This window comes from Winogradskyella damuponensis (assembly GCF_039538385.1).
GTDB lineage: Bacteria > Bacteroidota > Bacteroidia > Flavobacteriales > Flavobacteriaceae > Winogradskyella > Winogradskyella damuponensis.
This window is the reverse complement of record NZ_BAABCB010000018.1, coordinates 461,374-519,044: the sequence shown is the minus strand read 5'-3', so window position 1 is coordinate 519,044 and position 57,671 is coordinate 461,374. Positions and strand designations below refer to the sequence as shown.

Below are 57,671 nucleotides of genomic sequence, written 5' to 3'. Positions count from 1 at the left end.
ATTATTATCAGTTTAACTATTTAGCATCACAGGCATCACCAACATAGTAACATGTTCTCCTTCATCTAAACCATCAATTGGTGTTAAAATACCAGCTCTGTTTGGTAAACTCATTTCTAACTGAACGTTATCTGAGTTTAAATTGTTTATCATTTCGGTTAAGAAGCGCGAGTTAAAACCTATTTGCATATCGTCTCCTTGATAATCACAAGTTAAACGCTCTTCTGCTTTGTTAGAGTAATCAATATCTTCAGCAGAAATATTTAATTCGGCACCGGCAATTTTTAAACGAATTTGGTGTGTGGTTTTGTTAGAGAAAATACTAACACGACGTACAGAGTTTAAAAATTGTGTTCTATCAATTACTAATTTATTTGGATTTTCTTTAGGAATTACCGCTTCGTAATTCGGATATTTTCCATCAATTAAACGGCAAATTAATACCGAGTTTTCAAAAGTAAACTTGGCATTAGATTCGTTGTATTCTACCAATACATCATCATCACTTCCTGCTAAAATACCTTTTAAAAGATTTAAAGGTTTCTTTGGCATAATAAATTCTGCTGTTTCAGTAGCACTCACATCTTTTCTAGTATATTTTACCAATTTGTGCGCATCAGTAGCAACAAAGGTTAAATTATCTTGAGAAAACTGAAAGAACACACCGCTCATTACAGGTCTTAAGTCATCATTACCAGCAGCAAAAATTGTTTTGCTAATCGCTGTTGCTAAGATGTCTCCCATAATAGTTGTTGTACTAGCATCTTCAATAGAAACTGCATTTGGAAATTCTGCACCATCAGCATAAGCTAAAGCATATTTACCATGATTAGAGCTAATTTCTACCGTATTATTTTCTTCAACAACAAAGGTTAAAGGTTGCTCAGGAAATGTCTTTAAGGTATCTAAAAGTAATCTTGCAGGTAAGGCAATGCTGCCTTCAGAATCACTTTCAACATCTATTGTAGCAGACATCGTTGTTTCTAAATCACTCGCCGAAATCGTTAATTTTGATTGGCTAAGTTCAAATAAGAAATTATCTAAAATAGGTAGTGTATTACTGTTATTAATAACACCTCCTAATACTTGAAGTTGCTTTAATAAATAGGTGCTTGAAACAATGAATTTCATGTGTTTTATATTAATTGTTTTTAATTCGTTACATGGAACATCTTAAATTGAATTCTTAAGATAAAACTCAACCTTGTTAGATTAGAGGTTTCATGCTGAATATATGTATTTTATACTTTTAATTGGTATTACAAATATATCTTAATAGAAGGGTTTTTTAAAACAAACTTATTAACAAATTCTACTAATTAAAGTCGTATTTTATTGCATTAAAAACAGGTTTTTAAGACGTGTATTTACGTTTTCTCAAATAATTAAATACAAAACCAAAGAGACCTAAAAGTATGAGTGGCAAAGCAATATTAATAAATTGCCATGTGCCTTTACTGTCTTTTATTTTATCTGCATCTAAAAAAGCGACATTAATTTCTTTAGCTCTAATGTTTATAAGTCCTGTATCGTCTAAAAGGTAATTAACTGTATTTAGTAAAAATTCTTTGTTACCAAATGATTTTCCGGTGAATTGATCAAAGCCTAATTCTAAGGGTCTATTTTTTATGACTTCATTTTTTATCACATTACCATCTGAAACCACAACCATTTTTGTCGCCTTACTTTTAGATTTAAAATCATTTACTTTAAAAGGTAAAACACGTTGGTCATAAACTGAAGAAAATTCACCTTCTAACAATACCGCTAAATTTTGAGGACCTAAGTTATAACTTGCTTCGTTAGGTGCTTTAGTGACATTGTTTAAAGAAATAGATGTTGGTGCACCTTCTGTTTTAGATTTTGGTGAACTCTGTAGTAAAATAGATTTTTTGATGCTATTTTTTAAGGTATCAATTGGACTTGCAAAATCAAACTTTACTAAATTTAAGTTTTTGGTGATTGAATGTTTAGGATTTGATGCTGCTAAAGGTGAATATTGCCATTGAATAGGTTGCATTTGTGCTTCACTACCTTCTCCTATAGATAACATAATTGGGGCAGAGTAGAGGTCTTTGACTAAAGTAGGATTTACTCTAACGCCATATTTAAAGAAAAAATCATTCATGTTTAAGTCACGTATAATCGATACTCCTGTTCCTGTCGCATTATATAAACTGTCTTTGTCCATTATAACAGACTCTGTAAGCCATAGACTTTTACCTCCATTCATGGTGTATTGATCTAAAACTAATTTTTCATTTTCGGTAAAAGGAATACTTGGTTTTGCCGCAATAATTAAATCGTAGTCTTTAAGTTTATCTAATGTACCTTGTGGATTGGTAGCCACACTATCTAAGGTAAATTGCGCTAAATTATAATACGGTTTCACCGTTTTTAGAAAGTCAGCTATATAAATGTCATCTAATTCACCATTCCCTTTTAAAATAGCAACCTTTTTTGATTTTGCATTTACCAATTTACTAAAACCGTCGGCAAAGGCATATTCTAGAGCTTGTACTGAATTATTAATTTGTTCTTGTAACCCTTGTGTAATGCTTCGTTTTAAAAGTGGAATTTTAAGGGTTTCACCTTTATAGCTAGCAAAAGCCCATGGGAAAATAATATCTTGAGTTACTTTTCCTGTGCTGTTATCTGTGTTTATGTATGGTTCTAATCCTGCATTTGTTAATTCTTCAATATAGCGTTGACGTGTAGTTTCATCTTCAATTGGATCAATATAATTAATGAATATTTGATTGGATTCTAACTGAAACTCTTCTATAAGTTGTTTTACTTCTGATTGAAGTAATCTAAATTCAGAAGGAAAATCACCTTCCAAAAAAACATCTATAATTAAAGGTGAGTCTAAATCGCTTATCAATGATTTTGAAGCATCTGAGAGTGTATAACGATGATCTTTAGTTAAATCGAAACGCTGATAAACCGAACTCGAAATTGCATTTACAATGATGAGTCCTGCAATAATAGCAACAATATATAATATAGATTTATTTTTTTTCATTCTCGAAAGTTATTTCTTCTTGATACGGTCGTATAGATATGACTTTATCATTTTTAAATGTGATTTCTACGCATTCTTTTTTATCATTAAATGCGCCAGGTTCTATGCCAAGTCCATAATTCCATTTGTTGTTATCATGTGTGTTTTGAGCATCATCCCAAGACAACCATTCGACTTCTCCTAAAAGAGTTTTAACATTAGCTTTTGAAGCTCCAATTAACGTATCTGTTTTTATAATATTATCAATCATCTCATAACGCAAAGCGGGTTCTTCTATCCAAGCTTCACTATTAAAATATTTTTGATGATGGTAACTACTAATAATATTTAGAAAAGGATAAAACATAAAGAAAAACACAAAAGGTGTAAGCACTAAGCTTATTATAGCCGAGAGCCATTTGCGTTTGTCAACAGTATTTAAAAATAAAAATAGGAGTACAAAAACGACAATTAAGAAAATGACTAATAAAGGAGTGATTATCATATTATTGTTTTTGAATTCTGAGTTTTGTAAATAATAAAAAAGCTAAGGCAATACTTATAAAGTACACTAAATCTCGCGTGTCAATAACACCACGACTCATACTATTGTAATGAGCAGACATGCCTAGGTTTTCCATGTAAACTAAATTGTTTAATATGTTATAATTAGATAGGCCTTCAAACCCGAAATAGAAAAAGAAACATATAAAAACAGCAATGATAAATGCTACAATCTGATTATCAGAAAGGGTAGAAGCAAACACACCAATGGCAGTATAAGCGCCAACTAAAAACAATAAGCCAAAATAAGAGCCAATAGTGCTTCCCATATCAAGGTTCCCTGTTGGATTTCCTAATTGAGACACTGTATAAACATATAAGAAAGTTGGAATTAAAGCCATTAAAATAAGCGCAAAAGCACCAAAATACTTTCCTAATACAATCTGAAAATGAGAAATAGGTTTGGTAACCAATAACTCTAAAGTGCCTTGTTTTTTCTCATCACTAAAACTACGCATGGTTACTGCTGGGACTAGAAAAATAAGAATCCAAGGCGCGAGTAAAAAGAATGATGATAAAGAGGCTTGTCCATTATCTAATATGTTAAATTCACCTTTAAATACCCATAGAAATAACCCATTGAGTAATAAAAAGACGCCAATAACCAAATAACCAATTGGTGAAGCGAAGAAGGTGTTTATTTCTTTTTTTAAGATTGCTAGCATATTATATCGTTAGTTCTCGTCATTACTTACGCTATTTATGTAACGTAGTAATCTGTTTATATTTCGTTTTAAATTTAAAATATTGCAACGTTTAGCTTGCAATGACATTTTAATTTATATTTCAAATTAAAGTTTATCAATTTAAACTCGTCAATTTATCGACACTCCAAGCTTCAGGTTTTGCATTGAATTTTGGTTTTGTGTTTGCCCAAATGTCTTTAAACAATTCGGAATGTCTGTAATTATTTAAATCGTCTTCAGAACTCCAGTAGCTATAAGTAAAAAAAATATTGGTTTTATTCTGATCGCGATAAAGTTCTAAAAACTGACAACCTTCAAAGTTCCTGATGTTTTGTTTTACTGTTTCAAAATTAGCCAAGAATTCTTCAATTTTTGACGGTTCAAAACTCATTTTTACAATTCTTACTAACATAATTTTATTATAATTCTTAGATTCTTTCTGATGAAAATATTTTTCTGCTATGGTAGATTTGATGAAGGGCTTCCAAAATTAACCGTCACAGTATCCATAGTTTTCAATCCCATTAAAGTAGAAGCACCTCCTACAGTAGTAAGGTTGCTTTTATAAATTGCAATTTCTAAATATCCTGAAGAATTAAAAACAACTAAGCCTTTACCTTCAACATCGCGTTTAGATTCTTCTTTTGTAAAATCAATTAGATCACTGAATTTATTGTAGATTTTATTAAACCGTTTATTGCGAGCAAAAACTTCATACGGTCTATTTTTCTGAACCGTTTCAAAAAAATTACGTTTAATATTAGTGACAACATTTCCGTAATTATCAATATAAATCACAGTGCCAATAATTTGGTTGTACTCATCATTAACAAACGGAACTAAATTTTTGATTGGCTTAATAGTGTTAATAACTTTTCCTATGACATCAAGTGTGCCACCACGTGCAATATGGCAAGCTACTTTTACAAAAATGTCTAATACAGGGAAATTAGTTTCCACTCTATCGTGTATATTAATCTCTACAATCTTCTCTGGCGCGATTTCCGCGCAAATCATACTCATTATGCCGTTGTTTGCGCATATAAAGTAATGGTCATCTAATTTGACTGCAATATGCTTATTTTCAGGACTTAACTCAGAGTCAATTCCTATTAAGTGAATCGTTCCTTTAGGAAAACTGCTATAGGCATTCTGAATAATATAAGCCGCTTCAGAAATGTTAAAAGGCGAAATGGAATGCGATATATCTACAATATTAATCTGCTCAAGCTCGCTATAAATAGCTCCTTTTATGGCTCCAGCAAAGTGATCTTTTTCTCCAAAATCAGTCGTTAAAGTGATTATAGCCATGGATTGATTGTTGATATTTTTTTATGATTTGTGGTTGTAAAATTACTAGATTTGTGTGTATACACAAGAATTACAAAATTAAGAAAAGAAAACAGATTAACACACTAAATATAGCTCGCTTTTGAATGAACTGATCCTAGAACTCGAAGAAATATCTCCAAAAGAATTCTTCGGAGCGCAAAATACTAACATTGAACTTCTTAAAAAGTACTTTCCTAAACTTAAAATAGTTGCTAGAGGTAACAAATTAAAGGCCTACGGAGATGAAGATTTACTCGAAGAGTTTGATCGTAGAATGACCATGTTAATGAAACATTTTGGAAAGTATAACAAGCTCGATGAAAACGTTATAGAGCGCGTGCTTACAAGTCAAAGTAGTGATGACTATACAACATCAACTAGAAGCGATGAGGTTATAGTGCATGGTGTAGGAGGAAAGCTCATTAAAGCACAAACAGCAAATCAGCGTAAGTTGGTAGAAAGTATGCGAAAAAATGATATGGTTTTTGCTATTGGACCTGCGGGAACTGGTAAAACTTATACAGGAGTTGCTTTGGCTGTACAAGCGTTAAAAAGAAAAGAAGTTAAACGTATTATCTTAACACGTCCTGCTGTTGAAGCTGGTGAAAACTTAGGGTTTTTACCTGGCGATTTAAAGGAAAAGTTAGATCCATATATGCAACCGTTGTATGATGCTTTGCGCGATATGATTCCAGCAGAAAAATTAGAGAGCTATGTAGAAAAAGGCGTGATACAAATTGCACCTTTAGCCTTTATGAGAGGGCGAACTCTAGATAATGCCTTTGTTATTTTAGATGAAGGCCAAAATACCACACATGCCCAAATGAAAATGTTCTTAACCAGAATGGGCAAGAACGCCAAGTTTTTACTTACAGGTGATCCTGGACAAGTAGATTTACCACGTCGTACCATCTCTGGACTAAAAGAAGCCCTTTTAGTGTTGAAAAATGTTGAAGGTATTGGTATGATTTATTTAGACGATAAAGATGTGATTCGCCATAAGCTGGTTAAGAAGGTGATTGCAGCTTATAAAAGTATTGAAAATAGAGAGTAGTGTATTAATGTGTTGTAAGTGAGGTTGTTATGTGTTTTTAGCTTTTAATTGTATAAAATTTAGTAGAAATCATATAAATATTTAGCGGTTAACCTAGTTTAAATTTGCGGTATAATAAAAACTTACAACAACATGAAGAAAGTATTTTTAATTATCGGAATTACATTAGGATTAAGTCCATTATTTGCTCAAGAAGAAGACATCGATTTAAATGCAGACAATTCTTGGCTTAAAGCAGGTTTAACAGCAGGCATACCAGTAGGTGATGCAGATGAAGCGTCATCGTTTGCTTTAGGTGTAGATTTGAGGGGACAATACTTATTTAATCCTAATTTAGGAATTGGATTAGCTTCTGGTTACACTAATTATTTTGGAAAAGATGAGAATGATGATTTCGGAATCGTTCCACTTGCAGGATTTATTCGTTATTATTTTACGCCTGATGGCTTGTTTTTTGGCACCGATTTAGGTTATGGTTTTTTAACCGGAGTAGATGACAATGAAGGTGGACTTTATGTAAATCCACAAATAGGTTACCATAATCGCGATTGGAATTTTTACGCTTATTATCAAAATACATTTGCAGAAAACGATATAGATATCCAAGCTGTAGGAATTGGAGCAACTTATAATATTAGGTTTAAATAAGATAAACCACATAAAAGTTAAATTAAAGAGGAGAAAGTTTATTTCTCCTTTTTTTATGGAGTTTATTGTTTGACCCAAGTAAAGAAATTACATTTGTAGCTCACAACTAAATGATGATTAAATGAACACCATAGTAGATACCAATTTCAACTTTCCGAATCAGAAGAGTGTTTATAAAGGAAAAGTAAGAGAAGTTTATAATATTAATGATGAACAATTGGTTATGGTTGCCACAGATCGTCTTAGTGCTTTTGATGTGGTGATGCCTAAAGGGATTCCTTACAAAGGCCAAATCTTAAATCAGATTGCGACTAAAATGATGAAGGAGACTGAAGATTTAGTCCCTAATTGGTTGTTGGCTACACCAGATCCTAATGTGGCTGTTGGTCATTTGTGTGATCCTTTTAAGGTAGAAATGGTAATCCGTGGATATATGTCTGGTCATGCCGCTAGAGAATATAAAGCAGGAAAGCGAATGTTATGCGGAGTTGAAATGCCAGAAGGCATGAAGGAAAATGATAAATTTCCTGAAGCGATTATTACACCTGCAACAAAAGCTGAAATGGGTGACCATGATGAGGATATATCCAGAGAAGATATTTTGAAAAAAGGCATTGTTTCTGAAGTGGATTATATTGTTCTTGAAGATTATACAAGAAAATTATTTCAACGTGGAACAGAAATTGCTGCAAATCGTGGATTAATTTTAGTGGATACCAAATACGAATTTGGAAAAACTAAAGACGGAAAAATTGTATTGATAGATGAAATTCATACACCAGATTCTTCACGTTATTTTTATGCAGATGGTTATCAAGAGCGTCAAGATAAAGGTGAAGCACAGAAGCAATTATCTAAAGAATTTGTGAGACAATGGTTAATTGCTAACGATTTTCAAGGCTTAGAAGGACAAACTGTTCCTGTAATGACTGATGCGTATATTCAGTCTGTAAGCGAACGTTATATTGAGTTGTATGAGAATATTACAGGTGATGCGTTTGTAAAAGGAGATGTTAGTGATATTCAAAACAGAATAGAAACTAATGTTTTAGAGTATTTAAAAAGTGTCTAGCTCTGTAAATTTGAATACTTAGTTTTTAAAATTTCAGTATGATGCTCAACATGATGAGCAGTCCACATTATAATTTCTCGAACAGGCATTTTTCCCATTAAAGGATGTGGTAACACAACGGTATCTAAGTTTTTGTCGCTTATGCGTCTTGTTTTATATTGTAATTTCTTTTCTTCAGTTTGTATGCGGTTTAAAAGATATTGCTTATCTGCCAAAGTAGGTGTTTTTAGGTTCTTAGAACTTTTATTTGTTTTGCCTTTAGCCTCTGATAAGCGTTCTTGATAACGTTTTACTATAGCGGCATATGGTCTTACAGGTCTATTGGCTTTACCATATTTAAAACGCAGTAAGTATTTAGGCATACTTAGAGCATTGTTTAATGGGATTATGCTTTGTAATAAGTGAAGGGCATGCTGCCCTGTGGTCCATTTCCCTTCAGGCCCTTGAGTCCAAGAGTCATTTGGTTGGTTTTCGAGCCAAGTGATTAATTCGGAATATTTAGCTTCAATTAAATCTGCAATAGCTTCTTTATCCATATGAAAGAATTTGATAAAGAAAAGATAGGGATTTTTACCGAATTGTAGATAGGGTAAAATTCTTTTATTTTTCTAACAGCTACTCTTCAATTTCTTTTTCTTGAATCACAATTTTATCCTTCTTAAAAATAGGAACTAAATAAGATAAGTTAAACCCAAAGCCGCCTCCAAATTTGCTACTGTCAAAAGTTCTGTTGTAACCAGGGATATAAAGATTTTCGTAATTGTCAGGCTCAGTTTCAGAAATTAAGAACTTAAGTTGAATGTTAACACCTGCAAAAAAGTTGTTAAATAATTCCGCCTTTAATCCAATTTGAAGTTCTGCCCACAGTGCGGTTAAGCTTTTAAATTCTTCTCCTTCTTCTACATAATATTGTTGTTCCCAATACTGGTTGTTAGGATCGTAAATTGTATAATTGTTTAAAGTACTGCTAAAAGTACTCGCACCAATACGGAAACCAGAATAAATCATGTTTTCCATGTCAAGCCAATTTTTGTAGAAATTGATATCAACTCCACCTTTAAAATAACTCCCTTTTGTAGTGGTGTTCATAAAATCATTTTCGAGTGTACGTTCTTCGTTACCAATTTCCCCAGCAATGTAAATGCGCTTGGTGAGGCGATAATCTCCTGTAATTTCAAAACCGGTATAATTGTCATCAATGAAAGAACTCGCTAGCTTGCTTATATCTGCGCCAAGTCTAAGGCCATACTTTTGCTTGTAAATTAAAGTATCGTTAATTGTTTTTTTCTTTTCTTGCGCAATTGCTATTGTAGATAACAACAGCAAGATAATAACGCTTCTAATGATAGATGCGAACATGTGTTGTATTTTCATTTTCTACAGTTAATTCTATGGTTTCTTCTATTTCTATATTGGCAATCCATGGCTCACTATCAGTGTCTCTAGTAACGCTTAATTCTGTAAAGATACTTTTGTAACCACAAGCTCTAGAAACATATACAAATTCAGTTTTATAGGTGATTTCTAAAATGTCTGTGTTAGATTCTCCAGTAGCATCTATACGTTGGTTAGTGTCTTTTTCTAGTATATATCGTGTGGTAATAGTTTCGTTATTTAGACCGTCATCTATTTTTAAAGGTAGCCCAATTTTATTTGTATTTACATTAAAGACATAAGAACTCTCATTAACGTAATCTTCTATAATTTTATCAGAGGCTTCTATGGGTTCTATAATTTGGCCATCCTCATTTAATATTTGACCTTCTCCATAAACTGTAAGTCTAGGGACATTTTTTAAACTCTCAGGATTATCTATATCATAAAATTCTATAACTAATCGCGGAGTCGTGGAAGTTGTGGCAGCACAAATATCATCGCGTTCACAGTTTTGTAAAGTCGTTATAACTATTAAACTAAGTACAAATGGGATGATATATTTTTTTTGAAATAATCTTTTCATAGAATCGTGTTGATTCGTTTATTTAATAATTGCGAAATGCATATAGCATATAAGTTATTTTTTCAATTTGGCTTCTTACGAAGGTGTAATCACTATCAGAAACAAGTCAAAAAGTTAACCTTTTTCAAACAAAACAACCGTTTCTATATGTGCTGTATGCGGAAACTGATCTACCAAACTTAATTTTTTAATGGTGTAACCAGACTCCATTAATTGTTCTGTGTCTCTGGCTTGTGTTGCCGGATTACAAGATACATAAACCAAACGTTCTGCATTTAGGTTTATTATTTTTTTAAGAGTTTTTGGTGCAATTCCGGCTCTCGCAGGATCTAGAATAATCGTTCTAATTTTATTAGTGTATTCAGGATGTTCTGTTAAAAATTTACCAACGTCTGCAGCAAAGAATTTTAAACCTTCAATATTATTTCGTTTGGCATTTTCTTTAGCGTCTTCAATAGCAGCAGCCACAATATCCACTCCAACAATTTTAGTGTTATCAGATTTGTTAGCTATAATTTGACCAATAGTTCCTGTACCACAGAATAAATCTAAGACCACCGTATTATCAATGGCGTCTTTATTTTCTAAAGCATAATCGACCACTTTAGAATATAACTTTTCAGCACATTTAGGGTTGGTTTGAAAAAAGCTTTTCATGCTGATTTCAAAATTTAAGCCTAATAATTCTTCAACAATTTTATCATCACCATACACTAGAGAAATACTTCCGGTTGTAGCAATTGTTCGATCTCCAGTTTCGTCGTTAATGGTATGTAATAAACCAGCAACACGGTCGCCAAATAATTCGACTAAATAATTCGCGAATTTATCTAAATCAAACTCTGGTAAATCGTAAGACGTTGTAACTAAATTAAAAAGTAATTGATTGGTTTTAAAAGATTTTCTAACGACAAAATACCTAAAAAAGCCTTCTCTTTTGGGAGGATGCCAAGGGGCTAATCCGGTGTCTACGCAATAGGCTTTGATGTCTTTTAGGCGGTTTTCAAATTCAGCATCAAATAAACCAGAATCTTTTTTAAGATCATCACCACACCACCATGTACCACGTTTTTTGAATCCTAATGTAAATTCATCGACATCGGTTTTTAATTCGTGATTATAACCAATAGCAGAAAAACCATATTCCATTTTATTTCTATAATGAAATGTGTTTGGAGAGCTTACAAATTCGTCAAACTTAGCTTCAATATCAGCAACTTTACCAATGCGCTTAAATAACTCTAAGGTGCTTTGCTTTTTATAGTCGTGCTGCTTTTCAATAGGTAAATTAATATAAGGAGCACCAGGAATGCTTTGGTAAGGCATATCTATTTCATCTTCCGATGGTTTTAAGACTTCAAAAAGTTTACATTCGGCATACTTTTTACTCGTCTTTTTTACCTGTCCTTTTACCAATTGACCAGGTAATGTATTAGGAACAAAAACAACAAATTCTCCATGTTCATTTCTAATACGACCAATACCTTTGCCACCAAAAGCGTAATCTTCAATTAAAATCTCAATGATTTGTCCGCGCTTTACAAATTTATTCCGTTCTCTCTTTGGCATTTTATAATAATTTGAGTGCAAAGATATTCTTATTTTATAAATAGTTGGACTGAATTAGGTCTGTATAATTTAGATTAACTTTAAAAAGAATTTCAAAATAAAATGAACCTTTTTATAATTCTGTCGTCTTTAAAGTATGAGAGTGAAAAATAGGCATACCAGAATAATCCATCAGCCTAAAGAAAAGGTGTCTCAATTATTTAAAACATTAGCGTCTTCTGAAGATTTAGTTTGGCTTTCTGAAAACTGGCCAGCCATAAAATTCAAGAATGGATTGCAATTTGGAAGTAAAGGCGGTCATGGTCATATTAGATATACTATTATTGAGATGAGTGATTTTGATGATATTAAATTTCAGTTCTCTAAACCAAAAGGGTTTATTGGGACGCCCGAGCTTCAAGTTTTAGCATTGTCAGGAAAAATAACAGAGTAAGTTTTAAATCGAAAAGAATATTTATTAATTTGCACGTTCTTAGGGATGATTTCTCTCCCACGCTGCTTTTTCAATACGTTTGAAAGAATAAAGGTGATGAAGGAATGGATATTTTATTCATTTATTAAATTATTTTTAAAATGGCTGTTATAGACCAATTAACATCGCAAGAAGCGATAGATTTAGAAAACAAATATGGTGCGCACAATTACCATCCACTACCTGTAGTATTGAGTAGAGGAGAAGGTGTACATGTATGGGATGTAGAAGGTAAACAATATTACGATTTTTTGTCTGCTTACTCTGCCGTAAATCAAGGGCATTGTCATCCTAAAATTGTTGCTGCTATGACTAAGCAAGCACAAACACTAACCTTAACATCAAGAGCATTTTATAATGATATGTTAGGGAAATATGAAAAATACGCTTCCGAAACATTTAATTTCGATAAGCTTTTACCAATGAATACAGGTGCCGAAGCTGTAGAAACAGCTTTAAAACTTTGTAGAAAATGGGCTTATGAAGTTAAAGGAATTGATGAAAATGAAGCTGAGATTGTTGTATGTGAAAACAACTTCCACGGAAGAACAACAACAATCATTTCGTTTAGTAACGATCCTATAGCACGTAAAAACTTTGGACCTTATACGAATGGTTTTATAAAAATTGAGTACAACAATTTAGAAGCTTTAGAAGATACGTTAAAAAACAATCCTAATGTTGCTGGCTTTTTAGTAGAACCAATTCAAGGTGAAGCAGGAGTTTATGTGCCAAGTGAAGGGTATTTAGCAAAAGCAAAAGCGATATGTGAAGCTCATAATGTTTTATTTATTGCAGACGAAGTACAAACAGGTATTGCTAGAACTGGAAAGATGTTAGCTGTAGACCATGAAAACGTTAAGCCAGATATTCTAATCTTAGGAAAAGCCTTATCAGGTGGTGCATATCCTGTGTCTGCTGTTTTGGCAAATGATAACATTATGAATGTTATAAAACCAGGAAATCACGGAAGTACGTTTGGAGGAAATCCAATTGCTGCGGCAGTGGCTATTGCGGCTTTAGAAGTTGTTAAGGATGAAAATTTAGCAAACAATGCTCAAGAATTAGGAGACTTATTTAGAAGTGAATTATCTAAATTTATTGAAACAAGTTCTATTGTTAATTCTGTAAGAGGTAAGGGGTTATTGAATGCTATTTTAATAAACGATACAGAAGACAGTGATACTGCTTGGAATATTTGTTTAAAATTAAGAGACAATGGCTTGTTAGCAAAACCAACACATGGTAATATTATTCGTTTTGCACCACCTTTAGTAATGACAAAAGAACAATTACTAGATTGTGTGTCTATTATCATTAAGACTTTAAAAGAGTTTGAATCTTAGTAATAATTTCAGCATAGACATAAAAAAAAGCGATTTTCAATTAAGAAAATCGCTTTTTTATTTTTTATTAAAGTACTATTGATTTTGTTGGATTTGTTCCATCATTTCTTGTGACTGTAACATTATTTCGTCCCAACCAACAGTGTATATTCTGTAAATAGTCATTAGCAAGTAAACCACATTTATAATTAAAATTATTAATGCTACAATTTTAGCTGTATTCATTGCTTTTACACTTCCTTGATCGTAGTTTTCAGGATTAAGACTGGCTTTCTTTAAGCCACTTTGTGCAATAAAAAAAGCAGGTGCTGAAAGTAATACACCAAGACCGCCAAAGCAGCAGCATAGTAATCCAATAATAGCTAATACATAAACAATAGCTGGGTTTAGTTTTTGTTGTTCCATAATTTTTGTTTGATTTATTTTAAGTAAAGTTTGATTAGGTAACTAATAACTATGATTAATACATTAGCTAAAGCCAATATAATAATAATTTTATTGCCATGCTTAAAATTTTTAAAACTGTTTACAATTAAAAATCCAAAGAAGGCAATTAAAGTATAGATTGCAGGATACATAAAAAAGGCATCTATTAATTGACCATTAAGTATTAAGGCTACAGAGCGTTGAAGCCCACAACCCATACAGTCAAAGCCTAAAAGTTGTTTGTTTAGGCATGGTAACATATAATCCTCAAGTCCTTTTGCAAGTATTAGCATGCCGCTAAATTAAGAATTTGATAAATAATTTATACCTCATTTTAAAATTCATTTGCTATTGCCGTAAATATTTTTCTAAACCTTACTTTTGCGTTTAATAATTTATTAGTTATGAATATTTCTAGGACCATAAATTTTATTTGTATCGTTGTTGGTGGCTTAATCGCTTTTTATGCACAAGCACAACAGGAACAAAATAGTTATATCTTAATAGGAGGCATTGTGTTATTAGTATTTGGTATTTATAGAACTTCTAGAAATATTCCAAGTAAGCACGATAAGCCTGAGGAATCTTTTATTAAAAGCGAAAAGGAAGATGAAATTTAAAATAGGTGATACCGTAGAAACTATTGATGATGCTATTTCTGGAGTTATTACGAAAATTTCAGGAGACATGATTTTTGTTGAAGACGTTCATGGTTTCGACTTTCAGTTTGAAGCTCAAGAACTCATGTTAATGGCTTCTGGTAATAGTCTAGAAAATGCCGTTTACAACACGGATATTGAAGCTGTAAAAAAAGAAAAAGCATCTAGAAAACGAAAGTCTGCACCAACGGTAAAACCGAAAGAACGGCATGCTCCAAAATTTGAAGTAGACTTGCATATTCACCATTTAACAAAATCATCAAAAGGTATGTCTAATTATGACATGCTAAATCTTCAATTAGATACAGCTAGAGGACAATTAGAATTTGCCATGCGAAAGCGTATTCCTAAAATTGTATTTATACATGGAGTAGGAGAAGGAGTGTTACGACAAGAGTTAGAAACGCTTTTTGGTCGCTATAATAATGTTAAATATTATGATGCAGATTATAAAACCTACGGGTTAGGAGCTACAGAAGTTAGAATTTTTCAGAATATAGCACCTTAATCTAAAAAGATACTTGGTGTTACTTCTAAGGTTGTTGTTAAAGTACCAAAATCAATAATTGTTGTTCTTAGAATTTCTAAATCAATACCTACTATTGTAATACTTGTTGTTACCGTTCTGGTATATGTTGTAACTCTTTTTCCTGGATCTGGATAGGTGTCTAAATAATCTTCGTGATTATATAAATAACGAAAAATGTCTGATCCAAACTCATCAACAACGTAGTTAGAGAGATCTCTTGGGTTTTGATCTCCATCTACATCTTCTAAATAAGTGGGGATATTATCACCATCATCGTCGGAATCTAAATAGTCAGGTAGCTCATCTCCACCTAGTACTAAATCTCCATCTGTATTTAGAGGGTTAGTGGTTGGGTCATCATCACCATCTGTATTATCAATTTCATCTATAGTTAGTACGTTGTCATTGTCATCGTCTTTATCTATATAATCTGGAAGCCCATCTTGGTCAGTGTCTAAAGAATCCCAATAAATACCATCTTCGTATGGCTCTCCGGCTAAACCTTCAAATTCGGCAGGTACTCCATCATTATCATCATCTACAACAGTTACTGTAATTTGAATTTGGCCATCAAATGCTTCATAATTATCCGCAATTGATAAATCATAGGGCGGTACAATATCGCATAATTCGCTATCACTCAGGTTTCTATTGTAAGTTCTAAATAAAAATCTAGCATTAGTAGAACTAATATCTATAGTTACGGGTTCGCCTACAGGTGTAGGAGTTGTAAAAAGAGCGTTGTTGGCGTTGTTTTTAGGTAAAATTAAAATGAGAGATTCACTTGGATCTTCTCGTGTATCATATATTAAATGGTACTCTTCAAAATTATCACAACGTTCTAAGTTTCCTTCAAAATCTAAATCAACAGTTAAAATATCGCCATCATCACAAGCGACTATAAACACTAAAATAAAACAGATAAAAAAACGACGTATCATAGACTCAATTTTGAACAAAAATAAACGATTTGTAAAATTATAACGCTCCATTAACTAAATAATTTTATTTACGATATTTTTGCAATATGAAGCAAGTATATTTAGACAACGCAGCGACAACAGCTATACGGCCAAAAGTTATAGAGCGAATGACGCAAGTAATGCGAGAAAGTTACGGAAATGCATCGTCCACGCATAGTTTTGGTCGCTCGTCTAAAGCACTTTTGGAACAGTGTCGAAAAAATATAGCCTCCTATTTTAATGTGTCAGCTTCAGAAATTATTTTTACTTCTGGAGGTACTGAAGCCGATAATTTAGCACTGCGAAGTGCAGTGAGAGATTTAGGAGTTACAGAAATTATTCTTTCTAAAATTGAGCATCATGCTGTTTTGCATACAGCAGAACAGTTACAGAAAGAATATGATGTAACATTAAGCTTTGTAGATTTAGATGATTGTGGTGTTATAAATTATGCTCATTTAGAAACATTGTTACAGTCTGGAAACAAGACTGTAGTTAGCTTAATGCATATAAATAATGAAATTGGTAATATTTTAGATATTGAGCGTGTTGCAAATCTTTGTAAAACCTATGACGCCTTATTTCATACAGATACTGTGCAGTCTGTTGGACATTATAAAATAGATTTACAGACTATTTCAATTGATTTTTTAGCGGCAAGTGCACATAAGTTTCATGGGCCAAAAGGAGTGGGGTTTTGTTTTGTGAGAAAAGAATCGGGATTAAAACCTTTGATTTTTGGTGGCGAACAGGAGAGAGGCTATAGAGCTGGTACTGAATCGATACATAATATAGTTGGTATGGATGAGGCACTTAAAATTGCTTATGCCAATTTAGAAGAAGATAAAAAATACGTTTCTGCATTAAAGCGTTATTTCATTCAGCAAATAAAAGCACATTTACCAAACGCTAGTTTTAATGGAAGTTGTGAAGAAGAAGAAATGAAGAGTACTTATACATTAGTGAATGTTTGTTTGCCAATTGCACCACAAAAAGCACCAATGTTACAATTTCAACTCGATTTAAAAGGAATTGCTTGTTCTAAGGGTAGCGCTTGTCAAAGTGGAAGTAACCAACAATCGCATGTGTTAACAGAAATATTAAATGATGAGAAATTGAAACAACCATCAGTCCGTTTCTCCTTCAGTATATATAACACTAAAGAAGAATTGGATTATGTGGTTACTGTTTTAAAGGAATTTGTTAGTTCTTAACAATAATTTTTTGAGATTTGGCCTTTGTATTTGAATTAGTAGCAACATTTACCACGTAAAATCCATCACTCAAACGTAATGTAGATAAGTCATATTTGTTTTTTATAGCATCAAAATTAGCTTGTAAAATACGTTTACCAGCAACGTCAAAAATTTCAATAGTTTTAATGTCTAAACCATTTGGGTTATGCACGGAAAGTTCATGAACTTTATTATTTTGCTGTATTTTTAAAGAGGCTAAGTCAAGCTCATCAACACCAAGAGAGCCATCTTCAGGTGTAAATACAATTTCAAAACGATTTGTGTAGTTTCCTGGTTCAATATTGAGTTCGTAATCTAAATTTCTCAAATTAACATAAGTGTCATTCTCTAAATCGTGAATATAGATACCTTGAGAATCATCAAAATTCTGAATATCAAAAATTCTAAAACGTAAAGGCTGTTGTTGCTCAATATCTATAGTTAAAGGGACGATAAGTGTTTCTTCAAAAGGAAAAGCTTGTCCATTGTATATTTTGTCATCCAATAAGAAATAAGCATCTGAAGGAGTAGGTTCAGAATGAATTAATTCTAAACCATAATCAAAACCAGCAGTGGCAGATTCATGAAAATTTAAAACCAATTGTCTGGTATATTGTGCTTCTTCAACAGTAAAATCTACATTGATTCTAAAACGTTTAAAATCATTAGGCACAATAGAAAGTCCATTCTCTTGATATTGAATGTCTGTAGTTTCAGCAGTGTTATCGCCATTGTCAGCACTGCTTCTAAAGAAATAACTGTTACCATCAGATTCTTTGGCAAATACACGATGGGAGTTTTTAGTGTAAACAGTAGCTGGAGTTCCTGGTGTACCAGCAATGCCTTCAACCATAAAGCCTTGTCCTATTGGAATATATCTACCAGCAGATTTAGAACCATTAGTTGGTATAGCTAAAGGAAAGGTGTTGTCTTGTTCGTCGTAAGTCATAAATTGAGCAGGAGTATCCGTAATTACTGTTCCTGAGGCGTCAATAGTGAACGAATAGTAACCTCCTCTATAATCTTGTAAAACATGTGAATTTACAGAACCATCTTGTTCCCAAAAAAGTAGGGTGCCTGTAATTGATGCTTGGTTTTGAGGATCGTGAATAAACTCGACAGTATCCATTGCACTTGGATATGGATTACCAATTAAAGTATTTAAGCCGTTAGCCACATCATTAGTAATGGTGCCGTTATTAGGTTTGCCTCTAAAATCATATACTTGGCTACCTGTTAGACCAACTCCGTTTCCTTTCATTGTAAAGCCAAGTCCTGGTCTAATATTTCCGGCAGCACCTACATAAACCCAATCAAGATATTGATCGGATGTTTGGTAGGTCCATAGCCAACGATCAGAAATTGTTAAAGGACTTGAACTCCCATTAAAAGCCGTAGTAAATGCAGCATCTGTGCTAGATGTTAATCCTGTGGCATCATCAATTAAATTGACACGTGCATTTTCATTTCCAGTTGCTGCAGAATTATTACCAACAGGAGAGCACCAATAGTTATAAGCCCATTGATTTACAGTGCCTGTTTGATAAACGCTTAATTGTCCTGTTCCAGAATTTGTACTTGTAGCAGCTCCAAAATCTTGAATTAATTGTGCTTCGTTTCTTAAATAGATATGACTATTGGTTCCTGTTAAGTTCACGGCATTTGTAACGTATAAAGGAGCTATATCTGGAGCGGCTGTAAACCCATCTCCATCAACAAAAACATAAGAATTGTTTGTTACTGTTAATTGAGCAAAAGCTACACTAGAGCATAGCAAAATACATGCTAAGAAAGGAAATTTCATGTCTTAAAAATTTATGCTGAAGTTTAGTAGGGTAACCTAAAGCCAATTAGATAGTTACAAATTTAATAAATTAAAGCATGATATAAGTGCTTAATATCGAAAATATCGGTTGTTCCACTAAAAAAAGGTATAGATAGACTGTAAAAATTAGATTTAATCTAAAAACGAGCGGATAATCTTAAATTAAAAACGCGAGGTGTTAAATAATTTGGAATAGCATATTGTGCCTTAGAATAAACGTCTCTAACCCATGTATTGGTAATAGAGTTTTGATTATTAAACATATTGTAGATTTCAAATCCAATAGCTAATTCTCTAAACGATTTTTTCCATTTAGCATTATATGTTTTTTCTGGATTTACAACTTCAAATGAGATGCCTAAATCTGCACGTCTATAATCTTTTAAGCGTATTTGATAAATATATGGATCTGCATAACTAGGCGAACCACCAGGTACTCCGGTGTTGTAAACGAGATTTAAGTACATTTTTAAATCAGGCATATTAGGTACATAGTCTTGAAATAAAGCCCCAAATTTTAAACGTTGATCGGTTGGTCTTGCAATATACCCTCGATTGTCTATGTTCTCTTCTGTTTTTAAATAACCAAAACTAAACCAAGATTCCGTTCCAGGTACAAACTCACCATTAAGTCGTAAATCTAGTCCATAAGCATAGGCCTTAGCATTATTGTCCGCACTGTAGCGTATTCTAACGTTTTCTAAGGTATAAGGATTAACATCTGTCATCCCTTTAAAATAAGCTTCACTAACCAGTTTAAATGGTCTTTCCCATAGTTGAAAGCTGTATTCATTACCTACAACAACATGAAACGATTGTTGTGCTTTAACGTTAGGTTGTACTGTACCTGAAGAATCTCTTAACTCTCTGTAAAACGGAGGTTGATAATACAGGCCACCTGCAACTCTAAAAAGCATGTCTTTTTCCCAATTTGGTTTAATGGCAAACTGAGCTCTTGGACTAATAACAGTTTGAGTTTTATTATCAGAAATACCATCACCACTAACAGACCAGCTGTGTGTTCTTACACCTGCGTTGTAAAATATCTCGTGTCCATTCCAGTCGGTTTGTTTGCTGTATTGTACAAAAGATTGTAGTCTATTTATTTTTACAAAATTTAAAGATTTTATGTTTTCAAAAGCCGTTAATGGTCCTGTAAACGGGGTGTAAGGTTGTGGGTTAGGTTGGCTAAAACGAGGAGGTCTAATTGAAAAACCTGCAGAATCAATAACTTCATATTCGACTAAGCGGTCTCTAATATCTTCGTGAGTGTATTTTACAGACCATTCTACAGTACTTTCGTCATCAATTTTGTAATCTCCCCTGTGTTCTGCATTAAAGATTAGAGCATCTAAATCATTACGTGCATGTGTTAATTGCGAGCCAATACCTTCACTAAATTCTACTTCACCTAAATTCTCATCTCCTATATTTGTATTTACTTCACCTAAACGGTATTGGGCTAATATATCAAAGTATTCTTGTTCTGTAGTATGGTAGGCTGAAGCAATGAGTTTAAGAGTTAAATCATCATTAACAAAATAATTGGCTTTAAAGGCTCCAAAATAAGTTTGGTATTTGTCTTTTTCTTGTCCCTCATAAACTACTAATAGTGCCACAGGATCTTCTAAGGTACCAAAATTGGTTTGTCTATTTTCTGGTTGAAAATTGTATTTGTTTAAAGATATGTTTCCTAGAAAATTTAGATGAAATTTACTTGAAAAACGATATGTTAAGTAGGTTTGTGCGTCAGCAAAAACAGGTTCAACATTGCCTTCGGTTTCTAAACTATTTAATAATAAACTGTTGTCTCTATATCTAACTCCTGCAATACCAGAAAATTTTCCGTCTTTGGAAACGGTTTCTGCAGCGATACTTCCGCCTAGTAAACTTAAATCTGCTCTTATTCCAAAATCTACCGGATTTCGGTATGTAATATCTAAAACAGAGGATAATTTATCACCGTATTTGGCTTGAAAACCTCCAGCTGAAAAATCGACATTCTGAACCAAATCGGTATTTACAAAACTTAAACCTTCTTGATTTCCAGAGCGAATTAAAAAAGGTCTATACACTTCAATCTCATTAACGTAAACAAGGTTTTCATCAAAGTTTCCACCTCTTACAGAGTATTGTGTGCTTAATTCATTAGAGATATTAACGCCAGGTAAGGTTTTTAAAATATTTTCAACACCTGGTTGTGCACCTTTTATAGTTCTTATCATTTGTGGAGAAATAGAGGTGACTCCATCAACAGATTGTCTGGTATTTGTATTAATAACAACAGTAGCAATTTGTTCAAATTCAATTAACATTACAGGGTTGTATTCTATTTCCTGGCCGTTTTTTAAATTAAACTTTTGTTCTATACGTTTGTGTGAAACATGGGTAAACTCAACAGTTATTTCAACTCCATAAGGAATTTTAAGTTCGTAAAATCCGTTACTGTTTGTGGCAGTACCTTCGCCTGTATTTGTTTTTATATTAACCCCTTCTATTGGGTTTTGAGCTTCATCTAAAATAACACCTCTAATAATGGCAGATTGAGAAAAGGATAGCAAACTAAAGAGTAAGCTGAGTAGGACTGAGAAATATAAGCGTTTCAAATAATTTAGTTTTATATGCCAAGTTTTAGATCTTGAACTTTAATAGTCTTTGTTTTAAGTTCTAAAAGCGAAGCGGTCTATGGTCTTTTTCTATTTTCTAAAAAATGTTGCTTCAAATGTAGAACTATTTCCAACATTATCCGTCACAATTATTTTTAATTCATTCTTAGTATCCTTAACGATATTATCATTAAAATCGTGTGTTAAGGTGTTTGTTTTATAATCATACTCCATTAAAATCCACTTTCCATTAACTGTAGCTCTGTATTTGCTGATGCCAGAAAGGTCGTCTTCAATCTTAACTTTAAGATAACGGTATTTACTTATCCATTTTTTATCCTGAAAATTAATAGGTTTTATGGTTGGTGGTGTAAGATCAGTTGCTAAAGCAAAAGTTCCTAATGCTTTAGTTTTAGCCGTTAACACATTGCCTTTACGTGAGCTAGTAACGTAATAAGGTTTCCAATAATTGCCATAAAACCTAGCAATAAATAATTTTTCTTGATGTTCACTTTTATAGTTGCTTAAATCGTAATTGATATAAAAGTTCTTTTGCATAGGAATGCGGTCTTCACCTAAGAAAAGGGTGTCAGAACTTACTTTAAAATCTATATAGGTATCATCGTATAATGTGTTTTCATAGAAATTAACAGTCACAAATCCAGAGGTTAGAGTTGTAGGTTTATTGCTATGAACTAAGGATTTTGTAGTGACATTATCAATACTATCCTTTTTTATGGTTTCAAGTTTTCCTTTTATTGGTATTGTTACCCATGTTTCATTATCATGATAATCTCTTATTCTTATTTTGTAAACAGAAGATGTACTGTCTTTAATCATAACATAACCATTGTCATAAGGGTCTTTAAAAAGACTTAAAGGGTTATTTTTTTCAATGAATAACTTCTGAATTTTAGATTTTTTACTTTTGTAGTATTCGTAATCTACATACCTTTTTATATGTTTAGTTTCATCAAAACTAAAACGTTTAAAATCGACTTCTAAACTTTTATTACCGTTAAAGAATGACTGGATATTACTGACGCCATTTTTATTTGGAGCTAAATCTTGTTTGTCATTAGAAGTAACACCAAAACCAATAGCTCCATGGGCTTTAATTTCTTCAACCATATAATCTCCTGTTTTTCTTGGGATTAATCGTAGTTCAGCTCTTTGGTTTTTACCATTAATAGTTGCGTTTTCATCTTTAGGATATGCAAAAATAGCAGTGACATAAGGTGCTTTTGAGTCTTTTACTTCCAATCCAAAAAGCAAAGGGTTCATTGGGCGTTCTTGATTATCTCTAATTTCGAAATGTAAATGCGGTCCGCCAGAACTACCTGTATTACCAGAATAAGCAATAACTTCGTTAGGTTCTACTAAGATTTCTTCGACTCCTAGAAACATTTCTACCTCATAACTCTCTTTTTCATACTGGCATTCTTTAATATAGTCTTCTAAACGCTTTGAGAATTTTTTAAGATGCCCATAAACGGTTGTATACCCATTAGGATGTGTAATGTATAAGGCTTTTCCGTAGCCAAAATGCGAAACTTTAATCCTGCTTACGTAACCTTGTGCAGCGGTATAAACTTTTAAGCCTTCTTTTTGTTGTGTTTTAATATCTAAACCACCATGAAAATGAGTTGACCTTAATTCTGCAAATGTTCCGGCAAGAACCAAAGAAATATCTAGTGGATTTCTAAAATAATCTTGAGGATATTCTGATTGTCCATAAGCAGAGCAGGTTAGTAAAAAAAGTATCAAAAATTGTTTCATATGTTGTACTATTACTGCTAAAATATTAATTTGATAACGATAATCAAACGTTAAAAGCGCATTATTTTTCTTAACGCTTTAAACCCTTTAAAGTTATATAAATAAAAAATAATTGTAAAAGAATTGTATTTCTTCATTTGGTATGTTAACTTTGTTTCAATAGTATTGAATTGCTTTAATGAGTAAAATAGAAGACATTGTTGACGCGTTAGAGAATAAAATCAGTAAGATTTTACACAAGCAAGAGGTTTTAAAACAGACCAACGCTAAGCTCTCAGAACAATTACAACAGCAGCAACAAAAGGTTTTGGATCAGCAGGAAGAAATTGCTGGTTGGATAGAAAAACATGATACACTCAAAATGGCAAATTCAATGCTTGGTAGTGACGAAAATAAACGAGAAACGAAGCTCAAAATAAATGCACTTATAAGAGATATTGACCATTGTATAGGGCAACTCTCAGAATAAAGTTGTAAATTTAGACGTGATATGTCAGAACAATTAAAAATTAAACTTTCTATAGCAAATAGAGTTTATCCGTTAACGATAAACCCGAGTCAAGAGGAAGGTTTACGAAAAGCCACAAAGAAAATTGAGGCTATGATTGGACAATTTGAGCAGAATTACTCTGTAAGAGATAAGCAAGATGTTTTGGCCATGTGTGCCTTGCAATTTGCGGCTCAAGTAGAGCAAAAATCAATAGATAAAGAGTATGTAAATGAAGAGGTTCAAGAAAAGTTAGAAGCTTTGAATGAACTTTTACAAGCACATATTTAACTCGTACGTTCTTTAAAATAAAATAAGGTTACTGCCTATATTAGTTACATTTTTTGATAAACTCAACGATCAATTCTTTAAAAAGGGTGAGTTTAAGTTGTAAAATCGTGCTGTTAGTGCTGAACTCGTTTCAGTATCTTAGACAGATTTTTGATCAGCTTGTTAGCCCTAAACTTGTTTTTAAGGAGTTTATACAAAACCGATAACTGATATAGGCTTTTTTTATATTTCAACTTTAGGTAGAAATTTAAAAAAGAACCACCAATCTAAATAAACTAAATAAGAAAAATGGACACTAACACAATTATATATATAGTTGGCGGAGTAGTATTAGGAGTAATACTGGGATATATTATAGCAAAATCTTTAGAAAAAGGAAAAGCTTCTAAACTAATTGCTAATGCAGAAATGGAAGCTAAATCTATTTTAAAGCAAGCAAAGTCTGATGGAGAATCTATTAAAAAAGATAAAATGCTTCAGGCAAAAGAAAAATTTATTGAGCTTAAATCTGAGCACGAAAAAGTAATACTATCTCGTGATAAGAAAATGGCTGAATCTGAAAAAAGAATTAGAGATAAAGAGTCTCAAATATCTAACGAACTTTCTAAGTCTAAAAAAACGAATCAATCTTTAGAGTCTAAAATTAAGGATTACGATTTTAGATTAGAATTTTTAGAAAAGAAACAAGAAGAAGTTGAAAAGGCTCACAAAAACCAAATAAAACAACTAGAAGTTATTTCTTCATTATCTGCAGAAGAAGCTAAGGAGCAATTAATAGAATCGCTTAAAGAAGAGGCTAAAACTGATGCCATGGCTTTTATACAAGATCATGTAGAAGAGGCTAAGTTAACAGCTCAGCAAGAGGCTAAGAAAATAATTATCAATACAATTCAGCGTATTGGAACAGAGGAGGCTGTAGATAACTGTGTCTCTGTCTTTAATATAGAGTCTGATGATGTTAAAGGTAGAATTATTGGTAGAGAAGGAAGAAATATTAGAGCAATTGAGGCTGCAACAGGAGTTGAAATTATTGTAGATGATACTCCAGAAGCCATTATCTTATCGTGTTTTGATTCTGTACGACGTGAAATAGCACGTTTATCGTTGCACAAGTTGGTGACTGATGGAAGAATACATCCTGCAAGAATTGAAGAAATTGTAAAAAAGACCGAAAAACAAATAGAACAAGAAATTATAGAAGTTGGAAAACGTACGGTTATCGATTTAGGAATTCATGGTTTACACCCAGAATTAATAAAGATGGTAGGTCGTATGAAGTACCGTTCGTCTTACGGACAAAACTTATTACAACACTCTCGAGAAGTTGCTAAACTCTGTGGTGTAATGGCTGCAGAATTAGGTTTAAACCCTAAGTTAGCTAAACGAGCAGGATTATTACACGATATAGGAAAAGTGCCATCTTCTGAAACAGATGTAGAAACTCCACATGCTATTTTAGGAATGCAATGGGCAGAAAAACATGGTGAAAAACCAGAAGTTTGTAATGCTATTGGAGCACACCACGATGAAATAGAAATGACGACTTTATTGTCGCCAATAATACAGGTATGTGATGCTATTTCTGGTGCAAGACCAGGTGCAAGACGCCAAGTATTAGATTCTTATATACAACGTCTTAAAGATTTAGAAGATGTCGCTTTCGGGTTTACGGGCGTAAAGAAAGCTTATGCAATACAAGCAGGTAGAGAACTACGTGTTATTGTAGAGAGTGAAAAGGTAACGGACGAAAAAGCAGCAAGTTTATCGTTTGAGATTTCTCAAAAAATCCAAACAGATATGACTTATCCGGGTCAGGTTAAGGTTACTGTGATTAGAGAAACAAGAGCAGTGAATATTGCAAAATAATTAAGTAAAATTATAATGAAAAAAGTGCCTTTAGAAATAAGGGCACTTTTTTTATACTCCAAATAGTAGCTGTAAGCTCACAAAATAACTTTTTTAAATTATTAAAGTTTTTTGTGATGACATATTTAATTGGTTTCGATATACAGGTAATACGAACTATTAAACCAATTATTATGAAAAAAATTAATTTATTTCTGTATGCTATTCTTGCACTACAATTAAGTGTTTTTGTTAGTTGTGACAAAGATAGTGAGCCTATTGACGATGATGATGATAATCCACAAAGTGAATTTGCGCTTGGATGGAATGGACAAGATGATCTAAGCAGCATCCCAACATCAACAAATTTTAGCTTTGGAAACACCAGTTTACCTTCGTCGGTAGATTTGGTTCCTAAATTTCCACCCATTGGAGATCAAGGTCAATACGGTACTTGTGTGTCTTGGGCGGTAGGTTATAATATTAAGACTGCTTTAAATGGAATGAGTAAAGGGTACTCAACTTCACAATTGGCATCACCATCTAATCAATTTAGTGCTAAAGATTTATTTACTGCAATTCCAGATAATAATAAAGGTCAGGATTGTAGTGGTACTAATTTTTCTGAAGCACTTACTGTGCTTCAAAATAGAGGAGTAGCTACGGCTCAAACAGTGCCTTATACAAATTTAGGTGATTGTTCTAGTTCTAATGTGCAATCGAGTTGGACTACAGAAGCTAATCAGAATAAAATAAAATATTGGAGAAAAATTGACGCCAATATTTCAAGTATTAAACAAAATTTAGCGAACAATATTCCTGTAATTCTTGGAGCAAAATTAGCCGATAATTTTATGAGTTGGAATAGCGATGTTGTATTGTCCTCAAGTACATCTTATAATAATGTAGGGCAACATGCATATCATGCAATGGTAATTGCAGGTTATGATGATTCTAAAGGTTCTGGAGGCGCTTTTAAAGTTATTAATTCTTGGGGCGAATTATGGGGAGATTTTGGATACATCTGGATAGACTATAACTATATGATTAATGAGTTTTGTACCAGTTACGATGGAGATAAACCTCTTTTTATTGCCTCAGACCAAGAAAGTGGAGGAGATAATAATCCGCCAGACGACGTTGATCCCAATACCTCAGGAGTGGATCTAGCACCATGGGTTTTTGCAGATTATTCTACTTACCAAATTAGTGGGATTGCAACAGAAAGAATGATTGATTTTAATATTTATAATATAGGAAACCAAACAGCATCTGTAAATAACGATTGGTCTATTTATTATATTTATTTCAATGCCTTTGATGCTAATGATTATGGTGTAATTTATTACGATCAGTTTAATAGTTCAATTCCTGTGAATACTTACGATTGCCCAACGGCAGACAACTGTATCTTTAATCTCGATATTCCATCAGGTTCTAGTTTTACCCAAACGGCTTGGGGACAACAAAGCCAAACAAGAACTTACTATATGCCAGAATTATCAGGTTATTATTATTTGGTTTTAATTGCTGATGCAGAAGATAAATTTAATGAACAAGATGAAATGAATAATTTGTTTTATACAACTATAGACCCAAAATATTTTGATTACGGTTATAGCTCTAGATCTGCAGATAGTGTTAGTCAATTCAATTTCGTAAATAATGTTGAGCCTAATTCTGAAAGGCTAAAAAACAATATTCACAATACGGTGGTTACTGAGAGTTTTAAAAATGCATATACACAAAAAGAAATTTTAGAATTCATTAAAAAAGAAAAGCAAAACGGAAATATAGATAGTAAAATTGATGCGCATATCCAACGTGTCAAGGATAAATACTACGGGAATTAAGATTTAATTAATCAATAGTGAAGTTTCAAGCCTATGTAATCAAATTTGCATAGGTCTTGAAATCTCATTTTTAAAATACACGACTTATGAAATATGTTCTATTGCTAATGGCTGCTTTAACGCAGTTATCTTGTGCCACCCAAAACGCTTCAAACAATAAAGACAATAACCTAAAACAATTAATACAAAATGAACAGCATGTTTATATAGAGAATCAGACCATTGATGAGCTACTTGATTTCACATCATTTTTTAATACACATCTTATAAGTGAAGGAGTTTATCAGGTGAATATAAAATCTGGTATCACTTTTAAAAAATGCATATTTAATAAGTCTGTAAATGCTTTTAGGAAAATGGAAAACGGAAACATTGTGCTAACCGCTTTTCAAGGCAACGTTTCTTTTATAGATTGTATTTTTATGGACGATGTGAATTTTAGAGGAAGTAGTATTGTTGGAAGAACTGATTTTACGGGATCATCGTTTAATAAGAGTGCCAATTTTGAAGAACTAAACTGTCATGAAAATGCATTTTTTAATAAATGTGTATTTGAGGAATCGTTGCGATTTCAAAATGCATTTTTTAATCAAAAAGCTAATTTTATGAACACTAAGTTTTACGGTACGGTAAGTTTTCAAAGTAGCTTGTTTAATTCTGAATCGCAATTTAGTGCTGCAACGTTTTATAAATATGCAGACTTTACTTTAATAGACTGTAGAGGTAAGTCGCTTTTTAATTATACAGAGTTTATGGATAAAGCCGATTTGAGCCACTCTATATTTCTTCAGGATTTTGATTTTATAAGCACTAAAAACAAGACAACACGTTTTAATAGTTGCCGTTTTTTAGGAAACGTTAGATTTAATAAAATGGAAGTTTCATCAACTTTGAGTATTAATGACAGTTACTTTCTATTACAGACACCAGAAATAGATATTCCTTTAGAAAAACTAATATTTTCTAAATAATCAAGTATTGGATTATTGTAAAATAATTATAAGTAAATAAGAAATATAACTGTCATTACTTTAAGTCGCTAAAAAAAAAACAAAGGCATAAACTTAGAGTCCTTTTTGCTTTTTAAATGTAATAGAAAAAGCAGTTCCTTCGTTGAGCTTGCTTTCCATTAAAATTACACCATTTAAAGCTTCAACTTGTGTTTTTGTTATGTATAGTCCAATACCTCTAGAATCTTTTCTATCTGTACCATGGAATGTTTGATACATTTCAAATACTTGATCTTTAAATTTGGTCATATCTATTCCTATTCCATTATCTGAAATTAGAATTTTTACAGCTTCTTTAGATTGAATAGACTGAATGACTATTTGGGCCTTTTTATTTGGATCCGAATATTTTATACCGTTAGAAATCAAATTATAAAACACACTTTCTAAATACGCAGCATTAGTTAATAATACTTCGTCTTTTCTTAAAGCATTATGTATGGTAACGCTTCTTTTGTCGCTTTCTATTTTTAAACTCTCTATAACTTTATTACTTAAGTTATAAAGATTTACACGTTCGTTAAGTTGGTTAGTATGAACTTTAGACTTGATACTGACAATATCATCTAAATCTTCAATGGTTGTGGTTAAGGATTCTGAAATAGATTGTAAGTGACCAACCAGTTCTTTTTTCTCTGTTTCCGAAGAAGCTTCGTCATAAAACTCTAAAATATTTTTTAGATTCCCAATATGAGTTTTTAAATTATGAGAAACGATATGAGTAAAACTATATAATCTTTTATTCTGGCTTGTAATAAGCTGAAGACTTTTATTGAGTTGTGTTTCGTTATTTTTTAGTTTTGTAATATCTGTATGTGTGCCAATAATACGAGAAGGTTTACCATTTTTATCTCGCTCTACAATTTTCCCTTTATCTAAAATCCATTTGTAACTGCCGTCTTTACATTTTATACGATATTCGTTTTCGTACAAATCTATTTCACCCTTTAAATGAGAATTGAAATTTTTATAGTAAACATCGCTATCATCGGGATGTACTTTGCTATCCCAAACTTCAGAAGTGTTTTTTAAATCGTCGTCTGCATAGCCAATGATTTGCTTAGATTCTTTTGAATAAAAAACTTTATTAGTTGTAATATTCCAATCCCAAAGACCAACATTAGAAATTTCTAATGCTGTTTTGTGTTTCTGATCTTCAAACGTAGATTTAGAAGTGTTTGATTTGTAGTTTCTTAAGTTTAGTTTAGGGAATTTCATTAATCTGTGCTTTATTTTTGGACACTATTTGTAAGAAAATGTCACATTAAATAGGGTGTTTTTTTTTGCTTATTTTCTAGGATGAAACTTGTTTAGAACTTCACTTAAATGTGACCGATCTACATGCATGTAGATTTCTGTAGTTGTAATGCTTTCATGACCTAGCATCATTTGTATAGCTCTTAAATCGGCTCCGTTTTCTAATAAATGTGTAGCAAAAGAATGTCTAAACGTATGGGGAGAGACTGTTTTTTTTAATCCTGTAGTTTTTACAAGTTTTTTTATAATGGTAAAAATCATGGCTCGTGTGAGTTGTTTTCCTTTATAATTTAAAAAGAGAACATCTTTAGAGTCAGGCTGTACTTCAATATGGTTTCTTATGGTTATCCAAATAGTTATATAATTCTGTGTTGAAGGACTAATAGGAACAAAACGTTGCTTATCGCCTTTTCCTGTAACTTTTATAAAACCTTCTTCAAAAAATAAATCTGAAACTTTAAGACCTATAAGCTCGCTAACTCGTAAACCACAACTGTATAAAGTTTCAATAATTGCTCTATTGCGCTCTCCTAGATTAACACCATTATATTGGTAACTTAAATCAATGGCGTTAATTAAGTTGTCAATATCTTCAATAGATAAGGTGTCTGGTAATTTTCTTCCAATTCTTGGCGATTCAATTAAATCTACTGGATTAGTACTTCTGTAATTTTCAAAAATTAAATAATCAAAAAAATTACGAAGTCCGGAGATTAAACGAGCTTGTGATCTTGGATTTAAAGATTTTGAAACAGAATAAATAAACGTTTTAATAATAGTATTATCTATAGTAATAGGGGAAACGTTTATCGAATGATCCTCTAAATATGAAATCATTTTTTTTATGTCATAACTATAGTTTTCTATTGAGTTTTTAGATAAACCACGTTCTATTTGAAGATAATGTTTGTAATCTGTTATTGCTTGTTGCCATTTCATGGCTAAAAATAATGATTTAAATGTTGAATTACTCCTAAAAATAGTACGCAATTTATCGTATTTTTAATTTTAATTGTTAATAAGTGTGTTTGTATGTGATTGACAATTAGCTTTTTGTGTGTATTTGTGTATAAAATTGTTAATAACTGTTAAAAGAAATTTTTATATCTAAGAAAAAAGACTTTAGTTTGTATCTATTAATCTAAAAATTAGAATATTATGAAAAAATTATTTTTGGCTGCTTTTGCAGTGTTTGCTTTCACAAGCATCAATGCACAAACTTTCGGTGCTTTAGGTGGATTATCAATGATGTCTCTTAAAGTTGATAGCGGTGGATTTGGGGATGCCACAGAATCAGAAACAGGTTTTCATCTTGGTGCTTTTGCTGAATTTGAAGTATCTGATCAATTTGCAGTACAACCTGAATTGACTTACACAATTGCAGGTGACCTTTCTATGTTTGGACTTAATGCGATAGCTAAGTACAATATTTCAGATGAATTTAATATTCAAGCTGGACCACAAATTGGATTTGTAGGTGGAGATGTTGGTGACTATATAGATTCTTTTGATGATGGAACAAAATTAAACTTACAATTAGCAATAGGTGCTGGTTATGATATTAGTGAAGAATTATTTGTACAAGCACGTTATGGTTTTCAATTAAATGATCATTATACAGGCGAAGGGGATGGTTCAATTAAAATTTCTGGTTTTGCTGCAAGTGTAGGATACAAGTTCTAAATCTAGAAAATTACATATTTAAAAAGAGGCGATTCGCCTCTTTTTTTTGTTTATAAATAAGCATTATATATTAAGTAATGTTAGCAATCTGTTTTGGCGAGTGGTTCAGTAATTTTCTAAGGTTTTATAAGAGGAATCATTTTTCTGAATCTACAGAAAACTATGTAAAAGGTAATTTAGAAGGAGCTGACTTCGGGTTTAATAGTAGTGTTAGCTACATATTAAGGAGTGTTTAAACTTTTTTGCGTGTTATATTTAGGTTTACTAATATTAACGGTACTGAGTGCTTTAGTGATTGGACAATAAAGAGTCGTGTCTTACATGTGTATGTAGGCTATATGCTTTAACATTTGTATTTGTATAATTATTTGAAAAAGAAGTGATTCACTCAAAACGCATGACGAAGTGTTAAAAAATATCGTTGAAATACACTTATTTTTAACATAATTTAGATTTTTAGTATAAAACTAAAGTCTACATTTGCCGACCAATTTAATTATAAAAATTAAACTTTAATTATGAAAAAATTATTATTTACAGCTGCAGTTGCAGTATTAGGATTTACAAGTGTAAGTGCACAAGAAGAAGCTAAAACTTTTGGTTTTGCTGAAGGTGATATCTTTGTAGAAGGTATGATTGGTTTTAACAGTACAAATGACAAAAACACTGAAGAAAAAACTTCTGGATTTGAAATTAGCCCAAAATTAGGTTATTTCATTAGCGAAGATTTAGCTATTGGTGGTGAATTATCTTTTATGTCTTCTAAAGAAGAAGTTGCAGGTAATGATACAGCAGATTATTCTGGTTTTGGTGTTGGTGCTTTTGCTCGTTATTACTTTTTAGATTTAGGTGAGCGTTTTAAAACTTTTACTGAATTTGGTGTAGGTTATGCTAACCAAAATGATAAATTAAACGATTTCAAAGTAAATACTATTGGAGCTGGTTTAGATTTAGGTATTAACTATTTCGTAACTGAAAAAATTGCTTTATCTTTTGGTTTAAAGAACGTATTATCTTTCGCTACTGCTAAAGCAGACGTTGATGGTGCAGAAGCTGTATCAGAATTTAACTTAGGTTTTGGTGATGTTGCTAACCCATTTGGTGGAACAGCTAACTTTGGTATCTTATTCAAGTTATAAGACATACAAAACATTTAATTATATATTAAAACCGAAGCAAACGCTTCGGTTTTTTTATGCGCATATTTTAATATATTTACTACATGAAGAAAATAATAATTATCAACGGCCCTAACCTTAATTTACTAGGTAAACGCGAGACTAATATCTACGGTAATTTAACTTTTATGGAGTTTTTTGATACAGTAGTGAAAAAATATCCTGATGTAGAATTGGAGCACTTTCAATCTAATATAGAAGGCGAGCTCATAGATAAACTACAAGAGGTTGGTTTTACTTATGATGGGATTGTTATAAACGCTGCAGCTTATACGCATACTTCTGTTGGTATTGGTGATGCAGTTAAAGCCATTACAACTCCTGTGGTAGAGGTACATATCTCTAATACATTTTCTAGAGAAGAGTTTAGACATCAATCGTATATTTCGCCTAATGCTAAAGGGGTTATTTTAGGTTTTGGTTTGCAAAGTTATGAATTAGCAATTGAGAGTTTTATTTAAACGAAGTTCGTCACAAAGATGTATTAGGTACGGATTTTTAATTTTATGAATGCTTAAAATTGTTTATATGAAGAATCTTATTAAAACGTTCTTTATTTTTATTGTTATAATTAGTACATCTAATGTACAAGCCCAAGCAGGTTTTGGTGTAAAAGGCGGATTGAATTTTACCTTTTTTAAAGTAGAAGAGGGGAGTTTTGGTGAGACTCCAGATGTAGAATTAGGATATTATATAGGTTGCTTTGTAGACTTTGAAATTGAAAACGATTTTCTTTTACAACCGGAATTACTTTATATAAATCTAGGAGATTTTGATTTTTTAAATGCTCCTATATATTTAAAATATAAAATAAAGGATCATTTTGATATTCTTGTAGGTCCGAGTTTAAATTATTTCTTCGATTTTTCAAACGCTAAATTAAAAGTTAGAGCAGATTTAGGATTTGCTTACACTTTTACCTCAAGATTAGATCTACATATGAAATACACTATTGGTTTTGAAGAAATATCACCTAATGGCGTTTTTTTAGGTTTAGCCTGTAAATTATAATTACGCTATTGTATTAGGTGGTTAGATGTGTGCTTTTAAAGCTAAAACAGAGTTTAAACTTTTTTATTAGTTGTTTGTCGGAGGTTTTTTTAATTTAGTGGTTATTAACATAGTTTTAACATATAAGCATTGCAGTTCTTCTAATCGTTTTATAATGCGTTAGTTAAAACTAGAATCTATAAAGTGTAACCAATTTAATACAAATATAATTATGAGAATGTACTTACCTAAAACAAAAATTTTAATGGCCTTTTTTATGGTTGGAGCTATCTTTATGTCATGTTCTAGTGACGATAGTGGAGATAGTGGTAATTTAGATGGTGTACCATCTGGTGAAATTGTTGCCTTAGAATTAAGAAATGAGACCTTAACAGGGTTTAGTGGTTTAAGCAGAAATGAAGGATCTCAAAAATGGTGGTCTCATACAACTAGTGATTTTAATTTTTCTGGTTGTGGTGAAGAAGGAGAAGATTATTCTTATGATGGTTTAGGGTATTATGCTTTTTATCCTGATGGGTCTATGTATTCTAAGAGTGGAATAAATGGTACTCCTACTTATCTTCAAGAATGGGAGTGGACAGATTCTAGCTTATCTGCAATTTATGTAAGAGGTGAAACAAGTGTGCCATTTACTGTAACGTATTTAAACGAAGACAATGTTGTTTACGGTTCTAATCAAAGTGTTGGAGGCGGATGTTCTTTAACGTCTTACGAACAACTTGGAGATCCACATTATGTAGATTAAATTTTAGTTATTCATATACTATAGGGCAGCAATTTGTTGCCCTTTTTTTATGTCTAGCTTTAGTAAAAGCAGGTAATAAGAAAATGTAGAAACCAAAAAATGCGATTCGTTAGAATCGCATTTTAAATATAAAACGTTTAGTGTTTCAGTTGTAAAAACGTATAACTCTAAATTTTTAACTATAATTTGTTATAGGTGAATCACTTCATCATAAGCCGCTGCAACAGCTTCCATAACCGCTTCACTCATTGTTGGGTGAGGATGCACTGCTTTTAGCACTTCATGTCCTGTAGTTTCTAATTTACGACCTAAAACAGCCTCAGCAATCATATCTGTTACTCCAGCACCAATCATATGGCATCCTAACCATTCACCATATTTAGCATCAAAAATTACCTTTACAAAACCATCTTTTGCGCCACTAGCACTTGCTTTTCCTGAGGCAGAGAAAGGAAATTTACCAATCTTAACATCTAAGCCTTGTGCTTTGGCTTGAGCTTCAGTTAAACCAACACTAGCAATTTCTGGAGAACAATAGGTACAACCAGGAATATTACCATAATCTAAAGCTTCTACATGCTGACCAGCAATTTTTTCTACACAAAGAATACCTTCTGCAGATGCAACGTGTGCTAATGCTTGGCCAGGAGTAACATCTCCAATCGCATAATAGCCAGGAATGTTAGTTTGATAATAATCATTAACTAAAATTTTATCTCTGTCAACTGCGATGCCAACATTTTCTAGACCTATATTTTCAATATTAGACTTTATACCAACCGCAGATAATACAATATCAGCTTCTAGTACTTCTTCTCCTTTTTTGGTTTTTACTGTGGCTTTTACACCAACTCCAGAGGTATCTACAGAAGTTACTTCTGCAGAAGTCATAATTTTAATTCCAGATTTCTTAAAGCTACGTTCTAATTGCTTTGAAACCTCATCATCTTCAACAGGAACGATTTTATCTAAATATTCTACAATAGTCACTTCTGTTCCCATTGAGTTGTAGAAATAAGCAAACTCAACTCCAATGGCTCCAGAACCTACAACAATCATCTTTTTTGGTTGCTTTTCTAAAGTCATGGCTTGTCTGTATCCAATTACTTTTTTACCATCTTGTGGTAAGCTTGGTAATTCGCGTGAGCGTGCTCCAGTAGCAATAATGATTTGGTCTGCAGAATATTCTGTACCATCAACATCTATTTTCTTTCCAGTTTTTAGTGTTCCAAAACCTTCAATAACGTCTATTTTATTCTTTTTCATTAAGAATTTCACACCATTACTCATGCCTTCAGCAACACCACGACTACGTTTAACAACGGCATCAAAATCGTGTTCAGCACCAGAAACTTTAAGTCCGTAATCTTCAGCATGTTTAAGATATTCAAATACTTGAGCAGATTTTAAAAGTGCTTTCGTAGGGATACAGCCCCAATTTAAGCATACACCACCAAGGCTTTCTTTTTCTACAACGGCAGTTTTAAATCCTAATTGCGATGCTCTTATTGCGGTTACGTAGCCACCAGGACCACTTCCTAATACTATAATATCGTATTTACTCATGGGTAAGTTATTTTAGTTGAAATTTTGAAGTTACAAAAGTAACAAATTCCAAAAAGAAAACTCCAAATAGCAAAATGAAATTCTAAATCACCAAAGTTTTAAATCATCTGATGTCTTTTCTAAGCAGATCTTTGAGGTTTGAACCTTATAGTTTTGTCATTTTAATTAGAGGTCTTCTGTAAAATGTTTGCGGCTTTTGTCGTGTTGAAACTTGTCTTTATTATAGGCTTTTGATTGTCCTTTAGGAATAGATAGTGATTTCCAATGTTCGCCTTTAATTAATTTGCCAATATATACGATTTGCCCAACATGATAAGCATAATGCATCATTTGTCTGTTGATGGCTTCGGTAACAGAATGGCCTTGGTTTCTAATATAGATAACTTGCTCTAAGTTATGATTTGATAGTGGTTTGATGGCGGTAAACAAACAATTCCAACCTTTGTTCCAAGCGTCTAGCAATTCATCTTTTGATTTAAAATCATCTATAAATTCTTCATCACGTTTACGCCATTTTTTTTCGCCATCTTCGGTTAAAAAATTGGTCCAACGGCTGAGCATATTACCAACAAGATGTTTTACAATGATAGAAACGGAATTAGAATCTTGAGCAAATTCTTTTTTTAATTCGTCAAAAGTCAATTGTGCAATGGTTTTATCGCCAAGGGATTTGTAGTATTCAAATTGTTTAATTGTACTAGGTAAATAAGAAGAATCCATAAAGCTTAAATTTAATCCCTATAAAAATAGCGATATAACATCTGATAAACTATTATAAAAAATAGATAGATGTAATAACGCTATTTAGCTTATGTATTATTACAGATTTTACTCTTTAGAAGCAACAAGTTTTAAAGCATCTCCATTAATGCAGTGTCTTTTACCTGTGGTTTCTTTTGGGCCGTCATTAAACACGTGTCCTAAATGACCACCGCAAGTTGCGCAATGTTCTTCGTCTCTTGTATAACCAATTTTTGTATCTGTACCAAAGGCAACATTACCTTCAATTACACGATCAAAACTTGGCCATCCTGTTCCTGAATCGAATTTATGTTCACTTTTAAATAAAGGAGTATTACAAGCAGCACAATGGTAAACACCTTTTTCGTAATTTTTATTTAAAGGGCTAGAAAATGGTCTTTCAGTTCCGGCTTCTCTTAAAATGTAGTATTGTTCTTTGGTGAGTTGTGCTTTCCATTCTGCGTCTGTTTTAGTAACAGGAAATGTTTCTTTAGTTTCATTTTTTTGGGCTGAGCTGTTACAGCTAAAAAACAAACTAATAAGGGTAAGTAATATTATCTTTTTCAAAATTAATTTTTTTTTAAATTAGGGTTGTTGGCTTGGTCGTTATCATGTTTTGTTCATTACGAAATAGTATATGTTTTTATTTGAAATTACATTCAAAATACTCTTGACTTTATTTTTATTATTGTTAAATTTAACAACGTCAACAATAAACGAGTCCATATTAATGAAAATAATACATATAAGTGCAGAATGTTACCCAATTGCTAAAGTAGGTGGTTTGGCTGATGTTGTTGGCGCTTTGCCCAAGTACCAAAATGAAATAGGTGCTAATAGTGCTGTTATAATGCCATTTTATAACACTAAATTTACTCAATCGCATAAGTTTACTTTGGTTTATCAGGCTAATTTAATTTTGGGAAACCAAGAATTAAATTTCGATATTTTAAAAATTGAAGACGCTGTTTTAGAATTTGATGTTTTCTTCGTTCATGTTGAAGATTTGCTATATACAGAAAGTGTTTATACAGATAATGATACCAATCGTTTTTTAGCATTTCAAATAGCGGCTTTAGATTGGATATTAACTTTAAAGAAAAAACCAGACTATATTCATTGTCATGACCATCATACAGGTCTAATTCCATTTATGGCACAAGAAAGTTATAAATATGAGTCGCTAAATAAAATACCTGTTATTACTACAATCCATAATGCACAATATCAAGGATGGATGTCTTACGATAACTTATATAAGATACCTGAATTTAATATTGAAAATGTAGGATTATTAATGTGGGATGGTATGATAAACCCACTAGCTGCAGCAATAAAATGTGCTTGGCGCGTGACTACTGTGTCGCCGAGTTATATGGAAGAATTAAAATATAGTGCCAACGGACTCGAGTCTTTATTGTCTCATGAAAGTTCTAAAGCAGTTGGAATTTTAAATGGCATAGATTCGGCTGTTTGGAATCCGGAAACGGATAAATTCATTATAAAAAATTATAAAAAAACGACTGTAGAATCAGGGAAGAAGGCGAATAAAGAATGGTTGTGTTCTCAGTTTAATTTGGATCAAAGTAAACCCTTATTTGCTTTTATAGGACGTTTAGTTGGTGAAAAAGGAGCAGAGCTTCTGCCACATGCGCTAGACTATGCGTTGCGTTCTAAAGATATAGCTGTCATTGTTTTAGGATCTGGAGCTAAAGAAACAGAGAAAGAATTGTTTGATTTAATACTAAAACATAAAGGAAATTATAATGCGTTTATTGGTTATGACGAAAAACTGTCTCATATTATTTATGCTGGAGCAGATTTTTTATTAATGCCATCTCGTGTAGAACCATGCGGATTAAACCAAATGTATTCCTTAAGGTACGGAACTGTGCCAATTGTAAGACGCATTGGAGGATTAAAAGACACTGTTGTAGATATTGGCGACCATGGTTTTGGTATATGTCATAATGAAGTTTCCGAACAGGATATTGTGGTTGCAATTAATAGAGGGAAAGAGTTTTATACTCAACAAAAAGAATTTAAAGCGAACCGAAAACATATAATGAGCATAGATCATTCTTGGGAGGTTTCAGCTAAAGCATATATAAACTTATACAATTCAATAAACTAAACTAAAGCTATGATAAACGATAAAGTATTGTCCATTATACTTGGTGGCGGCCAAGGATCTCGACTATATCCATTAACTGAAAAACGATCTAAACCTGCAGTGCCAATAGCTGGTAAATATAGATTAGTAGACATACCTATTTCTAATTGTATTAATTCTGATATTAAACGCATGTATGTGTTAACGCAGTTTAATTCAGCATCATTAAATAGACATATAAAAAACACTTATCATTTTAGTTTTTTTAGTTCTGCGTTTGTAGATGTATTAGCAGCAGAACAAACACCAGAAAGTAAATCTTGGTTTCAAGGAACAGCAGATGCCGTGAGACAAAGTATGCATCATATTAAAGCTCACGATTTTGAGTATGCTTTAATTTTATCAGGTGATCAGTTATATCAAATGGATTTTAATGAAATGATTAAAGCGCATAGAGAATCCAATGCAGAGATTTCTATTGCAACAATACCAGTAAATGAGAAAGACGCTACTTCTTTTGGTATTCTTAAGACAGATGAAAATAATGTTGTTACCTCATTTGTTGAAAAACCAAGTTCAGATTTATTGCCAGATTGGACGTCTGAAACAAGTGAAGAGATGAAAGCTCAAGGTCGTAACCATCTTGCTTCTATGGGGATTTATATTTTTAATAGAGAATTGTTAATTGATTTAATGAATAATCCCGAAACTAATGATTTTGGTAAAGAGATTATTCCTCAATCTATAGACAAACATAAAACGTTAAGTTACCAATATGAAGGGTATTGGACAGATATTGGAAATATAGACTCATTTTTTGAGGCAAATCTTGGTTTCACAGATGATTTACCGCAATTTAACTTATACGATTCTAAACAACGCACCTATACTAATGCGAGGATTCTTCCAACTTCAAAAATTACAGGTACTGCTTTAGATAGAGCAGTCATTGCTGAAGGTTGTTTAATAAATGCCGCTAAGATTGAAAAATCTGTTATTGGTATTCGATCTAGAATAGGTAAAGATTCTACAATCATTAATACTTATATGATGGGTAATGATGATTATGAATCTTTAGATGATATAAAAAACAATAAAACAGAAATACTTTTAGGTATAGGAGAAAGGTGTTATATCAAGAATACTATTATAGATAAAAATGTACGCATTGGTGACGATGTAAGAATTAACGGTGGATCTCACTTAGCAGATACAGAAAAAGAAGAATATGTAATTAAAGATGGTATAGTTGTTATAAGGAAAGACGCTATAATTCCTAAGGGATTTGTACTATAAATATGGCAAAAGTAATAACACACAGTCGTTTTACAGATTTTGATATCGATCTTTTTAAATCTGGAAAGCACTATCGTTTATACGAGAAATTTGGTTCACACATAACAACCGTAGATGGAGTAGAAGGTGTATATTTTGCTGTTTGGGCACCTAGTGCTAAAATGGTATCTGTAGTTGGAGACTTTAATTTTTGGACAGAAGGCGAACACAAATTAAATGTACGCTGGGATTCTAGCGGAATTTGGGAAGGTTTTATTCCTGGTGCTGGAAAAGGGAGTAAGTATAAATATAAGATTCTTAGTAGTAATAACGATATTGTAACAGAAAAGGCAGATCCTTACGCTAGACGAGCAGAGCATAATCCTAATACAGCCTCAATCGTTTGGGAAGATAACTATAAGTGGAAGGATACAAAATGGATGAAAAAGCGCAAAAAGAATAACGCTTTAAATGCGCCATATTCTGTTTATGAAGTTCATTTAGGGTCTTGGAAAAAGAATGTTGAAGAAAATCGCTTTATGTCTTATGTAGAGTTGGCAGATGAATTGGTCAAGTACGTAAAAGATATGAACTTTACGCACGTAGAATTAATGCCGATAATGGAATATCCTTATGATCCATCTTGGGGCTATCAAGTAACGGGGTATTTTGCGCCAACATCACGATTTGGTTATCCTGAAGAATTTAAATTGTTAGTAGATAAGTTTCATCAAAACGATATAGGTATTATTCTCGATTGGGTGCCTTCACATTTTCCAGAAGATGCACACGGATTAGGTTTCTTTGATGGTTCAGCACTTTATGAACACCCAGATAAACGGAAAGGGTACCATCAAGATTGGAAGAGTTTAATTTTTAATTACGGACGTAACGAAGTCAAATCATTTTTAATTAGTAATGCTATTTTTTGGTTAGACCAATACCATGCAGATGGTTTTAGGGTAGACGCAGTAGCTTCCATGTTATTTTTAGATTATAGTAGAGAAGATGGGCAATGGGAGCCTAATATGTATGGTGGAAATGAAAATTTAGAAGCCATATCATTCTTAAGAGAAATGAACGAAGCGGTGTATGCTTCATTTCCAGATGTACAAACTATAGCTGAAGAATCTACGGCGTTTCCAATGGTATCAAAACCTACTTTTATAGGTGGACTTGGTTTTGGAATGAAATGGATGATGGGGTGGATGCATGATACACTTCAATATTTTGCAAAAGAACCAATATATAGACAATTCCATCAAGATGATTTAACCTTTTCAATGACTTATGTGTTCACTGAGAATTTTATGTTGCCTTTAAGTCATGATGAAGTTGTATATGGTAAAAAATCTATTTTAGGTAAAATGCCAGGTGATGAATGGCAGCGTTTTGCAAATTTAAGACTGCTTTATGGGTATATGTTTACACATCCTGGAACGAATCTATTGTTTCAAGGAGCAGAATTTGGGCAAAGTAGCGAATGGAATTTTAAAAACAGTCTCGATTGGCATTTGTTACAATACGATTTACACAAAGGTGTGCAAGCCTTAATTAAAGATTTAAACACATTATATAAAAATGAGCCGGCTTTATATGAAAAACAATTTGAAGCAGATGGCTTTGAATGGATTGATTATGGAGATTCTAAAAATTCAGTTTTTACATATATAAGAAAAGGAAATAATCAAGAAGATGATGTTATTATAGCTTGTAATATGACACCTGTTCCACAAGAAAAATATAGAATAGGAGTGCCAAGAAAAGGCCAGTTAAAAGAAATTTTTAATAGTGATTTAAAAAAATATTTCGGAACAGGAGAATATAAAAACAGAAAAAAAGCGACGCAATCAGAACCTTGGAATTATAGAGATAATTCTTTAGAAATTAATATTCCACCTATAGGTATGGTTGTTTTTAAGTACTCAAAATAAATGAAAAAAAGATCAAGATGATTTAGGCTTGTTAGGTTTTATAATCTAACAGGTCTTTTTTATTTATTTTGTTAATTAGGATATGCGTTTATGTCAATAAATCGTATAAAAATTATCATAATTGTAAAATTTATGACCGAAAACGTAATAGTTGCTAAATCATGTAATTACTAGGATAAACCCTTTTTAGTGTTTAATTTTTTCCGTTTTTTTGCAAGTAATTTTTGCCTAAAAGTTAACCCATGATTGTAAATACAGAATTAGAAAATAAAGGAGATTTATTTCCTTCGCAAATAATAGATTTTAAAAAAGACGTTGATAAACTATATTTTACAGCAGCAAACGATGTTATTTTAGAATTAACGGTTGTTAGAGATAGTTTACTTCGTTTTAGGTATACTACAGTTGGTAATTTTAATAACGATTTTTCTTATGCCATTACCAAATATGCAAGTACAGGTTACAACAAGTTAGAAATAGAGGAAAAAGAAGATGTTTATGAAATCTCAACGTCTAAATTACTTTGCGTAATTTCTAAAGAAGATATGAGAAAATCCATTTACGATGTTAATGATGGTACGCTTATTAACCAAGACGAAGGTGGATTTCATTGGGAAGAAAGCTATGAGCATGGAGGAAACATTGTAAAGATGAGTAAAGTGTCTAATGATGGCGAAAGTTATTATGGACTTGGAGATAAACCTAATCATCTTAACTTAAAAGGGAAACGCTATAGCAATTGGGTAACAGACTCATATGCTTACGGAAAAGATACAGATCCTATTTACAAAACGATTCCGTTTTACACAGGTTTACATCATGGTAAGGCTTATGGTATTTTCTTTGATAATACGTTTAAGTCGTCTTTCGATTTTGCACAAGAGCGTAGAAATGTAACCAGTTTTTGGGCACAAGGTGGTGAGATGAATTATTATTTTTTCTACGGTCCAAAAATGAGTGATGTTGTAGAAAGTTATACAGATTTAACAGGAAAACCACACCATTTGCCACCACTTTGGGCATTAGGATTTCATCAATGCAAATGGAGTTATTATCCAGAAAGTAAAGTAAAAGAAATTACATCTACGTTTAGAAAATTAAAAATTCCATGTGATGCTATTTATTTAGATATCGATTATATGGAAGGTTTCCGTTGTTTTACTTGGAATAAAGAGTATTTTCCAGATCCAAAACGAATGGTAAAAGAATTATTGGACGATGGATTTAAAACCGTTGCTATTATTGATCCAGGAATTAAAATAGATAAGGACTATTCTGTTTTTAAGGAGGCTTTAGAAAATGATTACTTCTGTAAACGAGCCGATGGAGATTACATGAAAGGGAAAGTATGGCCAGGAGAATGTTATTTTCCAGATTTTACAAACCCTGAAGTAAGAGAATGGTGGTCTGGACTATTTCAAGAATTGATTGAAGATATCGGAATTAAAGGTGTTTGGAACGATATGAATGAGCCAGCTGTTATGGAAGTGCCTAATAAAACTTTCCCAGACGATGTGCGTCATGATTATGATGGTAACCCTTGTAGCCATAGAAAAGCTCATAATGTTTATGGTATGCAAATGGCGCGAGCAACATACCAAGGCTTAAAAAAATATTCATACCCTAAACGTCCATTTGTTATTACACGTGCAGCTTATTCTGGTACACAACGTTACACGTCAACTTGGACAGGAGATAACGTCGCTACTTGGGAGCATTTATGGATTGCAAATATACAAGCACAACGTATGGCAATGTCTGGGTTTTCGTTTGCTGGTAGTGATATTGGAGGGTTTGCAGAGCAACCTCAAGGCGAGTTGTTTACACGTTGGATTCAATTAGGGATTTTTCATCCATTTTTTAGAGTGCATTCTTCTGGAGATCATGGCGATCAAGAACCATGGACTTTTGATGAAGATGTTACAGATATTGTAAGAAAGTTTATTGAAATTCGTTACCAGATATTACCATATTTATATACAGCATTCTGGAATTACGTAGACCATGGTACGCCATTATTGAAATCTTTAGTGCTTTTTGATCAAGAAGATGTACAAACTCATTATAGAACGGATGAGTTTATTTTTGGTGAGCAAATTTTAGCTTGCCCTGTATTAGAGCCTAATGCTAAAGGAAGACGTATGTATATTCCTAAAGGTAATTGGTATAATTTCTGGACCAATGAAATTATAAAAGGAGGCAAAGAAATGTGGGTTGATGCTGACATTGATAGTATGCCAATTTTTGTAAAAGAAGGAGCGATAATTCCTAAATTTCCAATTCAACAATATGTTGGAGAAAAAGAAATAAAGGAAATTACTTTAGATGTTTATTATAAAAATGGGAAAGAAGAAAGCGAACTTTATAGCGATGCCAATGATGGTTTTGATTATACTAAAGGACGTTACAGTCTCAGAAATTTTACACTTAGAGGGAAGTCTGAAGAGCTAATAATTAATCAGTATAAAGAAGGGAAATTTGTAACTAAATATGATACCTTTAATATTCAATTTCATGGCTTGCCATTTGATATTGTAGAAGTGCAATTAGATAATGAAAAAATAGCGCTTAAAAGCATGAAAGCAAATGGTATAACATCTATTGTTGTTGATAAGAATTTTTCTCAGTTACATATCATTGGAAATAAGTCTTAATTCTAGTGATTTTCTAGTGACCAATTAATTATTTTGGTGTCCAAAGAGTACAAAATGTTTTTTGTATTTTAGTGTAACTCTTAATAAAACTATTAGCTATGAAATTTAATAAATTAGTATTGGGTATTGCAATTGTTGCTTTTGTGGCTTCATGTGCAACAAACCCATTTACAGGTAAAAAAACCTTAGCATTTGTTGGTAATGATCAATTGTTTCCATCTTCATTTGCACAATATAATCAGGTACTTTCAGATAGTAAAGTCATAACTGGAACTGAAGATGCCGATATGATAACACGTGTAGGTCAACGTATTGCAATTGCATCAGAACGTTGGTTAACCGCAAATGGGAATCATGGTTATTTAGACGATTATAAATGGGAATATAAACTTATCGAATCAGAACAAGTAAATGCATGGTGTATGCCAGGAGGAAAAATTGCATTTTATACAGGGATTTTGCCAATTGCAGCAAATGAGACTGGTATTGCAGCAATTATGGCACATGAGGTAGCGCATGCGTTGGCTAATCATGGTCAACAACGAATGAGTGCATCGTACATTCAACAAGGTTTAGCTGTAGCAGGAAATGTAGCCTTATCAAATGATGAACAAGCTTTAGGGATATTTAATCAGTCTTATGGAGTTGTTTCTAACGTTGCAGGAATGTTACCTTTTAGTAGAGCTCATGAAACAGAAGCAGATGAAATAGGATTATATTTAATGGCAATTGCAGGTTATAATCCAGATGAAGCCTCTGTACTTTGGGAGCGTATGAAAGCAAATAGTGGAGGTGAAGCACCACCAGAATTTATGAGTACACACCCAAGTAATGATTCTAGAATTAAAAACTTAAGAGAATTAGCTCCAAAGGCAAAAGCAGAAGCTAAGAAATTTGGAATAACGAGTTTTAGACCTATAAATTAATATTGAATTAATAAATATTTGATTACTTTAGAAGCTGCTCAATTTGAGCAGTTTTTTTTATTTAGTATTTATGAGTGAACTTAAAAAAGGAAGTAAAAAACTTCTCAATGCCTGGGCATTTTACGATTGGGCAAATTCTGTTTATACCTTAACGATTGCATCATCAATATTTCCAATATTTTACTCTGCACTATTTGTATCTCAAGTTGAAAAAACGGTTCCTGCTTTTGGAATGGTATTTAAAAGCACGGCTTTAATTACTTATGTTACAGCATTTACGTTTTTAGTGGTTGCTTTTATGTCACCTATTCTTTCTGGTATTGCAGATTACGTTGGTAATAAAAAGAGCTTTATGAAGTTTTTCTGCTATGTTGGTGGTATAGGCTGTATAGGTTTGTACTGGTTTAGTTTAGATAGTATTCATATAAGTCTGTTATTTTATTTTATGGGATTAATAGGCTATTGGGGAAGTTTGGTGTTTTATAATTCATATTTGCCAGATATCGCTTATCCTGAACAACAAGACAGTATTAGTGCCAAAGGCTTTAGCATGGGCTATTTAGGAAGTGTTGTTTTATTACTCGTAAACTTAGCTATGGTAATGAAACCAGATTGGTTTGGTTTTGATATGAGTATTGCTAAAACTATAACAGAAAGTGGTACAGAGCAAGAAATCGCCGAAGCACTGCAAACGGCTAAGAATAAAGCATCATTTGAAGCAATGAGAGTTTCATTTATAACCGTAGGTTTATGGTGGATTTTATTTAGTCAATACACCTTTTATATACTTCCAAAAGGTGTTTCAAATGGTGGAAAAGTGACAAGAGATGTTGTTTTTAATGGTTTGCAAGAATTGAGACAAGTTTGGATTCAATTAAAACAAAACCTGCGCTTAAAACGATATTTAGTTGCGTTTTTTGTGTTTAGTATGGCAGTTCAAACCATCATGTTGGTGGCTGTTTATTTTGGAGAAGAAGAGATTGCTTGGGGAAGTTCTGATGCGAAAACCCAAGGATTAATTACTAGTATTTTAGTAATTCAATTAGTAGCGATACTTGGTGCGTTTTTAACCTCTAGAGCATCTTCAAAATTTGGAAATATAAAGACACTTATCGTTATTAATTTCTTTTGGATGGCACTTTGCTTTTATGCCTATTTTATGGAAACAGCATTGCAGTTTTATATTGCTGCTGGTTTTGTAGGTTTAGTTATGGGAGGAGTACAATCATTAGCAAGGTCTACTTATTCAAAATTCTTACCACAAACTGAAGACACTACATCTTATTTTAGTTTTTATGATGTGGCAGAAAAAATAGGTATTGTTATTGGAATGGTCATTTTTGCAACCATAGACCAAGTTACTGGTAGTATGAGAAATGCTATCTTGTTTCTCGTCATCTTTTTTATAGCAGGAATTGTGCTTTTATTTAGAGTCCCAAGAACTGAATTAAAGAAAATGGATTAATTCTTTTATAATATTTATTCCCACACTTCGCTCTAATATTTTAACTTTGTCAACAAGTAAATCGCCTTATCGATTCTAAATTTATTTAGGGTAGGAAAGTCCGAACACCATAGTGCAATCATAGTGGTTAACAGCCACCAGTCGTAAGGCTAGGAAAAGTGCAACAGAAAGTATGTACAGGTAATGCTGTAGTGAAACCAGGTAAACTCTATGTGGTGCAATGTCATGTAAACTAACGTTTGAGCGTGCACGCGCGATTGTTAGAGGGTGGGCAGCTAAAGTTTGCTGGTAACAGTAAACGTAGATAAATGATAAGGGCTCTTTTATTAGAGTACAGAATTCGGCTTATAGATTTACTTAAGCATAAAAAACCATCTAGAAATAGATGGTTTTTGTGTTTATTTAAAGATTATAGTTATTTTTTTGGTGGTGTAATAGTATAACCTTGAGTTGTTAATATGTTGAGCACATCGTAGTAGTAGCGTATATATATAATTTTATCATCTTGTATCAAAGAAGCTGTATGGTAGGGGATTATAACTTCTTTTCCTGTTTTTTTATTCGTAATTGTGTTTGTTCCCCAAGATAAGATCCATTCTCCTTCATTCCAGTTGTTTTCAACTTTTACGGGTAAATATAAATCTCTGCTAATAGAGTGTTTAAATTGGTTTGTACTGTTAGTGTAGTATTCTTTGTGTTGTTGTACGTTTAAAGAGTCTATGCCGCCGCCTAAGCCATATATCATGGCTTTTTCATGAAGTTGTGAGCTCATAGTGTTCACGTCTCCTTTTTGTAATGCTTCGGTGTAAGTTCTAATGAGTTTTACTGCTGTTTCTGCATTTTTAAATTCAATAGTCACTTTACTTTCTTGTGCGTTGGTAATAAAACTGATACTTAGGCATAGAAATGACAGAATAATAACCTTTTTTGAGATTTTCATAATAGCTGTTTTTAAATTATATAATTGATTAATAGTTACAAATCAATTTTGGAGCAAAAACACTTAATGCGTGAGGCTATTAAAATCAGTAAGGTGATAATAATTAAAAGAAAGTTACTTAGGATTACTAAGTTAGTGAATTTAATTGATTGGGAATTAACCTACAGGTCTGATAGAGAGTTACTTTGTGAAAAAGCTAAACATATTCCCACCATAACTTTTAGAATGTGAGTAATGTTCTAATTGACTTAAATCGGTGTGTTTAGAGTGTTCTACAATGAGTACACCTTCCTCTTCAAGTAATTCATTCTTAAAAACTAATTCTGGAATTTTAGAAAAAGCAGCCAATTCAAAATTATAAGGCGGATCGGCAAAAATAATACTATGCTTTTGTTTTGATTTTTCAAGAAATTTAAAAACATCACTTTTAATAGTGCTAATCGTCATTTCAAAAGCTTCAGCAGTGTCATTTATAAATTTAATGCAGCCGTAATTTTCATCTACAGCTGTGATATCTTCAGTGCCTCTAGAGGCAAACTCGTAACTAATATTGCCTGTTCCAGAAAATAAATCTAAAACAGAAATAGCATCAAAATAATACTGATTATTTATGATGTTAAAAAGTGCTTCCTTTGCCATATCTGTGGTTGGTCTTACAGGTAATTTTTTAGGAGCTGTAATTCGTCTGCCTTTATACAAACCTGATATAATACGCATTAAAAGGAATTTAAGATTAAAAAATGTTGATGTAGGTAGCGTCTGTCTGTTTCTGCTGCGATTTTAAAGTCGTAAGCTTCTTCTATAAAACTAACGTGTCTTATATAAATGTAGAGCATAACAAAGAGTTCGTCTCCAATGACAATATTGCCACATAATTGAACTGCTGTGGTTTCTACATCTAGTTTTAGTTGTTCAAAAACAAATAATATATAGTAGAGAAAATCTTCTTTACTATGGTATTCAAAAACATTAAATAGTTGTAGAGTGCTGTTTTCAACAACTAATATTTCAATTGTAGTTTTATTAACATTGATATAGACGTTTGAACCTTCTGCTGTTTCAGAATTTTGTAAAAACGCATCAATAAGTATACTAGAAGAGTGTTTATAGACAAACTCTCCAAAGGTTTCAAAAATGTAATTATTAATATTTACATACGGCACATAAACATTTACGCTTTTGTTTATAGCGATGTTGTCCTCTGTAATAAAATCGTTTTTAAGTATTTTTGAATTGAATTTTAAATAATCGGTTTTATTAGCCGAGTTGTAAAATTCTTCAGGCACAAGTGTTGCCAATTCATTTTGATGTATGACTAAAACATCATTAAAGTCTTCTGAAAACACGGCATTGCTACCTAATTCTGTTTTTAGTTGATTAAGAACAGCATCTGGTGTTAATTTTTGCTCAAAATCAATAATTTTAAGAAACTCTACAGTATTCGTTGTTCTGTTTAGAATACAAAAAGAAAGCCCATTCAAATTAATTTGAATGGACAGTTCTTTAATATCGTTTATTTTCAAACTATTCTTTATTTGTGTAGCTTTTTGGCCAGTTTCCTTTAGTGAATACTTCCTCCATAGAACCTACTTTTAAAGTAGGACCATTAACACCGTCTACAGAAACAACTTGATTTTCTTTTTCAATTAAGTAAGGTTCTTGGTCATCCAAAACAACCGCTTTATCTACACTTACTTCAAATACAGGAAACTCATCTAGTTTACCAGCTTTAAGTGTGAATTTAGCACCTTCTTTACCAACACCTACATTCATCATTGTTTTGTATCTGTCACTTCCTTTGAATATAGAATCTTTTACAGAGTAAAAGCTTAGTGTATCAATTAAAGTAATTGTTTTCATGGTTTCTACACCACCAAAAAGTTTTGTTCTTTCTTCATCTAATACTAATGTGTCACGTCTTTGTGTAATTGGAACTTTTCCGTTTTCTACAAATTTGATTAGTTTGTCAAAATCTCCAGCAAATTCGCCATTTACATCTTTGTATGCTAATTGTGAGTCTCTTACGTCAATTAAACGATCGATAACCACTTTATAACGTTCTACTTTAAGTTGATTAAATTTAATCTCATCATAAACCGAATTAAAAGTCATATAACCTAAAACAAAAATTAAAGCCCAAAGTATTAAGTTGATAAATGGCTTTATCTTTTTTGGAACAAATTTGTCAATTGCCCACACAATCCCTATGGTCAATGCTATAATTAATACAATTGCTATAATTACTTTCATAAATGTTTTTATTAATTAGGTCTATCGCAAATCTACAATTTTTTTTTGTTCGTTAAAACTATCTAAAATAAAAAATATTAAAAAAGCGAACTAAATGCAATATGAGCTTTTAAAATAGAGAATAATAGTATCTTGCTATATATTTATTTCTGTTATGGTTTCTAATGCTTCTGCATTCTATTCGTTATTAAAATCTAAATTTCCATTTGCACCAACTTCTAAGCAAGACATGGTGTTAATGCAATTGTCTCAATTTATTTTTGACACTAATAAAAATTCAATTTACTTATTAAAAGGGTACGCAGGTACAGGTAAGACTAGCATAATTGGAACCATTGTTTCCAATTTGTGGCAAGCAAAAAAAAGTGCGGTTTTATTAGCTCCTACAGGTCGAGCTGCTAAGGTTATTTCAAATTACTCTAAAAAGGAGGCATTTACCATTCATAAAAAGATTTATTTTCCTAAAAAAGATAAAGGAGGAGGTGTCAATTTTGTAATGCAACCTAATAAACATCGCAATACTATTTTTATTGTTGATGAAGCTTCCATGATACCAGATACTCCTTCGGACACAAAATCGTTTGATAGTAGTTCGTTACTCGATGACCTAATGCAATATGTGTATTCTGGTCACGACTGTAAATTACTATTAATAGGAGATAAAGCACAGTTGCCTCCGGTGAAGTCCGATTTAAGTCCTGCTTTAGATGAAAACCGACTCAGTTTAAACTATAATAAAGATGTTGTAGGAATTGAGTTAGATGAAGTGGTGCGACAAGAACAAGGTTCTGGGATTTTAAGTAATGCAACCGAACTTAGAGCGGTTTTAGAATCTAATTTTTATGAGAGTTTTAAATTCAACCTTAATGGCTTTACAGATAGTGTGCGCTTAATAGATGGCTACGAAATTATGGACGCTATTAATGATGCTTATAGTGCCGATGGTTACGAGGAAACAGCCATTATTGTTAGAAGTAATAAGCGTGCAAATGCTTACAATCAACAAATTCGTCAGCGTATTCTATTTAATGAAACAGAACTTTCGGCAGGCGATTATTTAATGGTGGTAAAGAATAATTATTTTTGGTTAAAACCTAATACCGAAGCTGGTTTTATTGCTAATGGTGATATTATTGAAGTGCTAGAAATTTTTAGCATCAAAGAATTATACGGTTTTAGATTTGCAGAAGTTAAGTTACGAATGGTAGATTACCCTAATATGAAACCGTTTGAAACCGTATTACTTTTAGATACTATTGATGTAGAAAGCGCATCTTTAAGTTATGAAGAGTCCAACCGATTATACCAAGAAGTATCCAAAGATTATGAAGGCGAAACAAAATACAAACGCTTTTTAGGGGTTAAGAACAATAAGTATTTTAATGCCTTGCAAGTAAAGTTTTCTTATGCGATTACCTGTCATAAATCGCAAGGTGGCCAATGGAACACCATTTTTGTAGAGCAACCTTACTTACCTAATGGTATGGACAGAGATTATATTAGATGGTTGTATACGGCCATAACAAGGGCGAAAGTAAAACTGTATTTAATAGGTTTTAAAGATGAGATGTTTGTAGAAAAAGAGTCAAACTAAACTATAATGACAGAAACAATTTTAAGTATTTTTTTAGGGATTGGTCTTTCGGCTTCCGTAGGCTTTAGAGTTTTTTTACCATTGTTTGCTTTGAGTTTAGCAGCCTATTTTAATGTTTGGGAGCTTAATGAATCTTGGCAATGGATTGGAAGCACAGCAGCTGTAATTACATTGGGTATTGCTACTTTGGTCGAAATTGTAGCGTACTACATTCCTGTTGTAGATAACTTATTAGATAGTATTGCTATTCCGTTAGCGACCATTGCCGGAACAGCAGTTATGGTATCTACCGTAGCAGATTTAAGTCCGGTAATTACTTGGGCATTAGCAATTATAGCAGGAGGAGGTACTGCAGCAGCTGTTAAAAGTTCTGCAAGTGCAACACGTTTGGGGTCTACTGTATCTACTGCTGGTTTTGGAAATCCAATTGTATCAACTATAGAAACAGGGACTTCGATTGTAATGTCTATAATCTCTATCTTTTTACCCATTTTAGCTATAATTTTAGTAGTATTCATATTTTATTTGATATTTAAACTCTATAAAAAGTTACGATCAAATTGACCGAAATCAGCTTTTAAATCTTATTTTTGAAATTAAATACCTTCATTACATATATCTTATTAAATGAAAATTATATCCATGATTCCTGCACGTTATAGTGCGTCACGATTTCCAGGTAAATTGATGCAAAATTTAGCGGGGAAATCTGTAATTCTAAGAACTTATGAAGCCACGGTTGCCACGCAACTCTTTAGTGAAGTTTATGTGGTAACTGATAGTGATATTATTTTTAATGAGATTGTTAATAATGGCGGAAAAGCCATTATGAGTTTAAAAGAACACGAATCGGGAAGTGATAGAATTGCCGAAGCTGTTGCTAATATAGATTGTGATATTGTTATAAATGTACAAGGTGATGAACCGTTTACAGAGGGCGAAAGTTTAGCGAAAGTTATTGATGTGTTTAAGGATGATAAGGATAAAGAAATCGACTTAGCCTCTTTAATGGTAGAAATTGAGGATTTAGAAGAAATTAATAATCCCAATACCGTTAAAGTTATTGTAGATCAGCAAAATTTCGCTTTGTATTTTTCACGAAGTCCAATACCATTTCCAAGAGATAAAAATGTAGGTGCGCGTTACTTTAAGCACAAAGGTGTTTATGCCTTTAGAAAACAAGCGTTATTAGATTTTACGGTTTTACCAATGCAATTTTTAGAAGCTTCTGAAAAGATTGAATGTATCAGGTACCTAGAATATGGTAAGCGTATAAAAATGGTAGAAACTAAAATACAAGGAGTAGAAATTGATACACCTGAAGATTTAGAAAAAGCGAAACGTTTGTGGAAGTAAATTACAGTAACATAAAGGTAATTGGTTTTGATGCCGATGATACGCTTTGGGTGAATGAAACCTATTTTAGAGAAGCAGAAGAGAGAGTTGGTCTTTTATTGTCGCATTATGAAACACCAAACAAAATAGACCAAGAGCTTTTTAAGATGGAAATGAAAAATCTATCTATCTATGGTTATGGAGTTAAGGGCTTTATATTATCAATGATTGAATTGGCAGTAGAGTTGTCTAATGGTAAGGTGTCAAATACTATAATAGCCGAAATATTAGAGATAGGCAAGGATATGATTAATAAGCCTATTGAGCTGTTAGATGGAGTAGAAGATGTCCTTAAAACCTTATCTAAAGATTACAAGTTAATTGTTGCCACAAAAGGTGATTTATTAGACCAAGAACGAAAATTAGAGAAATCAGGATTGTTAAAGTATTTCCATCATATTGAAGTGTTAAGTGAAAAACAAGAGGTTAATTATAAGCAGTTATTAAAACGATTGGATATTGAGCCAGAAGCGTTTGTAATGGTTGGTAATTCATTAAAATCAGACATTTTACCTCTTGTAAAGATAGGTTCAAAAGCGATTCATGTGCCTTTTCATACCACATGGCAACATGAAAAAGTATCTAAACATGAATCTAATGGGGCAGAATATGAAACGGAGCATAGTTTAACCGAAATTTTAAAATATTTTAATTAAAAAATTGAAAATACTAGATAAGCATACATGGAATAGGCAAGCTCATTTTGAGTTCTTTAATACGTTTGTAGACCCTTATTTTGCGGTTACATTTAAAGTAGATGTCACAAATGCTTATGAGTTTTCACACGATAATGCAACATCTTTTTTTGTGACTTATTTACATGCCACAATGCAGGCCATAAATGATGTTGAAAATCTAAAATACAGAATAAATGAAGCTAACGAGGTTGTTATGTTTGATACCATTCATGCATCACCAACAATTTTAAGACCTAATAAAACATTTGGGTTCTCGTTTGTAAACTATGATAAAGATATTTTTAAATTTCAGAATAATTTTTTAAAAGAAAAAGAAAGAATATTTGGTTCTAATGATTTATTTCCACCTGTAAATTCAATGGATTGTGTGCATTGTTCATCTTTGCCATGGGTCAATTTTACAGGTCATAAAGAACCGTTTAAAGGAGATAAAGACTCTATACCAAAATTAGCGTTTAGCAGAATGGAACGTGTAGAGTCAAAAAAAGAAATGCAAGTCGCTATCAGTGTTAATCACGCCTTGGTAGATGGCTATCATATTGGACTATTTAATGAAAAATTACAATTTCATTTAAATAGTTATTAAATATAAACTAAGTTATTATTTTTGTTAAAGATATAAAGTAAATGATATTCAAAAATTATCCAATGGTGTCCAGAGTTGTTTTTGGACGAGGAAGTTTTAATCAACTCGATGAGATTCTCGCCCCAAAGCGCAAAGGAAGAAACGCACCATTTATATTTTATGTTGATGATGTCTTTAAAGGCAATCATTGGTTAACCTCTCGTATAACATTATCCTACAAGGATAAAATAATATATATACCTACCAAAGAGGAACCGAGAACAGATCAAATAGATCAGTTGGTAGAAGATATTATATTAGAATATAGTGAGCTGCCGTCAGGTATCATAGGTATTGGAGGAGGTACGGTTTTAGATATTGCAAAAGCAGTATCTTTAATGCTTACCAATAAAGGTGAATCTAAAGACTATCAAGGTTGGGATTTAATTAAACATCCTGCAATTTATCATGTAGGAATTCCAACAATCTCAGGAACAGGCGCAGAAGTGTCTAGGACTACAATTTTAACTGGTCCTGTTCGTAAACTTGGTATTAACAGTGATCACACCCCTTTTTACCAAGTGATATTAGATCCAGAATTAACTAAAGATGTTCCAAAAGATCAGTGGTTTTACACTGGTATGGATTGTTTTGTGCATTGTGTAGAGTCGCTTACAGGAACATATTTAAATGCATTTAGCCAAAGTTATGGCGAAAAAGCATATGAACTTTGTAAGGAAATATTTTTAGGAGACTCATTAAGTCCTGAAGAATCACAAGACAAATTAATGATGGCATCTTGGCATGGAGGTATGAGTATTGCCTATTCGCAAGTTGGTGTTGCACATGCTATGAGTTATGGTTTAGGTTACCTTTTAGGAGTAAAACATGGTATTGGAAATTGTATTGTATTTGATCATTTAGAAGAATATTATCCAGAAGGTGTTGCCATTTTTAAACAGATGAAAGCCAAACATAATATTAAATTACCACAAGGTATTTGTGCCGATTTAGAACAAGATCAGTTTGATATTATGATAGATGTTGCTTTGAGTTTAGAGCCACTATGGGAAAATGCCATTGGTAAGAACTGGAGAACGGTTATTACTAGAGAAAAGCTATTGGAGCTCTACAAAAAAATGTAATACCGATACGGCTTTAAGTGTATTCATTAAAATCATTTTAGTTTTTATTTAAAGTCAATTGTATCGGCATAACACTTTAAAAAATTATTAAATATTAATAAAATAATAGTGCTAGATGCGTTGGTTAGCTAAAATTATATATTTTAAAATCATGGGGTGGAAAGTGGTTGGTAATACCAACTTTTCTAAAGATACCATTAAGAAAGCTGTTATCATTGCTGCACCGCATACCAGTTGGGTCGATTTTTATTTGTCTCTGTTATTAAGGAGTGTAACACAAGTAAAAACTAATTTTGTTGGAAAAAAAGAGCTTTTTGTATGGCCATTTGGTTATTACTTTAGAGCAGTAGGTGGAAAAGCTTTAGATAGAACTTCTGGTCAAAATAAAGTAGAAACTATAGCTAAGTTATTTGAAGGAGAAGATGAGTTTAGGTTGGCATTATCACCAGAAGGGACTAGAAAAAAAGTCGAAAAATGGAAAACAGGATTTTACTATATCGCAAAAAAAGCCAATGTTCCAATTATAATGTACACTTTTGATTTTGAGAATAAACAGAATAAGGTGTCAGAACCATTTTATCCTACTGACAATATTGAGGCAGATTTTAAATATATGAAATCCTTTTTTAAAGGAGTTGTAGGAAAGGTAAAAGAATACAGCTAATGGACCGTAATTTAACGTTTTGGCATTAATTTTGAAGTGTTAAAAATAGCAATGAAACATAAAGTAAACTCCAAGTCCCTAAAAAGAAACATTGTCCCAAAAGCTATCTAATTCGTTAGATGGCTTTTTTATTTTTTATGTATTTATCTAAAGTATAATTGGTCTGGCTTTGAAGCTTGTTTTTAAAGAAGGTCATCCCTCCAAAGAAAAAACCTTTAATTCCCATAGCTTGTTTGGCCCATTTATGTAAATTGAATTTGTCTGTATGTTTAATTATCAAACCATCTTTAAATTCAAACTTAGCATCAATCTTATTATGTACTTTTCTTCCTGTTTTGCTAAAATTATAAATAGCTTCCCAGTGTGCAGAACCTGATTTGTCATTAGCTTTTATGGCTGAAAACTCAACGTTAAATCCTTTTCCGTTTTGCGATTCGCATAACATTAACCACATGGCTTTAGCACGTTCTCCTTTTAATGTTCCAAAGGCAGGATCTTCAAAAACGATGTCTTTATGATAACAAGATATCATGGTTGGGCCATCACAATTACTTAGAGCTGTATAAAATTTTTCAACGATGTGTTCCATAGGATTACAATTAGTTTAAAGAGGTGTAAAACCATTCCCTACAAAAGTACGTAAGTAGAATGCTATTAA

Annotated in this window: 57 protein-coding genes and 2 other RNA genes; 33 read left to right on the top strand and 26 right to left on the bottom strand. The window is 32.3% G+C overall.

What is annotated here, in order from left to right; genetic code table 11:
* Positions 1–12: 12 nt before the first annotated feature.
* From dnaN to ABD730_RS10905, 6 genes are all read right to left on the bottom strand, one after another.
* The gene (dnaN, locus tag ABD730_RS10930) at positions 13–1,131 is read right to left on the bottom strand and encodes a DNA polymerase III subunit beta (RefSeq protein ID WP_334466634.1); all 1,119 of its coding nucleotides are present in this window, start codon (positions 1,129–1,131) and stop codon (positions 13–15) included.
* A 223-nt stretch (positions 1,132–1,354) separates the two neighbouring features.
* Positions 1,355–3,025 (bottom strand): gliding motility-associated ABC transporter substrate-binding protein GldG, encoded by a 1,671-nt coding sequence (gldG, locus tag ABD730_RS10925; protein ID WP_334466631.1) that lies wholly within the window; start codon positions 3,023–3,025, stop codon positions 1,355–1,357.
* The gene (locus ABD730_RS10920) at positions 3,012–3,509 is read right to left on the bottom strand and encodes a hypothetical protein (protein ID WP_344714525.1); all 498 of its coding nucleotides are present in this window, start codon (positions 3,507–3,509) and stop codon (positions 3,012–3,014) included. The genes gldG and ABD730_RS10920 overlap by 14 nt, the downstream gene beginning before the upstream one ends.
* A gap of 1 nt (position 3,510) precedes the next feature.
* Positions 3,511–4,233, bottom strand: coding sequence for a gliding motility-associated ABC transporter permease subunit GldF (gene gldF, locus ABD730_RS10915; RefSeq protein WP_344714523.1), 723 nt, complete (start codon positions 4,231–4,233; stop codon positions 3,511–3,513).
* A 136-nt stretch (positions 4,234–4,369) separates the two neighbouring features.
* Positions 4,370–4,666 carry a putative quinol monooxygenase gene (locus ABD730_RS10910; RefSeq protein WP_334466622.1) on the bottom strand — a complete coding sequence of 99 codons (297 nt, stop codon included), beginning with the start codon at positions 4,664–4,666 and terminating at the stop codon, positions 4,370–4,372.
* Positions 4,667–4,713: 47 nt separating this feature from the next.
* Positions 4,714–5,565, bottom strand: coding sequence for an SAM hydrolase/SAM-dependent halogenase family protein (locus ABD730_RS10905; RefSeq protein WP_334466618.1), 852 nt, complete (start codon positions 5,563–5,565; stop codon positions 4,714–4,716).
* 121 nt (positions 5,566–5,686) lie between these two features.
* Between ABD730_RS10905 and ABD730_RS10900 the strand changes: the two genes are divergently transcribed.
* From ABD730_RS10900 to ABD730_RS10890, 3 genes are all read left to right on the top strand, one after another.
* Positions 5,687–6,640, top strand: coding sequence for a PhoH family protein (locus ABD730_RS10900; RefSeq protein ID WP_344714520.1), 954 nt, complete (start codon positions 5,687–5,689; stop codon positions 6,638–6,640).
* Between the two features lie 132 nt (positions 6,641–6,772).
* Positions 6,773–7,288: a hypothetical protein gene (locus ABD730_RS10895; RefSeq protein WP_334466610.1), complete on the top strand. Its 516-nt coding sequence runs from the start codon at positions 6,773–6,775 to the stop codon at positions 7,286–7,288.
* Between the two features lie 121 nt (positions 7,289–7,409).
* Complete coding sequence (locus ABD730_RS10890) at positions 7,410–8,360, top strand: phosphoribosylaminoimidazolesuccinocarboxamide synthase (protein ID WP_344714518.1); 951 nt, start codon at positions 7,410–7,412, stop codon at positions 8,358–8,360.
* Here ABD730_RS10890 and ABD730_RS10885 read toward each other — a convergent pair.
* The 4 genes from ABD730_RS10885 to rlmD all read right to left on the bottom strand — a co-directional run bounded on the left by ABD730_RS10885 (position 8,357) and on the right by rlmD (position 11,889).
* On the bottom strand, positions 8,357–8,896 hold the full coding sequence (locus ABD730_RS10885; protein ID WP_344714516.1) for a DinB family protein: 540 nt from the start codon (positions 8,894–8,896) through the stop codon (positions 8,357–8,359). The genes ABD730_RS10890 and ABD730_RS10885 overlap by 4 nt on opposite strands.
* Before the next feature lie 79 nt (positions 8,897–8,975).
* On the bottom strand, positions 8,976–9,734 hold the full coding sequence (locus tag ABD730_RS10880) for a DUF6048 family protein (RefSeq protein ID WP_344714513.1): 759 nt from the start codon (positions 9,732–9,734) through the stop codon (positions 8,976–8,978).
* Positions 9,700–10,320: a DUF6452 family protein gene (locus tag ABD730_RS10875; RefSeq protein ID WP_334466597.1), complete on the bottom strand. Its 621-nt coding sequence runs from the start codon at positions 10,318–10,320 to the stop codon at positions 9,700–9,702. Before ABD730_RS10875 ends, ABD730_RS10880 begins: the two co-directional genes overlap by 35 nt.
* Positions 10,321–10,434: 114 nt before the next feature.
* Complete coding sequence (rlmD, locus tag ABD730_RS10870; protein WP_334466594.1) at positions 10,435–11,889, bottom strand: 23S rRNA (uracil(1939)-C(5))-methyltransferase RlmD; 1,455 nt, start codon at positions 11,887–11,889, stop codon at positions 10,435–10,437.
* A gap of 136 nt (positions 11,890–12,025) precedes the next feature.
* On the opposite strand from rlmD, the gene ABD730_RS10865 reads away from it, so the two are divergent.
* Both ABD730_RS10865 and rocD read left to right on the top strand, forming a co-directional pair.
* Positions 12,026–12,322 carry a hypothetical protein gene (locus ABD730_RS10865; RefSeq protein WP_344714510.1) on the top strand — a complete coding sequence of 99 codons (297 nt, stop codon included), beginning with the start codon at positions 12,026–12,028 and terminating at the stop codon, positions 12,320–12,322.
* Between the two features lie 140 nt (positions 12,323–12,462).
* A complete protein-coding gene (rocD, locus tag ABD730_RS10860) occupies positions 12,463–13,707 on the top strand; it encodes an ornithine--oxo-acid transaminase (RefSeq protein WP_215926038.1) in 1,245 nt (414 codons plus the stop codon).
* A 75-nt stretch (positions 13,708–13,782) separates the two neighbouring features.
* Here rocD and ABD730_RS10855 read toward each other — a convergent pair whose 3' ends face one another.
* Together ABD730_RS10855 and ABD730_RS10850 are read right to left on the bottom strand one after the other, a co-directional pair.
* Complete coding sequence (locus tag ABD730_RS10855) at positions 13,783–14,112, bottom strand: CCC motif membrane protein (protein WP_215926036.1); 330 nt, start codon at positions 14,110–14,112, stop codon at positions 13,783–13,785.
* Between the two features lie 14 nt (positions 14,113–14,126).
* A complete protein-coding gene (locus tag ABD730_RS10850; RefSeq protein ID WP_334466587.1) occupies positions 14,127–14,426 on the bottom strand; it encodes a DUF2752 domain-containing protein in 300 nt (99 codons plus the stop codon).
* 111 nt (positions 14,427–14,537) lie between these two features.
* Between ABD730_RS10850 and ABD730_RS10845 the strand changes: the two genes are divergently transcribed.
* A complete protein-coding gene (locus ABD730_RS10845; protein WP_215926032.1) occupies positions 14,538–14,753 on the top strand; it encodes a hypothetical protein in 216 nt (71 codons plus the stop codon).
* A complete protein-coding gene (locus ABD730_RS10840) occupies positions 14,743–15,300 on the top strand; it encodes a Smr/MutS family protein (protein ID WP_334466584.1) in 558 nt (185 codons plus the stop codon). The genes ABD730_RS10845 and ABD730_RS10840 overlap by 11 nt, the downstream gene beginning before the upstream one ends.
* Here ABD730_RS10840 and ABD730_RS10835 read toward each other — a convergent pair.
* Positions 15,297–16,262 carry a hypothetical protein gene (locus tag ABD730_RS10835; RefSeq protein ID WP_344714504.1) on the bottom strand — a complete coding sequence of 322 codons (966 nt, stop codon included), beginning with the start codon at positions 16,260–16,262 and terminating at the stop codon, positions 15,297–15,299. The two genes, ABD730_RS10840 and ABD730_RS10835, sit on opposite strands and share 4 nt — an antisense overlap.
* An 86-nt stretch (positions 16,263–16,348) precedes the next feature.
* Here ABD730_RS10835 and ABD730_RS10830 point away from each other — a divergent pair, with 86 nt between their 5' ends.
* Positions 16,349–17,497, top strand: coding sequence for a cysteine desulfurase family protein (locus ABD730_RS10830; RefSeq protein WP_344714502.1), 1,149 nt, complete (start codon positions 16,349–16,351; stop codon positions 17,495–17,497).
* Here ABD730_RS10830 and ABD730_RS10825 read toward each other — a convergent pair.
* The 3 genes from ABD730_RS10825 to ABD730_RS10815 all read right to left on the bottom strand — a co-directional run bounded on the left by ABD730_RS10825 (position 17,487) and on the right by ABD730_RS10815 (position 23,728).
* Entirely contained in the window at positions 17,487–19,322 is a 1,836-nt protein-coding gene (locus ABD730_RS10825) for a T9SS type A sorting domain-containing protein (protein ID WP_344714500.1), read from the bottom strand. The genes ABD730_RS10830 and ABD730_RS10825 overlap by 11 nt on opposite strands.
* Positions 19,323–19,480: 158 nt before the next feature.
* Positions 19,481–21,949 (bottom strand): TonB-dependent receptor, encoded by a 2,469-nt coding sequence (locus ABD730_RS10820; RefSeq protein WP_344714498.1) that lies wholly within the window; start codon positions 21,947–21,949, stop codon positions 19,481–19,483.
* A gap of 90 nt (positions 21,950–22,039) precedes the next feature.
* Complete coding sequence (locus tag ABD730_RS10815; RefSeq protein WP_344714496.1) at positions 22,040–23,728, bottom strand: M23 family metallopeptidase; 1,689 nt, start codon at positions 23,726–23,728, stop codon at positions 22,040–22,042.
* Positions 23,729–23,906: 178 nt separating this feature from the next.
* Here ABD730_RS10815 and ABD730_RS10810 point away from each other — a divergent pair, with 178 nt between their 5' ends.
* The 6 genes from ABD730_RS10810 to ABD730_RS10785 all read left to right on the top strand — a co-directional run bounded on the left by ABD730_RS10810 (position 23,907) and on the right by ABD730_RS10785 (position 29,175).
* On the top strand, positions 23,907–24,197 hold the full coding sequence (locus ABD730_RS10810) for a hypothetical protein (RefSeq protein WP_215926017.1): 291 nt from the start codon (positions 23,907–23,909) through the stop codon (positions 24,195–24,197).
* Positions 24,198–24,218: 21 nt separating this feature from the next.
* Positions 24,219–24,506, top strand: a complete 288-nt coding sequence (locus ABD730_RS10805; protein ID WP_178987955.1) for a cell division protein ZapA — start codon at positions 24,219–24,221, stop codon at positions 24,504–24,506.
* Between the two features lie 60 nt (positions 24,507–24,566).
* A non-coding RNA gene (ssrS, locus tag ABD730_RS10800) (6S RNA) lies at positions 24,567–24,697 on the top strand.
* 97 nt (positions 24,698–24,794) lie between these two features.
* The gene (gene rny / locus ABD730_RS10795; RefSeq protein WP_215926015.1) at positions 24,795–26,372 is read left to right on the top strand and encodes a ribonuclease Y; all 1,578 of its coding nucleotides are present in this window, start codon (positions 24,795–24,797) and stop codon (positions 26,370–26,372) included.
* A gap of 173 nt (positions 26,373–26,545) precedes the next feature.
* Positions 26,546–28,204: a C1 family peptidase gene (locus tag ABD730_RS10790; RefSeq protein WP_344714489.1), complete on the top strand. Its 1,659-nt coding sequence runs from the start codon at positions 26,546–26,548 to the stop codon at positions 28,202–28,204.
* Positions 28,205–28,290: 86 nt separating this feature from the next.
* A complete protein-coding gene (locus ABD730_RS10785; RefSeq protein WP_334466562.1) occupies positions 28,291–29,175 on the top strand; it encodes a pentapeptide repeat-containing protein in 885 nt (294 codons plus the stop codon).
* 93 nt (positions 29,176–29,268) lie between these two features.
* Here the strand turns inward: ABD730_RS10785 and ABD730_RS10780 are convergent, their stop codons facing one another.
* Both ABD730_RS10780 and xerA read right to left on the bottom strand, forming a co-directional pair.
* Entirely contained in the window at positions 29,269–30,432 is a 1,164-nt protein-coding gene (locus ABD730_RS10780) for a PAS domain-containing sensor histidine kinase (RefSeq protein ID WP_344714487.1), read from the bottom strand.
* Positions 30,433–30,501: 69 nt separating this feature from the next.
* On the bottom strand, positions 30,502–31,410 hold the full coding sequence (xerA, locus tag ABD730_RS10775; protein ID WP_344714485.1) for a site-specific tyrosine recombinase/integron integrase: 909 nt from the start codon (positions 31,408–31,410) through the stop codon (positions 30,502–30,504).
* A gap of 219 nt (positions 31,411–31,629) precedes the next feature.
* Between xerA and ABD730_RS10770 the strand changes: the two genes are divergently transcribed.
* The 5 genes from ABD730_RS10770 to ABD730_RS10750 all read left to right on the top strand — a co-directional run bounded on the left by ABD730_RS10770 (position 31,630) and on the right by ABD730_RS10750 (position 35,088).
* Positions 31,630–32,154, top strand: a complete 525-nt coding sequence (locus ABD730_RS10770; RefSeq protein WP_334466557.1) for an outer membrane beta-barrel protein — start codon at positions 31,630–31,632, stop codon at positions 32,152–32,154.
* Positions 32,155–32,672: 518 nt separating this feature from the next.
* A complete protein-coding gene (locus ABD730_RS10765) occupies positions 32,673–33,293 on the top strand; it encodes an outer membrane beta-barrel protein (RefSeq protein ID WP_334466555.1) in 621 nt (206 codons plus the stop codon).
* An 83-nt stretch (positions 33,294–33,376) separates the two neighbouring features.
* Positions 33,377–33,793: a type II 3-dehydroquinate dehydratase gene (gene aroQ, locus ABD730_RS10760; RefSeq protein ID WP_344714481.1), complete on the top strand. Its 417-nt coding sequence runs from the start codon at positions 33,377–33,379 to the stop codon at positions 33,791–33,793.
* A gap of 67 nt (positions 33,794–33,860) precedes the next feature.
* Positions 33,861–34,343: a porin family protein gene (locus ABD730_RS10755; RefSeq protein ID WP_344714479.1), complete on the top strand. Its 483-nt coding sequence runs from the start codon at positions 33,861–33,863 to the stop codon at positions 34,341–34,343.
* 211 nt (positions 34,344–34,554) lie between these two features.
* Positions 34,555–35,088, top strand: a complete 534-nt coding sequence (locus ABD730_RS10750; RefSeq protein WP_334466547.1) for a hypothetical protein — start codon at positions 34,555–34,557, stop codon at positions 35,086–35,088.
* A gap of 189 nt (positions 35,089–35,277) precedes the next feature.
* Here ABD730_RS10750 and lpdA read toward each other — a convergent pair whose 3' ends face one another.
* The 3 genes from lpdA to msrB form a co-directional block, all read right to left on the bottom strand.
* The gene (gene lpdA / locus ABD730_RS10745) at positions 35,278–36,654 is read right to left on the bottom strand and encodes a dihydrolipoyl dehydrogenase (RefSeq protein WP_344714477.1); all 1,377 of its coding nucleotides are present in this window, start codon (positions 36,652–36,654) and stop codon (positions 35,278–35,280) included.
* Positions 36,655–36,819: 165 nt separating this feature from the next.
* On the bottom strand, positions 36,820–37,374 hold the full coding sequence (locus ABD730_RS10740; protein WP_334466543.1) for a DinB family protein: 555 nt from the start codon (positions 37,372–37,374) through the stop codon (positions 36,820–36,822).
* Positions 37,375–37,482: 108 nt separating this feature from the next.
* Entirely contained in the window at positions 37,483–37,962 is a 480-nt protein-coding gene (msrB, locus tag ABD730_RS10735; RefSeq protein ID WP_344714474.1) for a peptide-methionine (R)-S-oxide reductase MsrB, read from the bottom strand.
* A gap of 163 nt (positions 37,963–38,125) precedes the next feature.
* Between msrB and ABD730_RS10730 the strand changes: the two genes are divergently transcribed.
* The 7 genes from ABD730_RS10730 to rnpB all read left to right on the top strand — a co-directional run bounded on the left by ABD730_RS10730 (position 38,126) and on the right by rnpB (position 48,126).
* On the top strand, positions 38,126–39,529 hold the full coding sequence (locus tag ABD730_RS10730) for a glycogen synthase (protein WP_344714472.1): 1,404 nt from the start codon (positions 38,126–38,128) through the stop codon (positions 39,527–39,529).
* A gap of 9 nt (positions 39,530–39,538) precedes the next feature.
* Positions 39,539–40,804, top strand: coding sequence for a glucose-1-phosphate adenylyltransferase (locus ABD730_RS10725; RefSeq protein WP_334466535.1), 1,266 nt, complete (start codon positions 39,539–39,541; stop codon positions 40,802–40,804).
* 2 nt (positions 40,805–40,806) lie between these two features.
* The gene (gene glgB / locus ABD730_RS10720; protein WP_334466533.1) at positions 40,807–42,717 is read left to right on the top strand and encodes a 1,4-alpha-glucan branching protein GlgB; all 1,911 of its coding nucleotides are present in this window, start codon (positions 40,807–40,809) and stop codon (positions 42,715–42,717) included.
* Between the two features lie 242 nt (positions 42,718–42,959).
* Positions 42,960–45,371, top strand: coding sequence for a glycoside hydrolase family 31 protein (locus ABD730_RS10715; protein WP_215925986.1), 2,412 nt, complete (start codon positions 42,960–42,962; stop codon positions 45,369–45,371).
* A 98-nt stretch (positions 45,372–45,469) separates the two neighbouring features.
* Positions 45,470–46,297 (top strand): M48 family metallopeptidase, encoded by an 828-nt coding sequence (locus ABD730_RS10710; protein ID WP_215925984.1) that lies wholly within the window; start codon positions 45,470–45,472, stop codon positions 46,295–46,297.
* Between the two features lie 70 nt (positions 46,298–46,367).
* Complete coding sequence (locus ABD730_RS10705; protein WP_344714468.1) at positions 46,368–47,762, top strand: MFS transporter; 1,395 nt, start codon at positions 46,368–46,370, stop codon at positions 47,760–47,762.
* Between the two features lie 53 nt (positions 47,763–47,815).
* Positions 47,816–48,126: RNase P RNA component class A (gene rnpB, locus ABD730_RS10700), an RNA gene on the top strand.
* 51 nt (positions 48,127–48,177) lie between these two features.
* Here rnpB and ABD730_RS10695 read toward each other — a convergent pair.
* The 4 genes from ABD730_RS10695 to ABD730_RS10680 form a co-directional block, all read right to left on the bottom strand.
* A complete protein-coding gene (locus ABD730_RS10695) occupies positions 48,178–48,702 on the bottom strand; it encodes a nuclear transport factor 2-like protein (RefSeq protein WP_344714466.1) in 525 nt (174 codons plus the stop codon).
* A 180-nt stretch (positions 48,703–48,882) separates the two neighbouring features.
* Positions 48,883–49,419: a 16S rRNA (guanine(966)-N(2))-methyltransferase RsmD gene (rsmD, locus tag ABD730_RS10690; RefSeq protein ID WP_334466522.1), complete on the bottom strand. Its 537-nt coding sequence runs from the start codon at positions 49,417–49,419 to the stop codon at positions 48,883–48,885.
* Entirely contained in the window at positions 49,419–50,225 is an 807-nt protein-coding gene (locus ABD730_RS10685; protein ID WP_334466519.1) for a DUF3822 family protein, read from the bottom strand. The genes rsmD and ABD730_RS10685 overlap by 1 nt, the downstream gene beginning before the upstream one ends.
* 1 nt (position 50,226) lies before the next feature.
* Positions 50,227–50,952, bottom strand: a complete 726-nt coding sequence (locus ABD730_RS10680) for a hypothetical protein (protein ID WP_334466518.1) — start codon at positions 50,950–50,952, stop codon at positions 50,227–50,229.
* 154 nt (positions 50,953–51,106) lie between these two features.
* Between ABD730_RS10680 and ABD730_RS10675 the strand changes: the two genes are divergently transcribed.
* From ABD730_RS10675 to ABD730_RS10645, 7 genes are all read left to right on the top strand, one after another.
* The gene (locus ABD730_RS10675) at positions 51,107–52,546 is read left to right on the top strand and encodes an ATP-dependent DNA helicase (RefSeq protein WP_344714463.1); all 1,440 of its coding nucleotides are present in this window, start codon (positions 51,107–51,109) and stop codon (positions 52,544–52,546) included.
* Positions 52,547–52,549: 3 nt separating this feature from the next.
* Positions 52,550–53,110 carry a DUF4126 domain-containing protein gene (locus ABD730_RS10670; protein ID WP_334466867.1) on the top strand — a complete coding sequence of 187 codons (561 nt, stop codon included), beginning with the start codon at positions 52,550–52,552 and terminating at the stop codon, positions 53,108–53,110.
* A 63-nt stretch (positions 53,111–53,173) separates the two neighbouring features.
* Complete coding sequence (kdsB, locus tag ABD730_RS10665) at positions 53,174–53,902, top strand: 3-deoxy-manno-octulosonate cytidylyltransferase (protein ID WP_215925969.1); 729 nt, start codon at positions 53,174–53,176, stop codon at positions 53,900–53,902.
* A complete protein-coding gene (locus tag ABD730_RS10660) occupies positions 53,893–54,597 on the top strand; it encodes an HAD family hydrolase (RefSeq protein WP_334466513.1) in 705 nt (234 codons plus the stop codon). Before kdsB ends, ABD730_RS10660 begins: the two co-directional genes overlap by 10 nt.
* A 4-nt stretch (positions 54,598–54,601) precedes the next feature.
* Positions 54,602–55,225 (top strand): CatA-like O-acetyltransferase, encoded by a 624-nt coding sequence (locus tag ABD730_RS10655; protein ID WP_344714459.1) that lies wholly within the window; start codon positions 54,602–54,604, stop codon positions 55,223–55,225.
* A gap of 41 nt (positions 55,226–55,266) precedes the next feature.
* Complete coding sequence (locus ABD730_RS10650; RefSeq protein WP_215925963.1) at positions 55,267–56,349, top strand: iron-containing alcohol dehydrogenase family protein; 1,083 nt, start codon at positions 55,267–55,269, stop codon at positions 56,347–56,349.
* 115 nt (positions 56,350–56,464) lie between these two features.
* The gene (locus tag ABD730_RS10645; RefSeq protein ID WP_215925961.1) at positions 56,465–57,013 is read left to right on the top strand and encodes a 1-acyl-sn-glycerol-3-phosphate acyltransferase; all 549 of its coding nucleotides are present in this window, start codon (positions 56,465–56,467) and stop codon (positions 57,011–57,013) included.
* 115 nt (positions 57,014–57,128) lie between these two features.
* On the opposite strand, the gene ABD730_RS10640 is transcribed toward ABD730_RS10645, so the two are convergent.
* On the bottom strand, positions 57,129–57,602 hold the full coding sequence (locus tag ABD730_RS10640; protein WP_334466503.1) for a nuclear transport factor 2 family protein: 474 nt from the start codon (positions 57,600–57,602) through the stop codon (positions 57,129–57,131).
* Positions 57,603–57,671: the final 69 nt, after the last annotated feature.

What these genes read in the sequence shown, in the direction of transcription:
- aroQ (WP_344714481.1), top strand. Translation starts at nt 33,377, where the DNA reads ATGAAGAAAATAATAATTATCAACGGCCCTAACCTTAATTTACTAGGT.
- xerA (WP_344714485.1), bottom strand. Translation starts at nt 31,410, where the DNA reads ATGAAATGGCAACAAGCAATAACAGATTACAAACATTATCTTCAAATA.
- ABD730_RS10880 (WP_344714513.1), bottom strand. Translation starts at nt 9,734, where the DNA reads ATGAAAATACAACACATGTTCGCATCTATCATTAGAAGCGTTATTATC.
- rny (WP_215926015.1), top strand. Translation starts at nt 24,795, where the DNA reads ATGGACACTAACACAATTATATATATAGTTGGCGGAGTAGTATTAGGA.
- ABD730_RS10715 (WP_215925986.1), top strand. Translation starts at nt 42,960, where the DNA reads ATGATTGTAAATACAGAATTAGAAAATAAAGGAGATTTATTTCCTTCG.
- ABD730_RS10645 (WP_215925961.1), top strand. Translation starts at nt 56,465, where the DNA reads ATGCGTTGGTTAGCTAAAATTATATATTTTAAAATCATGGGGTGGAAA.
- gldF (WP_344714523.1), bottom strand. Translation starts at nt 4,233, where the DNA reads ATGCTAGCAATCTTAAAAAAAGAAATAAACACCTTCTTCGCTTCACCA.
- rocD (WP_215926038.1), top strand. Translation starts at nt 12,463, where the DNA reads ATGGCTGTTATAGACCAATTAACATCGCAAGAAGCGATAGATTTAGAA.
- gldG (WP_334466631.1), bottom strand. Translation starts at nt 3,025, where the DNA reads ATGAAAAAAAATAAATCTATATTATATATTGTTGCTATTATTGCAGGA.
- ABD730_RS10810 (WP_215926017.1), top strand. Translation starts at nt 23,907, where the DNA reads ATGAGTAAAATAGAAGACATTGTTGACGCGTTAGAGAATAAAATCAGT.
- ABD730_RS10765 (WP_334466555.1), top strand. Translation starts at nt 32,673, where the DNA reads ATGAAAAAATTATTATTTACAGCTGCAGTTGCAGTATTAGGATTTACA.
- ABD730_RS10740 (WP_334466543.1), bottom strand. Translation starts at nt 37,374, where the DNA reads ATGGATTCTTCTTATTTACCTAGTACAATTAAACAATTTGAATACTAC.
- ABD730_RS10845 (WP_215926032.1), top strand. Translation starts at nt 14,538, where the DNA reads ATGAATATTTCTAGGACCATAAATTTTATTTGTATCGTTGTTGGTGGC.
- ABD730_RS10835 (WP_344714504.1), bottom strand. Translation starts at nt 16,262, where the DNA reads ATGATACGTCGTTTTTTTATCTGTTTTATTTTAGTGTTTATAGTCGCT.
- ABD730_RS10850 (WP_334466587.1), bottom strand. Translation starts at nt 14,426, where the DNA reads ATGCTAATACTTGCAAAAGGACTTGAGGATTATATGTTACCATGCCTA.
- ABD730_RS10790 (WP_344714489.1), top strand. Translation starts at nt 26,546, where the DNA reads ATGAAAAAAATTAATTTATTTCTGTATGCTATTCTTGCACTACAATTA.
- dnaN (WP_334466634.1), bottom strand. Translation starts at nt 1,131, where the DNA reads ATGAAATTCATTGTTTCAAGCACCTATTTATTAAAGCAACTTCAAGTA.
- ABD730_RS10815 (WP_344714496.1), bottom strand. Translation starts at nt 23,728, where the DNA reads ATGAAACAATTTTTGATACTTTTTTTACTAACCTGCTCTGCTTATGGA.
- ABD730_RS10890 (WP_344714518.1), top strand. Translation starts at nt 7,410, where the DNA reads ATGAACACCATAGTAGATACCAATTTCAACTTTCCGAATCAGAAGAGT.
- ABD730_RS10710 (WP_215925984.1), top strand. Translation starts at nt 45,470, where the DNA reads ATGAAATTTAATAAATTAGTATTGGGTATTGCAATTGTTGCTTTTGTG.
- lpdA (WP_344714477.1), bottom strand. Translation starts at nt 36,654, where the DNA reads ATGAGTAAATACGATATTATAGTATTAGGAAGTGGTCCTGGTGGCTAC.
- ABD730_RS10780 (WP_344714487.1), bottom strand. Translation starts at nt 30,432, where the DNA reads ATGAAATTCCCTAAACTAAACTTAAGAAACTACAAATCAAACACTTCT.
- ABD730_RS10865 (WP_344714510.1), top strand. Translation starts at nt 12,026, where the DNA reads ATGAGAGTGAAAAATAGGCATACCAGAATAATCCATCAGCCTAAAGAA.
- ABD730_RS10675 (WP_344714463.1), top strand. Translation starts at nt 51,107, where the DNA reads ATGGTTTCTAATGCTTCTGCATTCTATTCGTTATTAAAATCTAAATTT.
- glgB (WP_334466533.1), top strand. Translation starts at nt 40,807, where the DNA reads ATGGCAAAAGTAATAACACACAGTCGTTTTACAGATTTTGATATCGAT.
- ABD730_RS10855 (WP_215926036.1), bottom strand. Translation starts at nt 14,112, where the DNA reads ATGGAACAACAAAAACTAAACCCAGCTATTGTTTATGTATTAGCTATT.
- ABD730_RS10875 (WP_334466597.1), bottom strand. Translation starts at nt 10,320, where the DNA reads ATGAAAAGATTATTTCAAAAAAAATATATCATCCCATTTGTACTTAGT.
- ABD730_RS10825 (WP_344714500.1), bottom strand. Translation starts at nt 19,322, where the DNA reads ATGAAATTTCCTTTCTTAGCATGTATTTTGCTATGCTCTAGTGTAGCT.
- ABD730_RS10805 (WP_178987955.1), top strand. Translation starts at nt 24,219, where the DNA reads ATGTCAGAACAATTAAAAATTAAACTTTCTATAGCAAATAGAGTTTAT.
- ABD730_RS10650 (WP_215925963.1), top strand. Translation starts at nt 55,267, where the DNA reads ATGATATTCAAAAATTATCCAATGGTGTCCAGAGTTGTTTTTGGACGA.
- ABD730_RS10895 (WP_334466610.1), top strand. Translation starts at nt 6,773, where the DNA reads ATGAAGAAAGTATTTTTAATTATCGGAATTACATTAGGATTAAGTCCA.
- ABD730_RS10640 (WP_334466503.1), bottom strand. Translation starts at nt 57,602, where the DNA reads ATGGAACACATCGTTGAAAAATTTTATACAGCTCTAAGTAATTGTGAT.
- rsmD (WP_334466522.1), bottom strand. Translation starts at nt 49,419, where the DNA reads ATGCGTATTATATCAGGTTTGTATAAAGGCAGACGAATTACAGCTCCT.
- ABD730_RS10730 (WP_344714472.1), top strand. Translation starts at nt 38,126, where the DNA reads ATGAAAATAATACATATAAGTGCAGAATGTTACCCAATTGCTAAAGTA.
- ABD730_RS10680 (WP_334466518.1), bottom strand. Translation starts at nt 50,952, where the DNA reads ATGAAAGTAATTATAGCAATTGTATTAATTATAGCATTGACCATAGGG.
- ABD730_RS10725 (WP_334466535.1), top strand. Translation starts at nt 39,539, where the DNA reads ATGATAAACGATAAAGTATTGTCCATTATACTTGGTGGCGGCCAAGGA.
- ABD730_RS10750 (WP_334466547.1), top strand. Translation starts at nt 34,555, where the DNA reads ATGAGAATGTACTTACCTAAAACAAAAATTTTAATGGCCTTTTTTATG.
- rlmD (WP_334466594.1), bottom strand. Translation starts at nt 11,889, where the DNA reads ATGCCAAAGAGAGAACGGAATAAATTTGTAAAGCGCGGACAAATCATT.
- ABD730_RS10770 (WP_334466557.1), top strand. Translation starts at nt 31,630, where the DNA reads ATGAAAAAATTATTTTTGGCTGCTTTTGCAGTGTTTGCTTTCACAAGC.
- ABD730_RS10885 (WP_344714516.1), bottom strand. Translation starts at nt 8,896, where the DNA reads ATGGATAAAGAAGCTATTGCAGATTTAATTGAAGCTAAATATTCCGAA.
- ABD730_RS10785 (WP_334466562.1), top strand. Translation starts at nt 28,291, where the DNA reads ATGAAATATGTTCTATTGCTAATGGCTGCTTTAACGCAGTTATCTTGT.
- ABD730_RS10920 (WP_344714525.1), bottom strand. Translation starts at nt 3,509, where the DNA reads ATGATAATCACTCCTTTATTAGTCATTTTCTTAATTGTCGTTTTTGTA.
- ABD730_RS10705 (WP_344714468.1), top strand. Translation starts at nt 46,368, where the DNA reads ATGAGTGAACTTAAAAAAGGAAGTAAAAAACTTCTCAATGCCTGGGCA.
- ABD730_RS10830 (WP_344714502.1), top strand. Translation starts at nt 16,349, where the DNA reads ATGAAGCAAGTATATTTAGACAACGCAGCGACAACAGCTATACGGCCA.
- ABD730_RS10905 (WP_334466618.1), bottom strand. Translation starts at nt 5,565, where the DNA reads ATGGCTATAATCACTTTAACGACTGATTTTGGAGAAAAAGATCACTTT.
- ABD730_RS10755 (WP_344714479.1), top strand. Translation starts at nt 33,861, where the DNA reads ATGAAGAATCTTATTAAAACGTTCTTTATTTTTATTGTTATAATTAGT.
- kdsB (WP_215925969.1), top strand. Translation starts at nt 53,174, where the DNA reads ATGAAAATTATATCCATGATTCCTGCACGTTATAGTGCGTCACGATTT.
- ABD730_RS10910 (WP_334466622.1), bottom strand. Translation starts at nt 4,666, where the DNA reads ATGTTAGTAAGAATTGTAAAAATGAGTTTTGAACCGTCAAAAATTGAA.
- ABD730_RS10840 (WP_334466584.1), top strand. Translation starts at nt 14,743, where the DNA reads ATGAAATTTAAAATAGGTGATACCGTAGAAACTATTGATGATGCTATT.
- ABD730_RS10695 (WP_344714466.1), bottom strand. Translation starts at nt 48,702, where the DNA reads ATGAAAATCTCAAAAAAGGTTATTATTCTGTCATTTCTATGCCTAAGT.